This window comes from Streptomyces sp. NBC_01013, from assembly GCF_045162765.1.
Classification (GTDB): Bacteria; Actinomycetota; Actinomycetes; order Streptomycetales; family Streptomycetaceae; genus Streptomyces.
On the sequence record NZ_CP108687.1, the window covers coordinates 3840813 to 3898483 of the forward strand.

The following is a 57671-nucleotide window of genomic DNA, read 5'->3' on the forward strand; positions in this document are numbered from 1 at the left end:
AAGCTCGTACCGAACGAGCTCCGCGAGGCCTCCCTCGCCCTCGGCATCCCGAAGTGGCGCACCATCCTGAAGGTGGTCCTGCCGACCGCGATCGGCGGCATCGCCACCGGCGTCATGCTCGCCATCGCGCGCATCGCAGGTGAGACCGCACCGATCATCCTGCTGGTCTTCGGCAGTCAGCTGATCAACCCGAACCCCTTCGAAGGCGCCCAGTCGTCACTGCCGTTCTACATCTACGAGCAGTACAAGATCGGCGAGGCCGCGTCGTACGACCGCGCATGGGCCGCCGCCCTGGTCCTGATCGCCTTCGTCATGATCCTCAATCTGGTGGCCCGCGGCATCGCCCGCTGGAAGGCCCCGAAGACCGGCCGCTGAGGCCACGGAAAGCAGTGATTCAGATGGCCAAGCGCATCGACATCAGCGGCCTGTCGGCCTTCTACGGCAGCCACAAGGCGATCGACGACATCTCCATGACCGTGGAGCCCCGCTCCGTGACCGCCTTCATCGGCCCGTCCGGCTGCGGCAAGTCCACCTTCCTGCGCACCCTGAACCGGATGCACGAGGTCACCCCCGGTGGCCGCGTCGAGGGCAAGGTGCTGCTGGACGACGAGAACCTGTACGGATCGAACGTGGACCCGGTCACCGTGCGCCGCACGGTGGGCATGGTCTTCCAGCGTCCGAACCCGTTCCCGACCATGTCGATCTTCGACAACGTCGCGGCGGGCCTGCGGCTCAACGGCTCGTACCGCAAGAACGCCCTGGGCGACATCGTGGAGAAGTCGCTGCGCGGCGCGAACCTCTGGAACGAGGTCAAGGACCGGCTGAACAAGCCCGGCTCCGGCCTCTCCGGCGGTCAGCAGCAGCGTCTGTGCATCGCCCGCGCCATCGCGGTCGAGCCCGACGTCCTGCTGATGGACGAGCCGTGCTCCGCACTGGACCCGATCTCCACCCTCGCGATCGAGGACCTGATCGGCGAGCTGAAGGAGCGCTTCACGATCGTCATCGTGACGCACAACATGCAGCAGGCGGCCCGGGTCTCGGACCGCACGGCGTTCTTCAACCTCGCGGCGGTCGGCATGCCCGGCAAGCTCGTCGAGATCGACGAGACGGCCCGCATCTTCTCCAACCCCTCGGTCCAGGCCACGGAGGACTACATCTCCGGCCGCTTCGGCTGAGGGTTTCCCCAGACGGCCTTGGGGTGCTGCATGGCGGTGCCACCACAAGGCGAAGGGTCCGCCCCGCCCTCCGTGAGGAGGGCGGGGCGGACCCATGCGTACGGTCCGGGGAACGGTTACCCGAAGACCAGCGCGACGACCCCGTAGCTCGCGGCAGCGACCAGGGCCGCCGCCGGCATCGTGATGAACCACCCCAGGATGATGTTCTTCGCGACGCCCCAGCGCACCGCGTTCACGCGCTTCGTGGCGCCGACACCCATGATCGCCGAGGTGATGACGTGCGTCGTCGAGATCGGCGCGTGGAACAGGAAGGCCGAACCGAACATGATCGAGGCCCCCGTCGTCTCGGCGGCGAAGCCCTGCGGCGGGTCCAGCTCGATGATCTTCCGGCCGAGCGTACGCATGATGCGCCAGCCACCGGCGTACGTACCCAGCGACAGCATCAGCGCGCAGACGAGCTTCACCCAGACCGGGATCGGGTCGCTGTACGTCTCGTGGCCGGAGATGACCAGGGCCATCACCACGATGCCCATCGTCTTCTGCGCGTCCTGCAGGCCGTGACCGAGCGCCATGCCCGCGGCCGAGACGGTCTGCGCGATGCGGAAACCGCGCTTGGCCTTGTGCGGGTTGGACTTCCGGAACATCCACATGATGGCGACCATCACCAGATAGCCGACCACCAGGCCGATCACCGGCGAGATGAACATCGGGATGACGACCTTGTCGAGCACCCCGCTCCAGTGCACCAGCGTCCCGCCCGCGAGCGCGGCGCCGACCATGCCGCCGAACAGGGCGTGGGAGGACGACGACGGCAGGCCGAAGTACCAGGTGATCAGGTTCCAGATGATCGCGCCGACGAGTGCGGCGAAGAGGATTCCCATCCCCTTGTCGCCCGTGGGCGTCGCGATCAGGCCCTCGCTGACGGTCTTGGCGACCCCGCTGCCGAGGAACGCGCCTGCGAGGTTCATCACCGCCGCCATGGCCAGGGCCGCACGGGGGGTGAGCGCCCGGGTGGAGACCGACGTGGCGATGGCGTTCGCCGAGTCGTGGAAGCCGTTCGTGTACGTGAAGCCGAGCGCGACGCCGATGGTCACGATCAGTACAAAGGTGTCCACGTGGTTCAGGACTCCTTGACCGCGATGGTCTCCACCGTGTTCGCGACGTGCTCGAACGCGTCGGCAGCCTCTTCCAGCACGTCCACGATCTGCTTCAGCTTCAGCACCTCTATGGCGTCGTACTTGCCGTTGAAGAGCTGGGCGAGCAGCTTGCGGTGGATCTGGTCGGCCTGGTTCTCCAGACGGTTGACCTCGATCCAGTACTCGGTGAGGTTGTCCATGGTCCGCAGGTTCGGCATGGCCGCGGCAGTCAGTTCCGCCGCCCGTGCCAGTACCTCGACCTGCTGCTCGACACCCTTGGGGAGCTCCTCGACCTGGTACAGCACGACCAGGTCGACGGCCTCCTCCATGAAGTCCATGATGTCGTCGAGCGACGAGGCGAGGTTGTAGATGTCCTCGCGGTCGAACGGCGTGATGAACGAGGAGTTCAGCTGGTGGAAGATCGCGTGGGTGGCATCGTCCCCCGCGTGCTCCGCTGCCCGCATGCGCTCCGCGATCTCGACTCGGGAGGCAGAATCCGCCCCGAGCAGTTCCATCAGGAGCTTCGAGCCGGTGACGATGTTGTCCGCGGACGCGGAGAACATGTCATAGAAGCTCGTCTCCCTGGGGGTCAGACGAAAGCGCACGTGGGGTCCTCGGGGTGCTTTGGATTCGGTCAGGCTGATGCTAGGCGCATCATCCGGCCACGGCTAACCGGCATTCTTCAGTGTCGCGCATCAGGCACAGTGATCAGCACGGGGCCCCGGTCACGTTTCAGCTGAATTCGTTAGGATATACCCACCAGGGGTATATAAACGGCAGGGTAAAGGGAAAACGGGAGGCAGCAATGACCACCACCGAGGCCACCGAGGCGGATCGGTCGCCGGACACGGCGGGCGGCGCGGGCACGGCCGGCGCCACGGCTGCCGCCGAATCGATCGTGACCGACCACGACCGCGGGATACACGGCTACCACCACCAGAAGGCCGAGCACCTCAAGCGCCTGCGCCGCATCGAGGGCCAGATCCGCGGCCTTCAGCGCATGGTCGACGAGGACGTCTACTGCATCGACATACTCACCCAGGTATCGGCGTCCACCAAGGCACTCCAGTCCTTCGCGCTCCAACTCCTGGAGGAGCACCTGCGCCACTGCGTCGCCGACGCCGCGGTCAAGGGCGGCGAAGAGGTCGACGCGAAGGTCGAAGAGGCCACCAAGGCCATCGCCCGCCTGCTGCGCACCTGATCAGGGCCTCGGCCCCGCTCCTGCCGCCCGCCCCGTCACCCCCGGTGGTCCGCCTGCCGGGGGACGGTGGTGCGCTCGGCGATCACCTTGACGTCGAGCACCTCGTCGATACGGTCCGCGCTCAGCCGCTCCCCGATCGCCGCCGACGCCGCGATCATCAGCTCCCCGCACAGCTCGATCTCGGCGAGAGCCACATGGTCCGATACGGTCCGCGGGCTGAGCGTCACCACGTCACTCACCTCTCACTGCCGTCGCCGACTTCCCAGGGTAGGGATTGCGACACACACCGCGCATGGCACGGACGGACCATTTCGCCACCGTCAGATGCCTAGTGCGGCGCCCGGCACGGTCCGCCCCGGACGACGGGTCGGTCACTCCCGCCGCCCCTGCTCGATCGCACCGGTGTAGATGTCGCCCGCGGCAGGCAGCGGTACGGAGACCGCCACCCCGAACCCGTACAACAGCGTCGTCGACACCACTTCCCGCACCGCCCCTTCGTTGGCGAAGCTGAACCGGTGCCGCACCTTGCGCAGCCGCCCCTGCTCGTCCAGATACGCGTCGAACGGCACCGTGTCCGTACGGAACCCCTTCGCCGCGGCCGTCAGCGCACCGCGCGAAGGGGGCGAGGCGTGGCGGGCGGCGCGCGCGATGTCGGTGGTCCCCCGGTAGTGCCGCACGGTCACCCCGGCCAGGTCGGTCTCGCCCACGTATGTCACCGCGCGCACCCCGCCCAGCAGTTCGGCCGCGGCCATCGGGTCGGTGACCCCGCCGGTCACCAGGTTGCCGTCCGCCAGGGCCGTCGTGTCGATCCTGACCCACTTGTCCGCGGGCACCCCCGCCCCGCGGTTCATCATGTAGAGCGCGCCCGGAGCCAGCAGTTCCGTGATGGGCCGGTGCTCGTCCTCGCCGGCCGCGTCCTGCGGCAGCACCACCTTGAGCCGGCCGGACTGGGTACGGAAGTCGTACGTCCCACGGCCCCTGATCGTCACCCTGGTGCCGCCGGCCGCCGTCTCCATGGACGTGGCAACCCGAGCGCTCCCCGCCGCCGGCCCGCTCCCGGCACCCGGCGCGGGCCCCACGAGCACCGCCGCGGCCCGCCGCACGGCTTCGACTGCGGCGGGGCCGGACCGGTCGTCCGCCGAGGCACCGGCCCCGCCGTCCACCGCGCACCCGGCGGCCGCCACCATCACGCCCACCACGGCGAGGGCGCACACAGCGCGCGTGCCGCCACCGGACCTGTGCTGCTGCACCACCATCGCCTGCCAACCCCCAACGCCGACCGCCTGCCCGAGCCCCCCACCCGTCCCGCATAACGACCGCCCCTGTCCCCCGTAACGCCGCTCGCACACCCCTCACCGCCGGACGGCCCCGACCAGTACCGTGGACGCGTGTACGACCAACACACCGCCGAGGTCCCGCCGGCCGTTCCACCGGCCCGGCCCACCCACGAAGCCACCACTGTCGAACGCGGCTCGTTCTGCATCGCCCGCTGCCGCTGCGGCTGGTCGGGACCCGCCCGCCGGTCCCGCGACCTGGCCCGCACGGACGCCGCGGACCACCGCACGTCGGCGTCCTGACCACCGGCCCTCCCCCTCTCTCCCCTCCCCCATTCCCCGGAGGTCCGATGCCCCTGCCGAACCGGCGCACCGTCCTGAGCGCCGGCGCCGCAGCCGTGCTCAGCGCCGCCACCACCGCGTGCGACGACACGAGCCCGGGCGCTCCGGCCGCCGGTCCCGCACCGGCCACGTCGGCGACCACCCCCGCACCATCCGCCACGCCGTCGACGACCTCGTCCACACGTCCGGCGGACTGGCCGGCCCTCGGCAGAAGCCTCGCCGGTTCCCTCGTACGACCGGACGACGCGGCCTATCCGACCGCCCGTCAGCTCTACAACACCCGCTACGACAACCAGAGACCGGCCGCTGTCGCCTATGTCCGGAACGAGGCGGATGTACGCGAGTGCCTGGCGTTCGCCCACCGCAGCTCCGTGCCCGTCGCCATCCGCAGCGGCGGGCACTCCTACGGCGGCTGGTCGAGCGGCAACGGCAGGCTGGTCGTTGACGTCTCGTCACTGAAGGACGTCAACCGGGACGGCACGATCGGCGCGGGGGCCCGGCTCCTCGACGTCTACCAGGGCCTCGCCGCACACGGCCTGACGATCCCCGGCGGTTCCTGCCCCACGGTCGGCATCTCCGGCCTGACCCTGGGTGGCGGACACGGCGTCGCCTCGCGCGCGTACGGCCTGACCTGCGACAGCCTCACGGGCGCGACGCTCGTCACCGCCGACGGCAAGACCCTCACCGTGGACGCCACACACCACCCCGACCTCTTCTGGGCGCTGCGCGGCGCGGGCAACGGCAACTTCGGCGTCGTCACCGAACTCCGCTTCCGCACCCGACCCGCCCCGCAGACCGTCTCCGCGTACATGTCATGGCCGTGGTCACGCGCTCGGGCCGTGGTGACGGCCTGGCAGGAGTGGGGCCCGGAGCAGCCGGACGAGATCTGGTCCGCCGCCCACCTCGCGGCGGGGCCGGGCGGTGGCAACCCGACGGTGTCCGTCTCGGCCTTCAGCCTCGGCACCTACGGCGACCTCCAGAACGCCGTGGACCGCCTCGCCGACCGGATCGGCGCCTCCGCGTCCTCCGTCTCGCTGCGCCGCCGCAGCTACCAGGAGGCGATGCTGGTGTACGCGGGCTGCTCGGGCATCACCGACGCCCAGTGCCACCTGCCCGGCACCACACCGGGCCGCGATCCGCAGGGTTCGCTCCAGCGCGAGACGTACGCGGCCGCATCCGACTTCTACAACCGCTCCCTGCCCCCGGCGGGCGTCCAGGCCCTGCTGGACCGGACCGAGGCCTTCACCCGGATCGGCACGGACCAGGGCGGCGGCGGATCGGTCGCGCTCACCGCCCTCGGCGGCGCAGTCAACCGGGTCGACCCACAGGCCACCGCGTTCGTCCACCGCGGTTCGCGGATGCTCGCTCAGTACATCGGCGCCTGGCGGCCGGGCACGGCGGGCACGGATCAGCAGAAGTGGCTGAAAGACACCCACTCCGCGCTGCGCCGATACGCCTCGGGTGCGGCGTACCAGAACTACACGGACCCGTCCCTGACGGACTGGCGCCAGGCCTACTACGGCCCTGCCGCGACCCGCCTCGGCGAGGTGAAGAAGCAGTACGACCCGGAGGGGTTCTTCACGTACCCGCAGTCACTGTGACCGTGCCCACCGGCCTCGCCTGACGCCACGTGGGGCCGTGGGGGCCCGGCCGTGATGCGCAGGCCCTACGCGGCCAGCCCCTTCTCGCCCTCCGAGCCGCCGCCCGAACCGGGCCGCGGCTCGGGGATGCCGAGCGCCTCGCCACCGCTCCCGGCCGAGGCCGCGAGCGGACTGCGCGACCGGACGAGCCCGCCCAGCCGGTCCGAGCGGGAGACGGCGCCCACCAGCGGTGTCAGCAGCATCATCGCGAGCGGCGCGAGCAGCAGCGCGGCAGCCGTGCCGAGCGCGAAGCCGCCGATGACGTCGGTCGGGTAGTGCACACCCATGTAGATCCGGCAGAAACCCTCCAGCAGCGCGAGCGCGATGGCCGCGATGCCGAACTTCCGGTTCGCCACGAAGAGCCCGACGCCGAGGGCCATCGCCATGGTGGCGTGGTCACTGACGAAGGAGAAGTCGTTCTTCCCGTCCACCAGGACGTCCAGCCCCTGGTGGTCCTTGAACGGCCGCGGCCGCTCCACGAACCCACGGATCGGGATGTTGATCAGCAGGGCGATCCCGGCCGCGAGCGGCGCCCAGACGAGCCCGGCGACAGCGGTCACCGAGTCCTCGGCCGTGCCGCGCCGGCGGACACTCCACCAGCACCACAGGACCACCAGGACCATGCCCAGCATGATCCCGTACTCACCGACGAACTCCATGACCCGGTCGAACCAGGTGGGAGCGGACTTCGCGAGCCCGTTGATGTCGTAGAGCAGGCTGACATCGGGGTTCGACCCATCCAGTGCGAGTCCAGCCATCTGCCGCGGCCCCTTGCCTTGTCTGCTGCTGCGGCACACACCCATGTGCGCCGCTATGACGAACCCCCGTATTCGGTTCGATCACTTACGTGCGTCGGGGCGACGCTAGGTCAATGGCCGCGGCCCCGGTCCAACCAGAGAACGACGCGTCCCGTGCGTACGTTCCACTCTCCACCGAATGATCACCATGACGTTATCGAAGAGTGACTCATCGTCGCAGCTCAGGGCCCAGGCTTCACAGAGAGTTCCAGCCACCGACGCCCGGGGGTCAGGCCGCCGGCTGCGTGGTCGGAAGGGCCGCCGCACCGTCCTTGGTGACGCGTGTCGCACCGAAGTAGTCGGGCGTGTCGATCTTGTCGAAGCGGATGACGGCGCCGGTGTACGGCGCGTTGATCATGTACCCACCCCCGACGTACAGACCGACGTGGTGAATGGCCCGCGAGTTGGCCAGATCATCGGAGAAGAACACCAGGTCCCCCGGGAGCAGCTCGTCCCGCGAGGGGTGCGGACCGGCGTTGTACTGGTCGTTCGCCACACGCGGCAGCTCGATGTCGACGGTGCGGTACGCGGCCTGCGTCAGCCCCGAACAGTCGAACCGCCCGCCCTGCTCCGGCGTACCGTTGCCGCCCCACAGATACTTCGTACCGAGCTTCTTCTGAGCGAAGTAGATCGCACCCGCGGCCTGCTGGGAGGGCTGCACCCGTCCGACGGGCCGGGCGAAGCTCTTCTCCAGGGAGCGGATGATTCTGACGTAGTTCTGCGTCTCCGAGATGGCCGGAACCCCGCCGGACTTGATGACCCGGTACGCACCCGCGTTGTAGGCCGCCAGCATGTTGTCCGTCGGATCGCCGGGCACCTGCTTCACATACCCGGCAAGCTCGCAGTCGTACGAGGCGGCGGACGGAATCGCGTCGGCGGGATCCCAGACGTCCCGGTCGCCGTCCTTGTCCCCGTCCACGCCGTGCGACGCCCAGGTCCCCGGGATGAACTGCGCGATCCCCTGAGCGGCCGCCGGACTCTGCGCACGCGGGTTCCAGCCGCTCTCCTGGTAGAGCTGGGCGGCGAGGAGAGCGGGGTTGATGGCCGAGCAGAGGTTGCCCCACTTCTGGACGAGCGGCTGGTACTTGGCGGGCACGGCCCCCTTCGCCAACGCCACGGCACCACCCCCGCCGCCCACGAGGCCGGAGGCGGCGGAGTACGTACCGACGACGAGCAGCGCCACGAAGCACATGGCCACGCCGACGCCGATCCCACCAGCCATCCAGAATTTCCGCACGCGTCAACCATCCCCCATCGGACCGGGGTTCATGGGCCGTTTCGAGGGTGTGTACGAGTAATCCGGGTCATCCGGGTCACCGACCGGCCTTCCCGGCGCACCGGACACCCGGCCCGGCGCGCCCGGTGCGCCGGGGTGCGCCGGGGTGGCCGGGTGGCCGGGTGTCGCGGATGGGCGGAGGGGTGGATGGGCGGGTGACCGGGCGTCCCGGATGTGCGGGATGCGCCGGCCCGGCCCGTCACGCTGCGGTGAGCACCCTTCAGGAGGCCCCGCGCGACCAGTAGTCGGACCGCACATGGGGGCTGGGGAGCGGGTAGACGCCTCGGTACGCCGGCCCGTTCGGCTTGGACGTGGAGTCGGCGACCTTCGACTCCTTCACACACGGACTGTCCGCCTCGAAGAAGACCTGCCCCTTGGCCCGGACGCTCACACTGATGCCGAATCCGTCCTTCGTCACCGCGTAGACCGCCGGGAACACCGCGTCGTCGTTCTTCGCCTTGATGCGGTAGTCGCTCGTGCGCCAGAACTTCTCGACCTGGTCCAGGAACGTCTGCCGGCGTTCGGCGGACACGATGGTCATGACGGTGCGTCTGCGGGTCACATCGCAACTGCCCTTGGTCGTGGGTCCGTGGGCCCACTGCACCTCGGGGGCGATCTCCTTCAGCACGGCGTCGAGCATGCCGTCGGCCCGGTCGGCGGCCCCCTGCATGTCCATGCTGTTCCCCTTGGTGCCCGTGGAGCTCTCGGTGACGGCGGTACCCGCGTTCGCACCCGACGGGTCCTTCTCGCTTCCGCAGGCGGACAGCGCGAAGCCGACAGCCAGAGCCACCGCGATGATCTGGAACCTTCGGCTCATCGCTGTTCCTCCATCTTGAGCCGGTCGGCGTGTCCCGACACGATAAGAGCAATGCTGTCGGCGGACATGGCGTCCCGTACCGGGTTGAAGTAGTTCGAGTGTGCATCGAAACTCACACCGTCTCCGCTGACGAGCGGCTTGCCGGGGTCCACGGGGAACCGAACCGCCCCGAAGGCCTTGCTCGCCGGGTCCTTGCCGAACCAGAGGTCGTCGTCGCCCGGGTCGGCCAGGTCCCCCGCCAGGTAGGCCCCGCCCGGACCGCCCAGGATCATCCCGATGCCGCCCACGATCACCTGCGTCTTGGACGGGAGTTGGGTCACCGGGTCGTTGGCCGCCGCACCGACGTAGACGTGCGCCGCCCCGACCCCGAGATCCACGGCGTGGTCCACGCCCACTCCAGGGCTGCCGACCAGAATGATGTCGTCCACACCCGGTATCCCGCCGGGGCGCTGGGTCGCGGCACCGACGGTGCGCGAGCCGTAGGAGTGCCCGATGGCAGTGAGGTGGGGATCCTTGTTCTGATTCGTGGCCGCGATGCCGCCCATGAAGTCGTAGTAGGCCGCCCCGCCCTTCTCCGCCCGGCCGGTACCCGCCACCGCAAGGCTCTGCATCCCGTCCGGCGTCTGCGGTGTGTCGTACCCGAGCCAGACGATCGCCGCGCTGGACGGGTCGTAGCCCTGGGCGCCGATCGCCGTGTCCCGGGCGCGCTTGAGGTCGTTCTTCGCGAACTCCTCGTCGAGGGAGGTGTTCAGCCCCGGCACGTACGCCGACACGTTCTGCGAGGTGTCGGGGTTCCCGTAGGAGACGATCGCCCGCCCGTTGCCCTCGGCACTGACCCCGATGAGGTACATCGGAGGCTGGCTGCCCTCCTTCAGCTGCCGGTCGATCTCCCGGAGCCCGGCCAGCTGCTCCTTCGACTTCTTGTCGTTCCGGCCCTCCAGGTCCGAGATCAGGTCCGGAAGGTGGCGGCGGTTGGCCGTGTCCCGGTCCGCTACCGGAATCCCGTCCAGAGCGCCGATGCGGTCCGGGGACAGCTCGAGATACCGGTCACGCTCCTGCTGCGTCAGCCCGTTCCACCAGGCCTTGCGCCCGGCCGCACTGCTACCGGTCGGGATGCGTTCGTTGAGGTAGTCCCGCTCCGCACCGCGTACCGACGACTCGACGCGCGTACCCGACCCGGGCAGCCCGGTGAGCGCGCCCCCGACCCCGCCGGGCCCCGTGGCCGCGTCCCACGCGGCTTCCACGTACTGCCCCTTGCCCCATTTGCCGCCCGCCTTGTCCGCGGCCTGGGCGTACTGGTGGACGACGCCCCTGGCGGTGCCCACGGGGTGCGCGATCGTGTCGACGGCACCGGTGACATCGCCCAGCAGACCGTCGCCGCCGACCAGGCCGGTGAAGAAGTTGCCGCCCGAACCGCCGGCGGAGGGCGTGGAAGACCGCGTGGTCGGGGATTGTCTACCCGCGTCGACTGCTGAAGAAGAAGAGCCGGACGCGCCCGAAGCACCCTCCGTTGCGGCAGCAGTACCGGCCGAACCCGAGCCACTGCCGGTGTCGGATCCACCGGAACCGGTGTCGGATCCACCCGAGCCGGTAGAGCTGTCGCCGGTGGAGCCGGTGGAGCCGTTGCCACTGGTTCCGGTGCCGTTGCCACTGGTTCCGGTGCCGTTGCTGCCGGAGCCACCGGGCTCACCGCGCCCGGAGCTGGCTCCACCGGACCCAGCGCCCCCGGCCACCGTCGCACCTTCAAACCCGTCACCGGAGCCGGCGCCGCTTCCGCCGTCCTTGCTGTTCCCGCCGCTGCGACCGTCGGCAACGACCCCGGTCGACTGGCAGGAATTTCCGGTCACCTGGCAGATGGCACCGCGGAATCTCCCGGACACCTGCCCGGCCATCCCCGTGGCCACGAGCCCGCCCACCAAGGCCGCGACCACGAGGATCAGGCCGACGTACTCCAGTGCGGACTGCCCGGTGTCCAGACGCCACTTGATCATCCGGGGGACGCTGAACGAACGAGGCTCAGCGCGCTGCTCGGGCGCGAGCCTGAACCACGCGCGGGACTGCGGCCGGCACAGCAGGATCAATACGACGACGGGCAGCGCCAGTTGCGTCACGCTCCTGCTGTTGTCCGCGTCGTTCAGCGTGGCCAGCGCGCCTACCGCGAGCCAGGCATGCACGGCAAGCAACCCGCGCCAAACCCGGGGGCCGCCTGCCCGCACGTACAGCGACAGACCGAACCCGGTGATGCCGGGCAGCGCGGCGTACAGCACCATGCCGAGCAGTCGACCGTCCACCGCGTCGACCGATGAGGCCACGAGCAGCGCGTTGAACGCGCCCACGAGGGTGACGACGAAGAGTAATCGGACGAGAATCAGCACTGCCTGCAAGGGGCGCGACAGTGGCTGTCTGCCCGGACGGACCTCGGGGGTGTGTTGGTCAGCACCACCCGGTAAAGCGACTTCTCCTATGCCAGACACGGCGAGTCTCCCCAGCTTTGTGAGCGGGCGCAGCGACGGTTCCCCCGGTATCCGTATGCGACCACAACACTGCGGGGCCCTGCATGGGCCCCAGGGCCCAATGCAGGACTCAACCTCCGCTCATCAAGCCCTACTTAACGCCATCGATCATGCCGATACGGGCACTGGCTGCGTGGACGGGGCGTCAGGGAGCCTCAGCGGACCAGAAGTCGGAGTGGACGTTGGGGCGAGGCACCGGCTCGCCAACATGCTCTGAACCACCGGGGGGCAGTGCAGGCGTCGAGACTGCGGACCAATCCACGCAAGGCGTAGCCGCCTCGAAAAAGGCTTGCCCGCCTCCACCGATGAGAAGCCTCACCCGAAACCCATCCTGCGTCTCGAAGTAGGTTGCCGGACTCACCGAGTTCGCATTAATTCCGATCTGATGATATCCAGCTTCCTTCCATTCGCGTTCTACCACGCCCAAGAAACTTCCCCTACGCCGCTCGGAAATCACAGTAATAACTGCTCTCCTGCGAGAGACATCACAGCTTCCTTCTGTCGATTCTCCGTGCACCCATTGAACCGAAGGCTTAATTCCGGAAAACGTGCGATCGAGGATATGGTCCGCTCGATCCGCAGCTTCCTGCATGTTCATGCTGCGGTGACTCCCTACATTGCGCGACACTTGTGAATCACTTGTTGAAGCGCAGCCCGAAAGCAGAAGCACAGTAGTTGACACTGCGATCATCTTGAACTTCACCTGGGACGCTCCCTTTGGATCTCTCCCGACTTCCCTGCCACGATTCTCGCAATGTTGTCTGCAGACACCTGATCCTTAGCGGGGTCGAAATAGTTCGAGTGCGCCTCAGTGGGACTATGGCCTCGCTCCAGCAGTCGGGGCCCATCGCTGACAGCGAAGCGATTGGCGCCGAAATCTCGATGCGCGGGATCGGTACCAAACCAGACGTCACTTTCCCGGCTCTGAGCGCCCTGGGAGGCATACCCAGCCACCCCACCGGCAACGCCTCCCGCCGCGCCACCAACAACCGCTCCCAGCGGCCCTGCACCCAACCCCAACACAAAACCCGTTGATGCCCCGCCTGCGACCCCAGTCCCGAGACCACTCGCCTCACGGCTATTAGGCAACTTGGTCACTGGGTCATTCTCGGCCGCCCCGACGAACACATGTTCCTTACCGACGCCGAGCTCCTTCGCGGAGCTCGCACCGGTTCCCGGGCTTCCGACCAACACGACATCATCCGCTCCGGGAATTCCACCTCTCTGCTGAGCAGCGAGACCAACTGTCAACGAACCGTAGGAGTGCCCAATCGCCGTTACGTGAGGGTCTCCATGTTCGTTCGTCGCGGCAACCCCGGCCATGAAACGGTTATAGGAGAAGGCGCCAGCCTTGGCGTTTGCCTCGCCCATCACATCCAGATTCCCCAAGAGATCATCTTCTGATGTTTGCGGCGCGTCGTAGCCAAGCCAGACAATCGAGGCAGTCGAGGAGTTGGGATCCATCTCTTTCGCGCCGATTGCAGTATCCCGAGCCCTCTTGAGATCGTTCCGCGCAAAATCCGCATCCAGCGAAGTATTCAACCCCGGCACATAAGCCGAAACATTTCGCGCCGTGTCCGGATTCCCGTAAGAAACGATCGCGCGCCCGTTCCCCTCGTCCCCGATGCCGAGCAGAAACATCGGCGGCTGCCGCCCCGCCTGCAACTGCCGGTCGATCTCCCGCAGCCCCGCCAGCTGCGTCTCCGCACGCTCACCGCCCTGCCCCTCCAGCTTGCCGATCAGCAGCTGCAGGTTGTCCCGGTTCGCCGTGTCGCGGACCAGGGCCGGGATGCCGTCCAGGTTGCCGATCTGGTCCGGGTACACCGCGAGGTACTCCTCGCGCTGTTCGTCCGTCAGGCCCGCCCACCACTCGCGCCGGGCCATCGCACTCGCCTCGTGCGGGATGCCCGACTTCAGGTACCCCCGTGCCGCGTCCCGGACCGCCGCCGCATCGCCGGCCGCGTCCGTCCACGTTCGGTCCGGGACCTTCAGGCCCTCCTCGGCCTTCAGCTTTCGCAGGATCCGGGCGAACCGCCAGTCGATCTCGGCCGCCGTCCGCACTGCCTTCGCCACCCGGTCCGCAATGTCCTGCGCCTTCGCCGTGTTGGGGTTCGGGGCCACCAGGCCCGACGGCGCCACGAGCCCCGGCGCAGCCCCCACCGACGCCGTGCCGCCCGCCAACGGCTTCCCCTCGACCAGGCCCTCCCCGGCCTCCGGATACGTCACCGACCCGTCCGCGTGCACGGTGAACCTCAGCGCCTGCGCATCCTCCAACGCCTCCCGCAGCGCCCCTTGCTGGGCCTTCATCTCGTGCGCGAGGCTGTTCAGCGTCGTACGGACGAGGCCGCACTCCGTGTACACGTACTGAAGGTTCAAGCTCAGCTGCCGCAGCCGCCCCACCGCCGCGTCCGCCGCCGCGCCCTGCTGGGTCTCCCGCAAACCGTTCAGCAGCTGCTTCTCGATCCGGTCCCGCCCCGCGTCGGCCCGGTTGCTCGCCTTGCCCCAGCCGTCGGCCGCACCCTCCAGCTCGGCACACTTCAGGTCCCGTAACTGGGCCCAGGTCAGTCCGGAAGTCCCCGCCGTCATCGCTCGACCCCCCGCGTCCGCCTCGCGACGGGAGCGAACGACGACTGCACGGTCTCGTTCGTCTCGCCCTGCGCCCGGGCGACCGCCCGAAGGTTGCCGGCCAGGGAGCCGCACTCATGGCGCGCCGTCTCGAAACGCCGCTCCCACGACTCACGCACAGAGCCCAGCTCCGCCAGCGCGCTCAGGCCGACGGTCCCGGCGAGCAGTCCCTCGTGTGCGGTTGCCAGCTCCGTCCTGACGGGGCCGAGGTGCACCCCCATCCCCTCCGCGCCCCCGGCAGCCCGCAGCCACACTCCGTCGCTGTGTCTCAACTGGTCGCCGCCGACGGGACCGCTCCCGCTACCCGCAAGATCACTCAGCCTCTGCCGCACACCGCTCACCGCTCGCCCCGTTCCTTGATCGTGGAGCGGCACTGTGCCAAACCCGGCAGCCACGACACGCCGCGCAGCCGGACGCCGGCAACGGCCCGGTCCCCGCTCCCCCGGGCCTGCCAACGCATCGCCGCCGGATGGAGATCACCCGAACGGTGGACGGGGCGGGGGACCCACGGCGGACCGGCGCTACGCCTCGTACGTCCTCGGGTCCACCGTCGCGAGTCGGCTCAACGCGTCGGCCGCCCGGCCCTCGGGCGGGGTGCCGTCCTCCGGGACGCACCACTTGTAGTAGTTCGGTGAGCCCTCGCCCCCCGCGTCCCGCAGGTACACCACCGTCTGGTCCGGGTCCCTGAAGTCCGTACTGGCCCAGTACAGTTCGACGCCCCAGCGGGTGAGCAGCTCCGGCCGTTCACGCAGCCCGGCGGCAATCAGCCGGGCGGCCCTGCGGGCCGGCCACGTCCACGTGTGGTCGTTCTCGGCACGGCTGATCTCGGCGTCGTACGCGGCCGCGTCGAAACGGAGCTCCGGGATCTTCCGCACGTGGAGTGGGGAGGGCGGCGGGGCCGGGCACCGCCAGTCGGACCAGACCACTGCCCCGCCGTCCCGCCGGACCGTGACGTACAGCGCCCCGCAGCAGCCCTCGGTGCAGTGCGCCTCCGCGAGCTGCACCTCCCGTGGCTCCTCCGCCGCCCGCAGTCGGCCGCTGTCCAGCAGCCACTCCGGGCTGTGCGCGGGCCCCCGCCCGAACACCTCCGGCACCAGGGGACGGCCGTCGACCAGGATGCGGGTCTCGACCGTGGCCGGGTCGGCGGGATCGCGGTCGGTGATCTCGATCCGCAGCCCCTCCACCGGTCCGTCCTGGCCGTGCGACAACTGCCGCCGGACACGTCGCGCCCACTCGGTACGCCGACGCCCGCCGGCGTCCTCTCCGTCACGGTCCACGACCGCCCGCCATTCGGCCCGGTCCAGGACGGTGACCAGCTCGGAGAGCAGCGCCTCACGCTGCCCCGGACCCCAGTCGTGCAACACGACGGGCCCACTCCGGAGTTCCTGAACGGCTGAGAGCAGGAGCGCGTAGTGGTCGAGCGTCGGTGCCAGGTGACGGGCGCCCCGCGCGAACGACTCGTGCGCTGGAACGGCTTCCCGGTAGAGAAGGATTTCGGGACTGTAGTCCCGCGCGCGTGCCATCAGGAACAACATCCAGCCCGCCTGGGCCAGCAGTGCGGCGTTCCCCGGACGGGGCGTGATCAGCGGCCCCGAGTCCTCCGCCGCCGGCACGTCGGACCGCAGCAACTGCTGCATCCATGAGGCCTCCGCTGCCCTCCGGACGATCTCCGGCCCCATCGTCCTCGGCAGCGCGGCGAGCCGCTCCCGCACAGCCCTGTCGTCCCCGGCGCCGAGCGCGGCGAGCAGTCCACGCAGTTCGGGTGCCTCTTCCTGATTCCTCAGGAAGAGCAGGGCCGCGGCGCGCTTGTCCATGGTGTCGAGCGCGTGGACGACAGGGCCCACGAGGTCCCGCAGCAGGCCCAGGGTCTCCAGGTCCGGCACGTCCTCCGGCTCACCGATCCTGGCCAGCAGCGCGAGGCCGATGCAAACGGCCTGGCGGCTGTGTCCCGTACGCACCAGGCACCGCGCGAACGCACGCGCTCGCGCCTCGTGCTCCAGCGGAAGCCCGCGTACGAGCAGGTGGACGTTTCTGTGGCGGACGGGCGGGTCCATCGCGGCCAGCCGCAGTTGCAACGTATCCGCAGCCGAGACGGTGTCCGGGTCCGTCAGCAGCGTGGTGAGCAGTTCGGTCAGCTCGGCCCGGGCCCATTGCCGGCCGGCGGCCCGGGCCTTCCTTCGCGGCCCGGGGCGGACGGGCGGTGTCGCGTGCTCCCGGCACCACCGTCCCTCGGGCTCGGCGTGCTGGACGGACACTGCGCACGTGTACAGCGAGGGCCGGCAAGTGAGCGCTCCGCGCTCTTCCGGGGCGCTCAACGGGCGGGGTGGTTCTCGATTCCGTAAGTCATGGGGCGGAGTCTGGCAGGACCGCCGCCACGGCACCAGCGGATTAGCGCGTGGCCGTCCCCGCCACCCGGCGAGCAGCCGCGGCGAGCGGCAGACCTCACGGATCGGAGCGCGGCCGGCACCGCTCGCCCGGAACAGCGGGAAGAATGGGCCCCCATGAGCCAATCGCAATCCTCCCCCACCACCTGGCACCGGCCCATGGTCGCCCGCCTGTCCCACGAGCAACACCGCACCGCGACCATGCTGGAGCTGTTCTTCGACCTCTGCTTCGTCACGGCAGTGGCCCAGGCGGCGACGGCGTTCGAGCACGAACTCGCGGAGGGCCGCATCGGCCACGGCGTCCTCGGTTACGCGATGGTGTTCTTCGCGATCTGGTGGGCCTGGATGAACTTCACCTGGTTCGCCTCCGCATACGACACCGACGACGTGCCCTACCGGCTGCTCACCCTCGTCCAGATCACCGGCGCCCTCGTCCTCGCCGCCGGGGCGTCCGAGGCCCTGCAGCACGAGGACTTCACGGTGATCACCTGGGGCTACGTGATCATGCGGCTCGCCATGGTCACCCAGTGGCTGCGTGCCGCCCGGTCCGATCCCGAGCGGCGCTCCACCTGCCTGCGCTACGCGGTGGGCATCTTCGTCGTGCAGATCGGCTGGGTCGTACGCCTGGCGCTGCCCGAGGACACCGGGCCGGCCACGTTCGCCGTCCTCGTCCTGGCGGAGATCGCCGTCCCCGCCTGGGCGGAGCGCTCAGCGACCACCACCTGGCACCCGCACCACATCGCGGAGCGGTACGGCCTGTTCACCCTGATCGTGCTGGGCGAGTCCATCACCGCCGCCACCGGAGCCGTGCACGCCGCACTGGATTCCCACGCGGCACTCGGCGACCTCGCCGCCCTCGTCGTCGGAGGCATCCTGACCGTCTTCGCGCTGTGGTGGCTCTATTTCGCGCGCAGTGCGCGGGTGCACGACCGGCTCACCACCCTGCGCATGGCGCTGCTGTGGGGGTACGGCCACTACCTGGTCTTCGCGTCCGCGGCAGCCGTCGGTGCCGGTCTCGCCGTCAACGTGGCCCACACGACCGGCCACGGGCACCTCTCCGACCGGGCCGCCGCGGCGGCCTACACCATTCCGGTCGCGGTGTTCGTGGCCCTCGTCTGGGTGCTGCACCATCGCACCGGCGGGCTGCGCCGCGCCGCCGACGCACTGCACCCTCTCGCGGTCCTCGCCGTCCTTGCCGCCACGTTCGCACCCTCCCCGGTACTCGTCACAGGGATCATCACGGCACTCCTCATCGCCGCGACGCTGGTCCTGTCCGCGCGGAGCGACACCTCCGCAGCCGCCGCCACCCCGGACTTCTGAACCCTCCGGCACCCAGAGCCGCCCCGCCCCGCTCAGCGTGTGCTGCGGGCCGCCGCCCGGCCCGGCAGTGCGATCCCCAGTGCCTGGGCCGCCTTCCCCGGGCGCAGGGTCCACGGCACGGGCGAGGTCTCGGTCAGCCATCCGTCGGCGAGGATCCCGCTCACGACGAGACCTCGCACCGAGCGCGTGAGCTTCTTCCAGCCCAGCCCCTTGCACAACTGCCCGTACGAGGGCCCGTGGCCGTGCTCCGCGCGGAACGCCACGGTGAACTCGGCCGCCTCGCGGCCGTGATCCGGGTGGGCCTCCCGCCATCTGTCGTAGTCACCGCCCGCCGGCCGGGGCGCGGGCACGGGTGACGGCGAGGACATGAACGCCTTGGCGACCCGCCCGAAGGAGCACCGGCACAGCGCGCACTGTTCCACTGCCTCCACGTGCCGCAGCAGGGCCGGACTGATGCCGGACTTCCATTCCGCCCACTGGGCCGGGGTGATGTCCACGAGTTCGGTGACCGCGGCCGCCTCACGCGCCGCCCTGCGCGCGGCCTCCTCGGCCGCGAGTTCCGCGACCTCCTCAGGCGTACGGAACATGCCGGCGAGGTGCCCGACCGTCGGGCCGAGCCGGTACGTCCGGCCTTTCACCTCGGCGAGGAACCCCTTGTCGAGAAGGACGGGCACGGCCCCGTAACAGGCGGCTGGCAGCTCGGCCGGTGCCTCCCCGACGAGTTCGTCGGTGCAGTGCGCCGCGAGGAAGAGGGCGGCGAGCCGGGCGGCCGGCGAGGCCTTCCTCACGGGCTTGGCGACCCGCGTCCGCATGGCCCATCCCGAGACCTTCGACCGCGTGCCCTTGCCCAGGGGCAACGCATGGTCCGGCCCCGGCGTCATCTCCGGCACGATGATCCCGGACGGCCTGTCCGGATCGCCGTCGAGGAGCGAACCGGGCACCTGCCATCCGGCGGCGACCAGTTCACCCACAGCGTGCTCCGGATCATCCAGCCGCAGCGACCGCAGGTCCGTACCCGTGAGGTTCCCGACCCCCGCCCGCGCGGCCCTGATCGCCACGACGACGGCGAGGAGTTGAGCATCGACGGAGGTCAGCGGCAGGCCGACCACGTACGAGAGGAGTTCCCTCGCCGCCTCCCCCTGCCGTGGCGTCAACAGAAAGGGCGGGGTCGCGGGAGGCGGAGGCGGCGCGGCTGCGGTCTCGGCCGACATGGCAGGCTTGGGCACATCACATCCAACGGCGGTCGGGCCACGAAAGTTACGCGTGACGTGGCGCACCATTACACCAGCGCGGCCGGGGCCCGGACGCCGAACCACTGCTCGGCGCCGTACTCCTCGAATCGCTCCACCTCGGTGAACCCGAGCTTCGCCGCGAGGCGCATGGCGCGGTCGTTGGCGGTCCGGGTGCAGAGCACCACCGGCTCGCCGGGACAGGCGCCGGCGACCCAGTCGAGCGCCGCCGCGCACGCCTCGGCGGCGTATCCCCGCCCCCACGCGCCCTTCAGGAACATGTAGCCGAGCTCGGTCTCACCGCCCTGCGGGCGGACGTGCCCCGGTCGTTCCGCAGCGCGGTGGTCCAACGTGATCATGCCGATCATCGCTCCGTCGAGCTCGATCACGAAGAGACCAGGACGCCTCCCGGGTATCTCGGGGACCACGCGTTCGAGCTCGTCAAGCGGCCGGGAGCCGCCCACGTGGGCGCCCACCTCCGGCGATGCGAACAGCTCGATGAACGCCGCGCGGTCCCCGGCCCCGGACTCGCGCAGCACGAGCCGTTCGGTCCGTATCGGGGCAGGCGGCCAGGTGACGAGTCCACGTTCAGCCATGCCGGGCAACCTAGTCCATCGCCCCGCCGGTACATCCGGGCGCGTCAGCGGGACGACAGGCGGGCGTTAGCGGAACATGAGCGGCGGGCGAGAAGCTTCAAAGGTCAGCAGGTCAGGAGGGGGAGCGGTTCGCCGCAAGTTCCGGACCTCGGCTGCACCGCCTCACTCGACCGCCACACACTCGGGGAATTCACATGCGTACGATCCGCACCCGCAAGCGCACCGCCACCATCGGCGCCGCAGTCACCGCCGTACTCGCCCTGGCCCTCACGGCCTGCGGCGGGGACGACGGCGGCACGAAGTCGGCCGGACCGGCGGACGGCGCCGCGAAGACCGTCGCCTCGGCAGGCGCCTCGCAGCCCGCCGCCTCCGACAAGACCACGGACACCGCGACGACCGGCGGCTCCGCGAAGACCGAAGGCTCCGCGAAGACGGTCGCCTCCAGCACGGGCACGTCCAAGGGGGGCGCCGCCAAGACCGGCACCACCGCCGGCGGCAACACCAGTGACAGTTACGCCTACAAGCACCCGTGCAGGAGCGAGGACCTCTCGGTCCGCGTGTACGCACGCGAGGGCTCGGCCACCCAGCAGGTGATCGAGGTCAACAACACCGGCGCGAACTCCTGTGGCCTGAGCTACTTCCCGCGGGTCAGCCTGGGCGCCTCGAACGCCGCGGACCACAGCGGCGACATCCACCCGCTGGTCCCCGGCGGCCTCGGCGGCGCCCCCGCCTACCCGGTCAAGCCGAAGACCGCCGCCATCGCGGTGATCGACCTCAACCCCGGCAACGGCCCCGGTGTCACCTGGGTCAACGAACTGAACGTGCTGGCCGACGGCGACCACATGCCCAACGCGGAGCAGCTCAACTTCCCGCTCGGCCCCGACGTGAAGGTGGGCGACGCGAAGCTGGGTCTGTACCGCGGCACGATCGCCGACGCGGTGAGCTCCATGAAGCAGGCGGACACGAAGTCCTGACCCCGCCCGGCGGAAGCGGGACAGCCTCCTGATGGGCCGCGTGGCCCTCAGGAGGCTTTGCCGTTCCGTTCCGTCAGCCTTCCTTCAGCTGCGTGAAACGGAGGCGGTTGCCGAACGGGTCGCGGAGGCCGCAGTCCGTACCGTAGGGACGCTCGGTGGGCTCCTCGGTGAACTCGACGCCCTGGGCCAGCAGCGTCTCGTAGGTCTTCCGGCAGTCGTCCGTGGTGAGGATGAGCCAGCCACCCATCGCCCCCTTCGTCACCAGGTCGCGGACCTGCGCCGCCGTCTCCTCGGACATCGCCGGCGCGCCCGGCTTCTCCAGCAGGACCTGGCGTTCCGGATGGCCGGGGACGCTGACGGCCAGCCACCGCATGAACCCCATGTCGACGTCGGCGGCCACCTCCAGCCCCAGCTTGCCGACGTAGAAGTCGAGGGCCTCGTCCTGGTCGAGGACGTACATCTGTGAGTGCGTGATTGCGTTGAACATGACGTCCACGCTACGGAAGAGGCCGCGCGAAAACTTATCCAGAACTGCTCAATGGGCCCGGTCCGCCGACCCCTCTCAGCCGCTCGGCCGGGTCCACGCCATCGTGAAGCACGTCGGAACGCCCGTGGGCTCCGCTTCTCTGCGGTACGTCCTCGGCGACCGGCCGACGATGTCGCGGAACGTCCGGCTGAACGTCCCCGTGCTACCGAAGCCGACCTCGAAGCAGATGTCCGTCACGCTGCGCTCGGTCTCCCGGAGCAGGAACATCGCCCGCTCGACCCGGCGTCGCTGCAGGTACCGGTGCGGCGTCTCGCCGAAGGTGGCCCGGAAGGTCCGCGAGAAGTGCGCCTCGGACACATGGGCGAGCCGGGCAAGGGCCGGTACGTCGAGCGGCTGGGCGTACGCGCGGTCCATCGCGTCCCTGGCCCGCAGGAGCCGGCGGTTGGACTCCTCCGATGCCCGGCTCACCCCGCCGCCCCCGGACCGAGGCGCTGCGGGAGCGGAACGGACATGCGGATCTGCCTCCGTACGGGCGAAGCGGGTGCGGCGCCTGCGCATCGCGCGAGCGAAGAGCGCACCGACCCACGCTCGGCGGCGGTCTCACCGCAGGGCAGGTGGAACTCGCTCGCTTCGGACATCACGCCCCCTGTCGCCAGGCATCTCACGCCTTCACTCCACACAGTCACGTTAGATCGCCCCACTGACAATCGGGCTTCGCGACGTACCTGCGCGAGACCGGGGACCCCGGATACGGCTGCCTGATGGTGAGGGTGCTCCACCAACCGTTCCTCCTCCGGGCACCGTTGCCGGGAGCGGTCGCCGCGTCCCATTGCCTCCGTCGCCGGACGTGAGGGACGGCGGAACCTGAAGGGAACGTTCCGGCACAGCCGTCTCGTTACGCTCTGCGGCCGTCCGCATCATCAGCAGACCGAGGAGCACCGTGCCGGAACTCACGCCCGTCCCTTCCACCGCCCTCCCCGCACTCCCGCCCCTCACCGCGCAGGCCGAAACGCTGATCGGGCTCGGAGTGCACGAGATCGCCGGCCTGTCGGCTGCCGAGTTCCGCGACGCAGCCGAGGCAGCCGGCGGTGAGGCCGGCGGACTGCTCGCGGTCCACCCGGACCGGGCCCCCGCGTCCGCCCTCGCCCCGCTCCTCCGACGCGACGGCAAACCGGGCTTCGTCGTCGTCGACATGCCCGACGTCGACCTCTTCGCCCCACTGGACTCGGTCGTGGTCCCGACCGCACCGCTCTACGCCCTTACCGGCATCGACCGCGGCGACCATATGGCCAACTGGAGCCCGGACGAGGCACTGCCCGCCCTCACCGCGCAGGACCGCACCCCGCTGCTGCTCACCGAGGGCATCCACTGGGTGCTGCAACAGCCGGACGCCCTGGAGCGAAACCGCTGCTTCATGACCATCGGCTCCCGGCTGCGCAAGCCCAACGGCACCCTGGACGCCCGCACTCCGGCGCTCTGGATCAGCAACGGCACCGGTCGCGACGGCCGAGAGCGGCGCAATGCCCCGAAGGCCGGCTGGTGCTGGGCGGGCAACCGGCACACCTGGCTCGGCTTCGCCTCCACGACGGGCCGCCACGCCGCCCCGGACGCGTAGGGCGCGATCACGCAGACGCTTCCCCGCCAGGACCCGGGCACCCGGATCCCGGCCGGCCGGCCGCCGCTACCATCCGCGCATGGCTGCCTTCCGCGACTTCAATTTCAAGCTGCTCGTCATCGAGAAGCTCATGTACGAAGACGAGACCCTCACCCCGGCGTTCCGCATCGCGGACTGCCTCAAGGCGAAGGGCATCAACGACCCGCAGGACTACGCGTACGAGAACGACCTCGCGCACACTGTTCTCCCCGAGGCCCGCGCCCACTTCGAGGCACTGGAGATCAGCCCGGAGCTGCTCGCGACGGTCGAGACGCTCGACCTGGACGGCGGCCTGGAGGTGTACCAGGAGTGCTCCCCGGTCTGGGACGGGGAGGACGACCTCTACGACGTGGGCACGCTCGACGACCTCGGTCTGCTGCCGAATCTGCGGCTGATCACGGGTGTCGACGACTGCGGAATGGGCGCCGCCTTCGACCCCGAGGTGCTCGCGGCCCGGGGCATCGCCGTCGACTGACCGGCCGCGGGCCACCGCGAGCAGGCCACGGCCCGCATAGGCGTACCCCTACTCATGCCGTGCGGGGCCCAGGACGGGAGACTCATGTCATGTCCCTCACCACACACCTCAGACGATCAGCCGCAACCGCCGCCCTCCTCGCGCTCCCCCTGACCGCGTGCGGAACCGAACATGCCGGGCAGCAGCAGGCCCAGTCGGCCTTCCCACGGCCGTCGTTCACCCCTCGGCCGAAGTGCGCCCAGCCCGCCGAGGCCCCGCCGAGCCCGGCTTCCTCCGCCCCCACGACCGCAGCACCGCGCGAGGGAAACAACGGGGACGGGCCGCCGAACTACGCCGGCAATCACGCCTACCGCATGTCGGTCGAGCTCAGCCCGGCCAAACGCGCCATGGGCGAGGCCTCGGCCGGGCTCATCCAGTACGAGCTGGACAAGGCGCGCAAGGAGGGCGACGTCAGCGAGAAGCGGATCACTGCGGCGCTGAAGCATCTCGGCTGCGGGAAGGAGCACGGCGTCTACATCTCCAACGACTTCTACAGCGTTCACACGGGCGACGTGTGCGTGTCCGGGCACGTGACGGAGAAGGAGCTGACCATGAAGGTGCACGGCGCCTACGCCGAACCACAGCCGGGGACGGGGCCGTGCGTGGAGAACCGGGGAGGCCACTGAACCGTCATCCGGTGTTCTGCCCCGCCCTCCAGGATCTCGGCCCCCCTGCGGCGCAGGGGGGCCGGACACGTGTCCGGACACCTCTCCGCGGGCATGATCAATTGCATGAATGCGGGCAAGAGGGACGTCGTCGGCAACCGCACACGAACCGAGCCGAGAATCGACGCGAGAATCGACGCGAGCGATCGCGACAGCGATGAGCCAGGGCAGATCCTGCACTGGAACTTCTTCATAGGCGGCCACTTGAGCGCCTCCGTACCCGTGCGCCTGGTCGAACGCACGCCCGAGGGTCAGCTCGTCTGGATGGAGACCGGCACCCCGATGTGGCGTACGGCTCTGCCACGCGGCGCCACCCACCTGCGCGACATCGCCCCGCACGAGCGCCCGGCCGAGGGCTACCCCGTGATCGCCGGCCGGTGGCCGATGGGCAACGCCCTCTTCTACCAGCCGACCGATGTCGCGCACTCCGTCCTGTGGCTCTTCGACCGCAGACAGAAGTTCCGCGGCTGGTACGTCAACCTGGAGCGCCGCGTCCACCGGGGCGACGACATCGACATCGCCGACCACGAACTCGACATCAACGTGGCCCCGGACCGGACCTGGCAGTGGAAGGACGAGGAGTCCTTCGCCGAGAAGACCGGCCACCCCGCCTACTGGACCACCGAGGAGGCGGCGGCCATCAGGACCGAGGGAGACAGGGTGGTCCGCCTCGCCGAGGCCGGAATCTTCCCCTTCGACGGCACCTGGTGTGATTACCGGCCACCACCGGCCTGGCGAACCCCTCCCCGGCCGCCGGTTCCCCGCCACCCGCTCCTGTGACCGCGGCGGCCCCGACCACCCCACATCACCCCTGATGGGTGCGGTTCCGGCCCCGTCGCAGGTCTCGGCCAGGGTGGCGCGATGGCGATCATTGCCCGGCGTCACCCTCCGTGATACACAGAGTAACCAGACACAAATCGCTCACACACCGATTCGATCCGCAGGTCAGGGCGGTCAGACCGGTCATATGTACGAGATCCGGGTAAAGAGAGCCGCCAAGTCGTCGTACGAGAGCAGTTTCATCAGCGAAGATAGAGGGTGACCCGTGCCATGCGGCACGGGTGCCGAACTACCCAACAGGGGCGGTGACTTACATGATCCTGGCAGCTGAGAAGGGCGACATCACCACCATCATCGGCGGAATCGCCCCGAACTGGGGCCCGTTCGGGACCTTGGGCAACGAGGCCCGCGTAATGATCGAGGTCGTGATGGCGATCGCCATCCTGCTCTGCCTCGGCATCGCGGTCTGGGGCGCCGCCAAACAGCGCATCGGCGCGACCGCCCTCCGTGACACGTTCAGCGCGGAACAGGGCAAGGGACTGATCGTCGCAGGCCTGACCGGTGTGTTCATCATCGGATCGCTGGGCACCGTGTTCACCATCGTCTACGGGATGGCCGTCTAACCAACCGCCGCCCACGCCCAGGAGCTGTCCCGGCCACCCCTCACCATCCGTCCGTCGTGCCCACCGGCAGAGGTTGCGTCTTCCTGATGTCGAGTCACCACACCGCGTCCACGCGGAGAGCAGCACGGCTACCGTCGTACAAAGACACGGTTCAGGCAACGGTTGAGGGGGCGTACGCAGCATGAGTCACGACGACGGCTACGGCAACGACTCGGGGCGTACGGGCGACGGCTACAGCACCATCGGCGGTACGCGTCAGACCCGCACCCGCCTCCCCGACGGCGAGGGCGGCGACGGCTACGGCCCCCGCCGCCCGCGCAGCTCGCGCTCACTGGTCACGGTCGTGGGCGTGATCGTCCTGCTGCTCGGCGCGATCGCGTTCGCCAACATGGGCGGCGGTGACGGCGACAAGGACGGCACGTCGGGCGGCAGCGGCGGAAGCCAGGCGGGGGCGGCGCCTACCGCGGCTACGGGGACCAAGCCGGTGACGGGGAAGAACGGCCAGATTCCGTCGGGGTTCGCGCACGACGAGCAGGGGGCGCAGAGCGCGGCGTCCAACTTCGCTGTGGCACTCGGCTCGGCTGACATGTTCAGCCCTGCCTCCCGTCAGGCAATCGTGCAGACCACGCACGACCCGTCAGTCGTCGACAAGCTGGTCACCGACCTCAACACGGCCTACTCCCCGGGATTCCTCAAGAACGTCGGCCTGAATCAGGACGGCAGCGCACCCGACGGTCTGACATTTGTCTCCAGAACGATTCCGGTGGGCACCAAGGTGGTCGACCACAGCGGAGACGCAGCAACCGTCGAGGTCTGGTGCACCGGCCTCGTAGGCATGGCCGGACAGGGATCCACAAAGCCTGTCACCGAGACCTGGTTCACCATCTCGGAAAAGCTCAAGTGGACCGGCAACGACTGGAAGATCGAGTCGTCCAGCCAGGCAGAGGGGCCTACTCCTGTCAGCGGTGACAATCGGGCTTCGTCTGCAGACGAAATTGCCGGCGCGGTCGAGGGATATGGAGGCTTCGTCTATGCACGCTAACCGCCGCCCCGGCGCACGCGTCCTGACCACCCTGGGCAGCCTGCCCGCCATGGTGGTCCTTCTGGCCTCGCAAGCCACTGCTGATCCGTCCCCGTCCCCGTCACCCAGCAAGGGAAACGAGGCATGCGATCTCATCGTGGGCCTCGCCAAGGACTACTGCGAAGGCGACCCCGCCCCCAAGTCCAACCTCCCCGACAGCGTCGACCCCGCCCTCGACCCCCTCACCTCCCTCGGCCGCGGCTGCGCCGACGCCGCAGCGTGGATCGTGGGCAAGCTCAGCGAGGCCGTCAAGAGCACCGCCAACGTCGACTTCACGAACACCCGCTTCCTCCAGCAGTACGCGATCGTCTTCGCCGCCTCCACCGTGCTGACGCTCGTCCTGTGGCTCCTCGCCGTCGCCAAGCGCGCGATCCGCGGTGTGCCGCTCACCACCGCGATCTCCGAGGCCATCGGGTTCCTGTGGCTCACCGTGCTCGCGTCCGCGTTCACGCCGCTGATCCTGTACACGATCGTCTCCGCCACCGACGGCGTCACCGAGGTCATCTCCTCGTCCTCCGGCGGGCAGACCGACGTCTTCTTCGGGTCGTTCGCCGAAGCGCTCAAGAAGGACGCCGACATCGGCGGCGGCCCGATCATGCTGATCGTCGTCTCGCTGGTGTCGATCCTCGCGGCGGGCATCCTCTGGCTGGAGCTCGTGATCCGCGCCGCCCTGCTCTACGTCGGCGCCCTGCTCGGAACCGCCGTGTACGCGGGGCTCGTCGACAAGAACATGTGGGGCCACGTACGCCGCTGGGCAGGCATCATGATCGCCGTGATCATGGTGAAGCCCGTCATCGTCATTGTGCTCGGGCTGGCCGGCGCACTGTCGTCGGACGACGGACCCGACGCGTTCTCGGCCGTCGTCTCCGGGCTGGCCATCATCCTGCTGGCCATCTTCGCCTCCGGCATGATCTACCGCTTCGTCCCCGGCTTCGGAGACGAGATCCAGGGCGCCCGCACCAACCGCAAGCAGGCCACCGACGGCTCCCAGGCAGCCGCGATGATCAGCTCCCCCGCCGCTCTCGTCTCACAGGGCATCAAGACCCACAGCAGCCGCGGCGGTGGCGGTCAGGAAAGCGGCGGCAACAGCGGCGGCGGGCGGCCCGCCAACCCGGTCAGCGGCGGAGTCGCCGCGCACAGCTCCCGCAACTCCGGGAGCGGGGTCGGCGGCGGATCTGTCCCCTCCGCCGCACCTCCGCCCCGCAGCGGTTCGGGCCCCACGTCCGGTACCCCGCACGGCAGCCGCAGCTCACGCGGCGGATCCGGCGGGTCAGGCAGTTCAGGTAACAAGAGCACAGGAGGTGGCGGGCGTTGAGCACTCAGTCCCATCCGATCACGCCCCGCCGTACGTATCTCATCGGCCGGGCCCGGCCGAACGCGATCGTCGGCAAGAACCGCGAGACGGGCGAGATCGCCCTGATCATCGGCGGCGCGTTCCTCGGCATGATGAGCGGGCTGCTCGTCCCGGTCCTGTCCCTGCGCATCGTGCTGCTCACCGGATTCCCGCTGCTCGCCCTCGCGATCGTCTACGTCCCGTACAAGCACCGGACCTTCTACAAGTGGTTCGAGATCAACCGCAGCTTCAAGCGCTCCCTGCGCCGCGGCACCTCCTACCGCTCCTCCGCCATGGAGGCGGGTGTCAGCGCCGACGGGCGTGAGGTCGAGATCGGACCGCCCCCCGGCATCGGCCGGATCAACTGGCTGGCCGCGCCCTTCGGGCCGGACGAGATCGCCGTCTTGCTGCACGCCGACCGCCGCACCGTCACCGCGGCCATCGAGATCGAGGGACCCGGCGTCGGGCTGCGCGACAGCGAGGACCAGGAAGCGCTGGTCGACCGGTTCGGCACCCTGCTCAAGCACGTCGCGAACGGCGACGGCTTCGTGACCCGCATCCAGATGCTGGCCCGCACCCTGCCCGCCGACCCCGACGCCCACGCCAAGGACGTCGCCCAGCGCGGCGACAAGGCGTCCCCGGGCTGGCTGCAGGAGTCGTACGAGCAGCTCCAGTCCATGGTCTCCACCTCCAGCGAGCAGCACCGCGCCTACCTCGTCGCCTGCATGCACTTCACCCGCGAGCTCGCCGCCGAGGCCCACGCCATGGCCCGCGCCGCCCGCCCGCACGCCGGACGCAAGATCGACCGGGACGCAGGCCTCGCCGTCGTCATGGCGCGTGAGCTCACCGACATCTGCGCCCGGCTCGCCGAGGCCGACATCCGGGTCCGCCAGCCGCTCGGCCAGAGCCGCCTGGCCTCCCTCGTACATTCCATGTACGACCCCGACCACCCCATCGACCACATCCAGGCGATGACGAAGCGCAACGCCTGGCCGGCCGAACTGGACGCGGTCGAACCGACGTTCCTCCAGGCCAAGACCCGTGAGTCGTCCACCCGCGCGCCCTGGTGCCACTCCACGGCCTGGGTGAAGGAGTGGCCGATGACGCCCGTCGGCGTCAACTTCCTCGCCCCGCTCCTCGTCCACACCCCTGACGTGATCCGTACGGTCGCGGTCACCATGGACCTCGAACCCACCGAGATCGCCATCGAGCGGATGCTCACCGAGAAGACCAACGACGAGGCCGAGGCCAGCCGCCAGGCCAAGATGAACCGGACCGTCGACCCCCGTGACATCGCCGCCCACGGCCGACTCGACCAGCGGGGTGAAGATCTCGCGAGCGGCGCGGCCGGAGTGAACCTCGTGGGGTACATCACCGTGTCGTCGCGCTCGCCCGAGTCCCTCGCCCGCGACAAGCGGACGATCCGGGCCTCGGCAGGAAAGTCGTATCTCAAGCTGGAGTGGTGCGACCGCGAGCACCACCGCGCGTTCGTGAACACCCTGCCGTTCGCCACCGGCATCCGCCGCTAGCCGCACACGACCGAGAGAGACGAAAGGGAGGTCGGTCACGCCATGCGAGATCCGCTGTCCGCATTGTCGGACGCCTTTACCGCCTTCCTCTTCGGGAAGGTGGAGACGACCCGGCTGCCCGTCCGCACCTCGACCGGACAGGCCCAGGCGGTCTACCTGCCCACCGCCGCCCCCGGCCTCGGCGACTCCGGCGTGATCATCGGCCGTGAGGTGTACTCCGGCAAGGGCTACATCTACGACCCCTTCCAGCTGTACGGGCAACAGCTCCCCGCCCCGCACTGGCTGGTGCTCGGCGAGTCGGGCAACGGCAAGTCCGCGCTGGAGAAGACGTACGTGCTGCGCCAGCTCCGCTTCCGCGACCGCCAGGTCGTCGTCCTGGACGCCCAGGGCGAGGACGGCGTCGGCGAATGGAACCTCATCGCCCAGGAGCTCGGCCTCACCCCCATCCGCCTCGACCCCACCTCCGCGCTCAACGGCGGCATCCGCCTCAACCCGCTCGACCCGGCGATCACCACCACCGGGCAGCTCGCCCTGCTGCGCACCATCATCGAAGTGGCCATGGGACACGGCCTCGACGAGCGCTCCGGTTTCGCGCTCAAGGTCGCGCACGCCTACGTGAACGAGACGACGACCGACCGCCAGCCCGTACTGATGGACATCGTCGACCAGCTGCGCCACCCGGAACCGGAATCCGCCGAAGCGATGAACGTCGACATAGACGACGTACGCGCCTGGGGCCTGGACGTCGCCCTCGTCCTGGACCGGCTCGTCGACGGCGACCTGCGCGGCATGTTCGACGGGCCGACGTCCGCCGGCATCGACCTCGACGCCCCGCTGATCGTCTTCGACCTCTCGCACATCGACCGCAACTCCATCGCCATGCCGATCCTGATGGCGATCGTCGGCGTCTGGCTGGAACACACCTGGATCAGGCCCGACCGGAAGAAGCGCATCTTCCTGGTCGAGGAGGCCTGGCACATCATCAACTCCCCCTTCGTCGCCCAGCTCTTCCAGCGGCTGCTGAAATTCGGCCGACGGCTCGGACTCTCGTTCGTCGCCGTCGTCCACCACCTCAGCGACGTGGTCGACGGAGCCGCGGCGCGGGAAGCAGCGGCCATCCTGAAGATGGCCTCGACACGCACGATCTACGCCCAGAAGGCCGACGAGGCCAGAGCGACCGGGCGGGTGCTCGGGCTGCCCCGATGGGCGGTCGAGATCATCCCCACGCTCACCCCGGGCATCGCGGTCTGGGATGTCAACGGCAACGTACAGGTCGTCAAACACCTGATCACCGAAGCCGAACGCCCCCTCGTCTTCACCGACCGCGCCATGACCGAGTCCTCCGCCGTCGACCTCCTCCCGGAGGACGTGCGCGCCGCCGAACTGGAGGCGGAGCAACGCGCGGCACGGATCGAGAACCAGCAACGGCTGAACGAGTCGTCCGAGTCAACGGTGGCATGACATGGCGGGTGCGGGGCGCGGAGACGTACGCGGCGTCGGAAACGGGAACGGCGGCGGGAACGGGAGCGGCGGGGGCATCCCCGACGGATTGCTGATCGGACTGCTGCTCTTCCTGCTCGGGCTGACGCTGCTGGCCTGGACGGCCACCGGTCTGGCCGGCCTCCTCGCCCACGGCGGCTGGCCGGACGGCGTCACCCTCGCGGAGACCCCGTTGGCCATGCGCCGGCTGGTGGAGGCCCCGCACGACCTGCCCGCCGCCTGGCCGACCACACCGGCCGGGGAGCTCTCCGGATACGGCCTGTTCTGGGGCCTGTTCATCGGCGAACTGATGGTCCTGGTGGTCCTGACGGTGTTCGTCATGGGCGTGGTCGCCCGCTGGCGAGGCGTACGCGCGCGCCGGCGCGCCGACCTCCTGGACCGGCGGAGCGAGCCCCCGCAGGAGTACGTGTACGCGGGACGGACAGCGGAACCCCACCCGGCGCCCGCACCCACGCCCGCCCCCGGGCCCGCGTCCCTCACCGAAAAGCCGACCCCTGCCGACGCTCCCCGGCCCCCGGCCCCTCTCCCGGCCGACGCCCCCCATCCCCAGACCTCTCTCCCTGCCGTCGTCCCCTCCCCGCGCACGCCCCTCGTCGTCTACGGACCCGCCTCCACTCGCCGGCCCACCGCCGTCCAGGCCATCCGGGAGGCGGACGGGCCCGTGCTCGTCGTCACCTCCGACCCGAGCGTCTGGGCCGAGACCAAGGACGCCCGGGCCAAGCTCGGCCCGGTCCTCGTGTACGACCCCGGCCACCTCTGCGACACCCCGGCCCGGCTCCACTGGGCCCCCACCACCGGTTGCGAGCAGCCCGACCGCGCGGCCGCCCGCTCCGCGGCGCTCCTCGCCCCCGTACGACCGCAGTCCCGCATCGACGCTGCGACGGCCGACACCGCGGAGACCCTCCTCCAGTGCTGGCTGCACGCCGCCGCCATCGACGGCCGGCCCTTCCGCCAGGTCCACCGCTGGGCCCTCGGCGGCAGCGCCCACGAACCCGTGCGCCTCCTGCGTACCCACCCCAAGGCGGCCTCCGGCCTTGCCGGACTGCTGGAGTCCGCGCTCACCGCCCACCCCGAACGCCGCGAGATGGCGCAGGAACTGACGGTGCGGGCCTTCGGGGCCCTGTCGTCGGTCCACATCCGGGAGGCCTGCACACCGAACCGTGCCGATGCGCTCGCACTGGATTCCTTCGCGGACGAAGGGGGCAGCCTTTATGTGGTCGGTGAACCCATCGAGAACCCGCGCTCGGGACCCGGGGCGATGCCCCTGCTCACCGCGCTCGCCTCAGACGTGGTCGACCACGGCCGCCGCATGGCCGCACGGTCATCCGACGGTCGGCTCGACCCACCAATGACGCTCGTCCTTGACGACATCGCCGCCGTGGCGCCACTGCCCCGGCTGCCGGAACTCCTCGCCGGCGGCGAGGAGCAGGGCCTGCCGACCATCGCCCTGCTCCGCTCCCGCGAACAGGCCCGCGCTCGCTGGACCCAGCAGCTCCAGACCCCGACCACCCTCTGAACCACCAGCGCTGCCCGGCGCACGACAAGCGGTCAGGGACCCGTTGTCGCGAGGTGCGAACCGCTGGTGCCGCAGCATCAGTTGAGACAGCATGTGGCGCATGGAATGGATGTCTCTGCTTTCCACGCTGACGGGCGCCGCTATCGGCATCGCCGCCACCCTTATCGCCGATCGCAGCAGGTGGCGGCGCGAGGAAGCACGACACACCCGGGAAGTGCGACGCGCCGTCTACACCGAATACGCGTCCACCCTCAAGGACGCCGGGGAAGAGATACGGGCTGTCGCCCTGGGCGATCACATGTCCGAGTCGGCACGTGACGCGGCGGTGCGCGAAGCCTTCCGCGGAACCGGGTTGCACACGGCCGGCGAGCAACTCTGGCTCGTGGGACCGCCCCTCGTTGTCACGGCCGGAAACGAGGCGTTCCACAGCCTGCGCCGGATGCGCGACGCCTATGCCCGCGGGGTCGTCGTCGGCTCCGCCGAGGACAGGGCCTTCATCCAACAGCGCCGCACGGCCATGGCGGAGATGCGCCGCCGCATGCGTGAGGATCTGGGTATCGAACCGCTCGGAATCGAGTGACCACCGGCCGGAAACGACGAGAGGGATCGCGCCGCCCGCACGCAGTGACCAGTGCAGACTGACGGCCTGGCTCTCGCCAAAGGCCCGTAGCCGTCGGCGTGCGCCCACCAGGAACTGCGGGACAGCCCTTAGGCGGGCGGCCGTTGTACCGCGGCGGCGACGGCCGCGGCGACGAACCTTGCCGCCCGCCCGGACCGGGGCCAACGGCCACCGCTACTACGAGGAGCACCAGCTGCGGCTGCAGCAGATTCTCGTACTGCGGGCGCTGGGGGTGGGGCTTCCCGAGGTCGGCCGGATCCTGGGCGAGCAGGTCGACGAGGTGGACGCCCTGCGCGGCCACCACCGGCGGCTGCTCGCCGAGCGGGACCGGCTCGACGCCCTGGCCGGCACCGTCTCCCGCACGATCGCCGAACTGGAACAGTCCAGGAAGGACGGCAATCCCAGGCCCATCAACCGACCGGAGAACCTGTTCGAGGGCATCCAGCCCTCCCAGTACCAGGAGAACCTGCGCGACTTCCCCGAGCACGCCGAGGAGGTCGCCCGCACGGTCGCCGCGATGGCCCCGCAGGACATCGAGGCCGGACAGCGCGAGCGCACGACACAGATGATCCTGCTGGCCGACCTGATGGCCGCCGGCCACCCGGCCGACACCGCACCCGTGCAGGCCCAGATCGACACCCGGTACCAGGCCATGACCCAACTGCGGCCCGTCTCCGCCGAGGAGTACCGCGCCGTCGGGCGTTCCTGCGTGGACAACAGCGCCTGGCGCTCGGCGTACGAGGCCATCGCACCGGGCCTGGCCGCGTACCAGCGCGACGCCATCGAGGCGTACGCCACCACCCGGCTCAGCTGACCGGGCGCCGGGCTGTCCCAGGGGCCCAGCCCGAAGCAAGTCGGTCCGTCGCACCAACGGGCACACCTCGCCCGGCCTACCAGTTGCCGAGCGAGGTGCAGCCCGTCATCGACCGGCTCGGACGGTCGGACAGCCCCGGACCTCCCTCGGACCGCCATCGCCGGACCCACTAGTGGGCGGTGGCCCGCGAGATCCCTATCTCTCCTGCCACGTGCGCGACCGGACGGCCCGCGAGGACACGCTGGATCAGCAGCCGCCTGCCATGAACAGTCAGCCGGGCATTACGGTGGGACACGAAGACCTCCAGTGCGGTGCAGTCCTAGACAGCTCCACCACACCGGAGGTCTTCGCCTTTGATCAAGACCCCCGTGTCAACAACGTCCGTGATCAATACGCCCAAGGGCTGTCCCGCAATTCCTGGTGGATCAGCGCGCGGCGTCGGATGCGGCGCATCGCAAGGCGGAGAGGCGCCCGCGTACTGGATGTATTCGGGCGTTTCGACAACGCGGCGAGGTGCCGTAGCTGTCGTCGTGCGCCCGCCAGGAATTGCGGGACAGCCCTTAGCCCCGAATCCGCCGAGCGACTGACCCCCCGAGCTCCTGAGGGCGGGCCACCGCGTACTCCAACTCCCGGGCCGTCGGGTCACCCGGCATCGGCACGGTCTCCCCCGTCGGCACGAACCCGATCCGGCGGTACAGAGCCGCCGCCCGCGGATTGCCCTCGTGCACATACAGCCGTACGCGCTCGATCAACGGCTCACCCAACGACCACGCCCAGTCCATCCCGGCCCGGAACAACTCCTCGGCCAGCCCCCCACCCCGCGCCTCGGGGCGCACGAACACCCCGACCACATGAGCCTGGTGGACCGCGGCAGGCCCACCGAACCGCACCGCGTCGTCCGGCCGCTCGATCAGCACGGTCACCGTGCCCGCCCAGCTGCCGTCGGGCGCCTCGGCGACGAACTGCCGCACTCCGCCACCGCCCGCCTCGGACGCACCGGCCGCCCGCTCCCGCCAGAAGTCGTCGGACCGCTCCGATGCCTGCTCGTACGTCTCAAGAAAGGCCACCGGTGCCGCCGGGTCCCGCAGGGCAGCCAGCCGAAGTTCCTTGACCAGCTGCCATTCCTCGGCACGCACCGGGCGTATCACGTAGTCCATGCGCTGATCCTGACCCGCCGCAGGCCCCCGTGCAAACAGATTCGGCCGCGACCGAAACGTCGTACCCCGGTACTACGGCCGCCACCACGTCCCGCCCCTGGTCCGACGCCCCGCGCCCGCCCGCTCCGTAGCGTCGACCGCATGATCAGGGCATACGAACTCACCAAGCGGTACGGCGGCACCACCGTCGTCCAGGACCTCGACTTCACGGTCCGGCCCGGCACCGTCACCGGCTTCCTCGGCCCGAACGGCGCCGGAAAGTCCACGACCATGCGCATGCTCCTCGGCCTGGACGCCCCCACCCGCGGCCACTCCACGATCGGCGGACGCGCGTACGCCACCCACAGCGCGCCCCTCACCGAAGTCGGCGCCCTCCTGGAGGCCCGCTCCGTCCACCCCGGCCGGACCGCCTTCCACCACCTGATGGCACTCGCCCACACCCACGGCATCCCGCGCAGCCGCGTCGAACACGTCCTCGACCTGGCCGGGCTGACCGCGGTGGCCGGGAAACGCGTCAAAGGCTTCTCGCTCGGCATGGGCCAGCGGCTCGGCATCGCCGCGGCCCTGCTCGGCGACCCGGCCACCCTGATTCTGGACGAGCCGGTCAACGGCCTCGACCCGGAGGGGGTCCTCTGGATCCGTAACCTGCTCAAATCCCTCGCGACCCAGGGCCGCACGGTCCTCGTCTCCTCGCACCTCATGAGCGAGATGGCTCTCACCGCCGACCACCTCGTCATCATCGGACGCGGCCGCCTCCTCGCCGACACCACGGTCGCCGACTTCGTCGCCACGGCGGGCGGCAACACGGTCAAGGTCGCCACCCAGCAGGCCGCCGCCCTGCGCGACCTCCTACGCGGCCCCGGCATCGACATCACCGGCACGGACGACCCGAACGAGCTGGTGATCCACGGGACGGACTCCGCCCACATCGGACGCGTCGCCGCCGACCACGCCATCCCGCTGCACGAACTCACCCCCCTCGCCGCCTCCCTGGAGCAGGCCTTCATGGACCTCACCCAGGAATCGGTCGAGTACCGGATCACCGCCCCCGAACCCACCGGAGCCCTCGCATGACCACCGCGACGCCCACCCAGCACCCCTACCTCGTCACCCCGGCCCGGGTGCTGCGCTCCGAATGGCACAAACTCCACACCCTGCGCTCCAGCTGGATCACCCTCAGCGCCGCCGCCGCCCTGATCCTCGCCGTGGGCGTCGTCATGGGCACCACCTACACGTCCGACGGCGGCGACTCGGACGTCGACACCGTGATCCTCGTCCTCTACGGCACCACCCTCGGCACGCTCTGCACGGTGGTACTGGGCATCCTCGTCACCGCCGGCGAGTACTTCTCGGGCCTGATCCGCGCCTCGCTCACCGCCGTCCCACGCCGCCTCCCGGTCCTGTGGGCCAAGGCCGCCGTCTTCACCACCACCGTCCTCGGCGTCATGCTGGCGACCTCACTGCTCACGTTCGTCGTCGCACAACTCTTCCTCCACGACACGGACCAAGCCGCCTCCCTCACCGACCCCGGCGTTCTCCGGGCCGTGGCGGGCAACGCCGTCGGCGCCACCCTCCTCAGCCTCATCGCCCTCGGGCTCGGCGCCCTGCTCCGCTCGGTCCCGGGTGCGATCGGCGCCTTCATCGGCGGCGTCATGGTCCTGCCGGAGGTGCTCACCATGCTTCCGTACGACGCGGTGGAAACGGCCGTCCGGTACTTCCCCACCCAGGCGGCCGGCGTCCTGGGCTCCGCGACACCGCTCCCCGACGCCGCCTCCACCGGCGGCGCCCTCCTCGCCCTCGTCCTGTGGGCAGCCGCCACACTGATCGCGGCGGCTGCACTCCTGGGACGCCGCGACGCATGACGCGGACGGGGCCGGACGGTGAGGATGGACGGGTGACGGACGACGACACGAACCGGTCGACGGGCACCTTCCCGCTCACCGGGCACATCCAGCGCCTGCTTCAACGCATCCGCGCCCACGACCGCCGCCGGCCCCTCGTCTGGGACGGACTGCTCACCACGTCCTGGGTGCTGTTCGCCGCCCTCGACGTCTCGTCCGGTGGCTGGCGCACGGTCGCCGTCGACCCGGACGTGCCGGCGCCGTGGGTCCTGACGATGAGCGTGGCGTTCTCCGCCCCACTGCTGTGGCGCCGCAGCCACCCGCTGGCCGTGCTGCTGTTCATGGCGCCGTTCTCCCTGGTCAACGTATGGACGGGGGCGGTCATCCAGGCCGCCTTCCTCCAGGAGATCGTCGTCTTCAACATCGCGCTCAGACAGCCCATGCGCACGCTGGCCCGGTCGGGCGCAATCGTGCTCGCACCGCTCGTGATCGGCGCGGGCCACTTCCCGGACGACTGGGACCGGCTCTTCGTCCCGCACCTGTACGCGTTCGCGTTCGCCGCACTGGTCGGCATCGTGGTGCGTACGCGCAAGGAGTACACCGAGGCCCTCGTCGACCGCGCCAACCGCCTCGAACGCGAACGTGACCAGCAGGCCCAGCTGGCGGCGGCCGCCGAACGGACGCGGATAGCACGGGAGATGCACGACATCATCGGCCACAACCTGTCCGTGATCACCGGCCTCGCGGACGGCGGCGCGTACGCCGCGCCCAAAAGCCCGGAACGGGCGGCCCAGGCTCTGGACGCCATCGGCACCACCAGCCGCCAGGCACTCGCCGAACTCCGCCGTCTGCTCGGCGTCCTGCGCGACCAACCGGACCGGGCCGAACGCACCCCTCAGCCCACTCTCGACGACATCGACGCCCTGCTCGATGGCGTACGCAGCGCAGGTCTCCCCGTCCGCCTGCACCGCCGCGGCACGCCCCCACCCGTACCGCCCACCGCCGGGCGTCAACTGACGGTGTACCGGGTGGTGCAGGAGGGACTGACGAACACCTTGAAGCACGCCGGCCCGGACCAGTCCCTGGCAGCGGAAGTCACGTTGACGTACCGTCCGACGGAGCTGGACGTCCTGATCACGGACAACGGCAACCCCCGCCCCATCGCCGGTCCCGGCGGCACCGGCATCGCGGGCATGCGCGAACGCGCCTCCCTGTACGACGGCACTCTCGAAGCGGGCCGGCCGGCCACCACGGGCTGGCAGGTACGGCTCCGACTCCCCCTGGAGGACTCCCCCTCGTGACGACCGTGCTCATCGCGGACGACCAGCCGATGCAACGCTTCGGGTTCCGCATGCTGTTGGAGAGCCAGGACGACATGACGGTCGTCGGCGAGGCGGCCAACGGCCACGAAGCGCTCCAACTCGTTGCCCAACACCAGCCGGACGTCGCCCTGATGGACATCCGCATGCCCCTGCTCGACGGCATCGAGGCGACCCGCCGCATCATCAGGACCGGCTCCCGCACCCGCGTCCTCATCGTCACCACGTTCGATCTGGACCGCTATGCGTACGACGGTCTGCGCGCCGGCGCCAGCGGATTCCTGATCAAGGACGCGCTCCCCGAGGAGCTCCTCTCCGGCATCCGGGCCGTGGCCAGCGGCGACGCGGTGGTCGCCCCGAGCCTGACCCGCCGTCTCCTGGACGCGTACGTACAGCACTTGCCGCCCACCCCGGGCGGCCCCGCGACCCCGGACGTCCGGATCGCGAAACTCACCGACCGGGAACGGGAGATCCTCACCGTCATCGGCCGGGGCTGGACCAACTCGGAGATCGCCGAGCGCTTCCACCTGGCCGAATCGACCGTAAAGACTCATGTCTCGCGCGTCCTCGCGAAAACGGGAGCACGGGACCGAGTGCAGGCGGTCATTCTGGCGTACGACACCCACCTGGTCACAGCGAGCTGAGACCACTCTGCTCTGCGGGCTTCCGGCCGGGCTCATTCTGGTCCGGAACGCAGAAAAGCCCCGTGCCACAAGGGCACGGGGCTTTCTACAATAATTGTTCGGCGGCGTCCTACTCTCCCACAGGGTCCCCCCTGCAGTACCATCGGCGCTGAAAGGCTTAGCTTCCGGGTTCGGAATGTAACCGGGCGTTTCCCTAACGCAATGACCACCGAAACACTATGAAATTAACCAACACCGGAACAAAACACGGCCGTTCGTTATTTCAGAACTAACACAGTGGACGCGAGCAACTGAGGACAAGCCCTCGGCCTATTAGTACCAGTCAGCTCCACCCGTTACCGGGCTTCCACATCTGGCCTATCAACCCAGTCGTCTACTGGGAGCCTTAACCCTTCAAGAGGGTGGGAATACTCATCTCGAAGCAGGCTTCCCGCTTAGATGCTTTCAGCGGTTATCCTTTCCGAACGTAGCCAACCAGCCATGCCCTTGGCAGGACAACTGGCACACCAGAGGTTCGTCCGTCCCGGTCCTCTCGTACTAGGGACAGCCCTTCTCAATATTCCTACGCGCACAGCGGATAGGGACCGAACTGTCTCACGACGTTCTAAACCCAGCTCGCGTACCGCTTTAATGGGCGAACAGCCCAACCCTTGGGACCGACTCCAGCCCCAGGATGCGACGAGCCGACATCGAGGTGCCAAACCATCCCGTCGATATGGACTCTTGGGGAAGATCAGCCTGTTATCCCCGGGGTACCTTTTATCCGTTGAGCGACAGCGCTTCCACAAGCCACTGCCGGATCACTAGTCCCGACTTTCGTCCCTGCTCGACCCGTCGGTCTCACAGTCAAGCTCCCTTGTGCACTTACACTCAACACCTGATTGCCAACCAGGCTGAGGGAACCTTTGGGCGCCTCCGTTACTCTTTAGGAGGCAACCGCCCCAGTTAAACTACCCATCAGACACTGTCCCTGATCCGGATCACGGACCCAGGTTAGACATCCAGCACGACCAGAGTGGTATTTCAACGACGACTCCACAACCACTGGCGTGGCCGCTTCAAAGTCTCCCACCTATCCTACACAAGCCGAACCGAACACCAATATCAAACTATAGTAAAGGTCCCGGGGTCTTTCCGTCCTGCTGCGCGAAACGAGCATCTTTACTCGTAGTGCAATTTCACCGGGCCTATGGTTGAGACAGTCGAGAAGTCGTTACGCCATTCGTGCAGGTCGGAACTTACCCGACAAGGAATTTCGCTACCTTAGGATGGTTATAGTTACCACCGCCGTTTACTGGCGCTTAAGTTCTCAGCTTCGCCGACCCGAAAGTCAGCTAACCGGTCCCCTTAACGTTCCAGCACCGGGCAGGCGTCAGTCCGTATACATCGCCTTACGGCTTCGCACGGACCTGTGTTTTTAGTAAACAGTCGCTTCTCGCTGGTCTCTGCGGCCACCCCCAGCTCAGGAAGCAAGTTCCCTCACCAGTGATGGCCCCCCTTCTCCCGAAGTTACGGGGGCATTTTGCCGAGTTCCTTAACCATAGTTCACCCGAACGCCTCGGTATTCTCTACCTGACCACCTGAGTCGGTTTAGGGTACGGGCCGCCATGAAACTCGCTAGAGGCTTTTCTCGACAGCATAGGATCATCCACTTCACCACAATCGGCTCGGCATCAGGTCTCAGCCTTAATGTGTGACGGATTTACCTACCACACGGCCTACACCCTTACCCCGGGACTACCACCGCCCGGGCTGGACTACCTTCCTGCGTCACCCCATCGCTTACCTAGTACAAGTCTGGTTCGTCGGCTCCACCACTACCCTCAACTCCGAAGAGATCGGGCCGGCTTCACGGACTTAGCATCGCCTGATTCAGTATTGGGCGTTTCAAAGCGGGTACCGGAATATCAACCGGTTGTCCATCGACTACGCCTGTCGGCCTCGCCTTAGGTCCCGACTTACCCTGGGCAGATCAGCTTGACCCAGGAACCCTTAGTCAATCGGCGCACACGTTTCTCACGTGTGTATCGCTACTCATGCCTGCATTCTCACTCGTGAACCGTCCACAACTCGCTTCCGCGGCTGCTTCACCCGGCACACGACGCTCCCCTACCCATCCACACAGGCGTTGGCCCTATATGTGTGAATGACACGACTTCGGCGGTACGCTTGAGCCCCGCTACATTGTCGGCGCGGAATCACTTGACCAGTGAGCTATTACGCACTCTTTCAAGGGTGGCTGCTTCTAAGCCAACCTCCTGGTTGTCTCTGCGACTCCACATCCTTTCCCACTTAGCGTACGCTTAGGGGCCTTAGTCGATGCTCTGGGCTGTTTCCCTCTCGACCATGGAGCTTATCCCCCACAGTCTCACTGCCGTGCTCTCACTTACCGGCATTCGGAGTTTGGCTAAGGTCAGTAACCCGGTAGGGCCCATCGCCTATCCAGTGCTCTACCTCCGGCAAGAAACACACGACGCTGCACCTAAATGCATTTCGGGGAGAACCAGCTATCACGGAGTTTGATTGGCCTTTCACCCCTAACCACAGGTCATCCCCCAGGTTTTCAACCCTGGTGGGTTCGGTCCTCCACGAAGTCTTACCTCCGCTTCAACCTGCCCATGGCTAGATCACTCCGCTTCGGGTCTTGAGCGCGCTACTAAATCGCCCTATTCGGACTCGCTTTCGCTACGGCTTCCCCACACGGGTTAACCTCGCAACACACCGCAAACTCGCAGGCTCATTCTTCAAAAGGCACGCAGTCACGACTGCATGTGCAAGCACACACAGCGACGCTCCCACGGCTTGTAGGCACACGGTTTCAGGTACTATTTCACTCCGCTCCCGCGGTACTTTTCACCATTCCCTCACGGTACTATCCGCTATCGGTCACCAGGGAATATTTAGGCTTAACGGGTGGTCCCGCCAGATTCACACGGGATTTCTCGGGCCCCGTGCTACTTGGGTGTCTCTTAAACGAGCCGTTAATGTTTCAGCTACGGGGGTCTTACCCTCTACGCCGGACCTTTCGCATGTCCTTCGCCTACATCAACGGTTTCTGACTCGTCTCACGGCCGGCAGACCGTGAAAAAGAGATCCCACAACCCCGCATGCGCAACCCCTGCCGGGTATCACACGCATACGGTTTGGCCTGATCCAGTTTCGCTCGCCACTACTCCCGGAATCACGGTTGTTTTCTCTTCCTGAGGGTACTGAGATGTTTCACTTCCCCTCGTTCCCTCCACACTGCCTATGTGTTCAGCAGCGGGTGACAGCCCATGACGACTGCCGGGTTTCCCCATTCGGACACCCCCGGATCAAAGCTTGGTTGACAGCTCCCCGGGGCCTATCGTGGCCTCCCACGTCCTTCATCGGTTCCTGGTGCCAAGGCATCCACCGTGCGCCCTTAAAAACTTGGCCACAGATGCTCGCGTCCACTGTGCAGTTCTCAAACAACGACCAGCCACCCATCACCCCACCCTTACAGGCGAGTTCACTGGGGCCGGCAACCGAAGGACGACCATGACGGCCGTACCTTCAGATACCCAACAGCGTGCCCGACACAGTCAACTCGTTTACGCGTTCCACGCCGAAGCAGTACTTACGAAAACCAGCCAACCGTGCCGAATAGTCAACGTTCCACCCATGAGCAACCAGCACCGAACATTCGCCGGTGTACTGGCCTCTGACCGAGCGGACTCGGTAAGAAGTGCTCCTTAGAAAGGAGGTGATCCAGCCGCACCTTCCGGTACGGCTACCTTGTTACGACTTCGTCCCAATCGCCAGTCCCACCTTCGACAGCTCCCTCCCACAAGGGGTTGGGCCACCGGCTTCGGGTGTTACCGACTTTCGTGACGTGACGGGCGGTGTGTACAAGGCCCGGGAACGTATTCACCGCAGCAATGCTGATCTGCGATTACTAGCAACTCCGACTTCATGGGGTCGAGTTGCAGACCCCAATCCGAACTGAGACCGGCTTTTTGAGATTCGCTCCGCCTCGCGGCATCGCAGCTCATTGTACCGGCCATTGTAGCACGTGTGCAGCCCAAGACATAAGGGGCATGATGACTTGACGTCGTCCCCACCTTCCTCCGAGTTGACCCCGGCAGTCTCCTGTGAGTCCCCATCACCCCGAAGGGCATGCTGGCAACACAGAACAAGGGTTGCGCTCGTTGCGGGACTTAACCCAACATCTCACGACACGAGCTGACGACAGCCATGCACCACCTGTATACCGACCACAAGGGGGGCACCATCTCTGATGCTTTCCGGTATATGTCAAGCCTTGGTAAGGTTCTTCGCGTTGCGTCGAATTAAGCCACATGCTCCGCTGCTTGTGCGGGCCCCCGTCAATTCCTTTGAGTTTTAGCCTTGCGGCCGTACTCCCCAGGCGGGGAACTTAATGCGTTAGCTGCGGCACCGACGACGTGGAATGTCGCCAACACCTAGTTCCCAACGTTTACGGCGTGGACTACCAGGGTATCTAATCCTGTTCGCTCCCCACGCTTTCGCTCCTCAGCGTCAGTAATGGCCCAGAGATCCGCCTTCGCCACCGGTGTTCCTCCTGATATCTGCGCATTTCACCGCTACACCAGGAATTCCGATCTCCCCTACCACACTCTAGCCTGCCCGTATCGACTGCAGACCCGGGGTTAAGCCCCGGGCTTTCACAACCGACGCAACAAGCCGCCTACGAGCTCTTTACGCCCAATAATTCCGGACAACGCTTGCGCCCTACGTATTACCGCGGCTGCTGGCACGTAGTTAGCCGGCGCTTCTTCTGCAGGTACCGTCACTTTCGCTTCTTCCCTGCTGAAAGAGGTTTACAACCCGAAGGCCGTCATCCCTCACGCGGCGTCGCTGCATCAGGCTTTCGCCCATTGTGCAATATTCCCCACTGCTGCCTCCCGTAGGAGTCTGGGCCGTGTCTCAGTCCCAGTGTGGCCGGTCGCCCTCTCAGGCCGGCTACCCGTCGTCGCCTTGGTAGGCCATTACCCCACCAACTAGCTGATAGGCCGCGGGCTCATCCTTCACCGCCGGAGCTTTTAACCTTCCCCCATGAGAGGGAAAGTGTTATCCGGTATTAGACCCCGTTTCCAGGGCTTGTCCCAGAGTGAAGGGCAGATTGCCCACGTGTTACTCACCCGTTCGCCACTAATCCACCCCGAAAGGCTTCATCGTTCGACTTGCATGTGTTAAGCACGCCGCCAGCGTTCGTCCTGAGCCAGGATCAAACTCTCCGTGAATGTTTTCCCGTAATCGGGTGGACACCACGAGAGCGGGACAACCAGGTCGGAATATGACCGGTCATCCACTATGTCCTCGCTGTGTGCATTGCCTACCAGGCCAGAGACCTGTTAGGACTTTTCAAAGGAACCTCGAACCTGCCGAAGCAGGTCGGGGTATCAACATATCTGGCGTTGACTTTTGGCACGCTGTTGAGTTCTCAAGGAACGGACGCTTCCTTTGTACTCACCCTCAGAACACTTTCTGGGGCTTTCCTCCGGGCGCTTCCCTTCGGTCTTGCGTTTCCGACTCTATCAGACTCTTTCGTGTCTGATTCCCGGTCGAAGCGGGTTTCGCATTTTTGCTTTCCAGTTCTTCGCTTTCGCGCTTTCCCTTTCCAGCGAGCTCAACTCTACCAGAGTCTTTCGGGCCCGAATCCCACCCCTGCGTCAGACCTGACGGCTCATCATTCGGCCCTCCGCACCCAGCGACCGGGTCAGCGGGCGGAACCCTGCGCGGGAGCGGTCCAGTCGTCGTGTGCGTCAGCGCCCAGGCCCCCGAACGAGCCGGCGCACGTGGCCGCCCAAGCCATCGCCACCGAGCGCTACGAGAGGAGCTGCACCAGCCTGAGCTCGAACAAGAACGTGCGAACAGCGCCAAGGCTCCGGCGACCCCATGCCTGAACCCCGCCGGTCGTGTGGGGGCGGAACGCGAAGACGGCAGTCGGCTACGTGCCGGGAGTGCGGCTCGGTGGGCACTGCGTTGTTCTGCTCGTACGGCTGAACTTCCCAGAAGACCGTGGCGCCGTGCTGGACCTCGGTGGCACGCAGCTCCTCCTGGACCTCGCCGGCCCCTTGCCCAGAGGCCTGCCGGCACGTGGGTCGAGCTTTTCCTCAAGCGCGACGAGATCGGTTTCTACCCGTACGCACACTGACCGGCGGTCGGCCCTTGAGTCCATCCAGCCAGAGGCTGAAGTTGCCCGATCAGGGAGCTTCTTCGCTCGGGGGACCTCGTTGGTCATCCACCCTGCCGCACTTGACCTGCCGCATGCGCTCGTCGAGTGGGTCGCCATGCTGGTTGTCACGCGTGAGGGCGACCGGCGCTGCAAGCTCCGTCCGTCTCAGCGGGCGATGGTGGCACTGGTGTACCTGCGAGGGCCAACCACTCTGGCGAGGATCGCCGCCGGGTTCGGGATCAGCGAGTCCACCGCCCACGCCTACACCCGCGCGGTCGTCGACCTGCTCGCCGACCGAGCACCGGGTCTGCTCAAGACGCTGCGCGAGCACGATCCCGACTTCCACCTGCGCGACGGCACCCTCGCCGGGTGCGACCGGGTCGGCGACGGCCGGGCCGGCTACTCCCACAAACACCTGCGCCACGGAGTGGACGTGCAGGTCGTCACCGACCCGCACGGCCGGCTGCTCTGGCTCTCGCCCGCCCTGCCGGCCCGCACACACGACCTGACCGCCGCCCGCACCCACCGGATCATCCGGATCTGCGCGCGTCAGGGCGTTCCCGTCCTGGCAGATCTCGCCTACCAACGCGCAGGACCGTGTCTGACTACCGGCATCAGATGCAAGCCACTCCAGGAACGGAACTCACTCCCACCGAGAAGACCCTCAACCGGGCGCTGGCCGCAGCCCGAGCGCCCGTTGAACGCGGTGACGCGAGCCTAGAGAGATCACCATCCGCAACACATCAGCCGCACCGTCCTGGCGGATCTTCCGCAGGTCCTGGTGCAGTCCCAACCGCATGACGTCAATCGTCAAGGCCATCCTCAGGCTGGAGCGGCAGCGCTGAAAATCCATAGTGAGCGCTTCGTCCGGCGATAGCCGCCACACGAAGCGCTCACCCGGAACCGAAACCCCTGGGGTCAGTCCTGATCTTGGCTGTACTGGGACGCGTACCAACTGGAGTCGACGGCGGGGTTGCGCAACGCCCCCCAGAATCGGTCGTCAGGTATCGGTGGCAGAGGCTGATTGCCCAGGTCCGCATGCAGGTCCGCACGCCAGTCGAGAGCAAAGCGACTCCGGGTCTCCGCGCTCTCGCACACGGACCTGTACGGGGACCCCCAGATCCCAAGGGCTATTTTCTCCGCGGCCCACCTGCGTGTGTGGTCTCGGCCGGTGTCGGCCCGTGCGAGCACCGCGCGGAGGCGCAAGGCGAGCGGGCTGGTCTGGTCCGGCTGCGGCGGGGCCGCACCGCGCTCCCACGCATCCAGGGCTGTCTTGACCTCCGGGTAGTTGTTCAGGCCCGTTTCGACCGCCAGTCTGCGCAGCTGCTTCCGCGCGGCGTCGACCACCTGCTCATACGGCAGGACTGCGATCAGCGCACCGAGTTCCTCATGCCCGTCCAGGTGGCTCACGTGGAGGAGGTCGGTGGGACTGTAGGACAGGTCCAGCTCTGGCAGCTGCTCATCCGGTGCGGGAAGAGGCTCGTCGGCACTGTACTGCGGCCGGGCAGGCAGAGGCCCCTCCCAGAACAGCCGGCCGTTGAAGGTGACGACACCGGCGTCCTGGCCGCGCTCAAGCGTTCCCGCCAGTTCGGCCAGATACTCACCCAGCGAGTCGGCCTGCCCGAAACTGGTGCCGGTTTCGTCGAAGAACCGTCCGATCGCACCGAAGGAGTCCCGCCCGGTACGGCAATCCAGCAGAAGACCGTCCGACGTCACGTCGTAAGAACCGAACTTCACGTAATCGTGAAGCCAGTAGTCCTCGGTCTCACCGTCGAGGCCCTGGTCGATGCCGCGCATGAACCCGGTGTCCCCGAGGATTCCGCTCACTCCGAGCAGCCGGTCGCCCGTGCTGAAGCGGAAAGCCTCAGGTCCCTCCAGCCCCCCGTTGTGCCGGAGGAGTGAAGCGACCAGGTCCGGAGGAAAGGTGACCCCCAGTTCCTGTTGCGCTGCTGCGATCTCCTCGTCTCCTGCAGGCGGCCGAAGCGTGGCAAACGTGCGGGGCGCATGCTCGCGCAGCCACGCGTCGATGCGAGTCCATGAGTCCTGGACCAGGTCTGATGTCATAGCGCCGACCTTAGAACCAGCGGCTGACAACAGCTCAGAAGCTTCCGCTTCTCGCAGACGGCGGTCAGGGCGCCCACCCAGGCTCTGAATGATCAGCGCGGCCGCTTCGGCGCTGGCACCACGGCGTCTGTTCGCCTGGGACTACCGGCCCAAGCTTCCACGCACGCCGGCCGGCACGTCCTCAGCCAACTCCGCTGTGGTCAGTCCACCGTCCAGGAAAACGGAGTCGTCGGGGGCGTGTTCAGCGCGGCCGCCCACGGCTCGATCCTGGCCTAAGGTCTGTGCCACCACTGCCGCACCCGTTCATCCTGCTCGGGGTTGTCCTGCGTAAAGAGCTTCGTGCGTGGATCCGCTTCACCAGGACCTCCTCAGAGACCTCAAGGAAGAAGTGGTGGATTGCGGCCCCCGCGCTTCTACGGCGTGGGTCGGGTCCTGCGGCCGGTTGCCGCGGGGACGACGGTTCACGCAGACGCCAAGGATTCCCAGGTCATGGGACATTTTCGTCAAGCGGATCCTCCTGCACCGACTGCACCGACTGCACCGACGCCATGGAGGCGGAAGTCGTGGAGTTTCCTCCAGGTCTTCATGTACGCGAGGACCTCCTCGCCCCGGGCGCGGACCTGCTTCTGCAACGTGTCGCCAGCCTGATTGCGGTCGAGGCCTCTCTTGCGCCTCTGCGCCGCCGGCGCCGACGTCATGGGGCGTGGATGACGACCTGGTGGTTCTCGGACCGTCCGCAGTTCCATGGCGGTGCTGCCATGCCGTGCTCGTGGATGGTAGGAGGGGCGCCATCCACGATGAGCCCGGCGCACCACGAGCAAGCGTTTGCATGGTTGGGGCCCGAGCGGCGGCCAGGGCTGGGCTCTGATCCGGCAAGTTGCAGGTTGTGGGGACGCCCAGCAACGGCCCGGCCAGCCGCATCGTCACCCGTTGGTATGGCACTACGCCGTCATCGCACCAGCCGTACCAACACCCCATCTGCTGAGCAGGGGGCGGAAGCGGTCGCTCGACGGCGAGCCCCATCCCTGGTCTCGCCGCGATCTTCCCGACAGACCTTCTTCCCAACTGGCGATGCACTGGGCGTACTTGCGGCCTGGATGGGTCAAGCGGTACTCGCTGCCGTAGTCGCCGACCGGGTTGCGGTAGATCATCACAGCGGCAGGACCGTCCGCAGCGGGCACGTGCAGCGCCGGCCAACGTTCGGGATCGAAGGGGGCCTCGGCCAAGGCATGGGTATCGGGATCCCTCGTCGCCGAACCACGCCGGACCAAGCCGCGCGGCGCCCGCCCCTCCGCCGCACATAACCGGGAACTAGGGGTGTCTCTCTGGTCAGCATCGGGCCCAGACGAGGATGCTCGCGACGTGCAGTGCTGCCTGGTAGGCGATCGCGAGTTTCTCGGTTTGCGTGGCCAGGCCGCGCCACTGCTTGAGATGGTTGATGCACCGCTCGACAGTGTTCCGCTGCTTGTATGCCTCGCTGTCGAAGCCTGGCGGGCGGCCTCCGAGTCGTCCTCGCCTCAGACGATGGCCAACCTGGTCGGACGGCTGTGGAATGGCAGCACGGATGCCCCAACGCCGCAGGTGGGTGTGGATAGCGCGTGAGGAATACGCACGGTCGGCTAGGACGGCGAGGGGCACGGGTTCGTGGCCTACCCGGGCCGCTGCGGGGCACGCGGATGCCGGACATCACCGGCTCGAAGGCGGGTGTGTCACCGGCCTGGCCTGCGGTGAGGGTGAAGGCCAAAGGTCGTGCCCGGCCGTCGGCGGCCAAATGAACCTTCGTGCTCAACCCACCGCGGGAACGCCAGAGGGCGTGATCAGCGGGTTCGGCTCGGCCGGCTGCCCCTTCTTGAGTGCGCCGGGGGCGTGCTGGTGGGCTCGGACGATGGTCGAGTCGACCGACACGGTCCAGTCGGTGTCGCCCTCGGCATCGGCTGCGGCCAGGAGAGCGGCGAGGATGCGTTCCCATGCGGCGTCGACGGCCCATCTGATCAGGCACTTGTGAGAAGTCCGGAACGGGCCGAGCTCGTCCGGCAGGTCTCGCCACGACGAGCTGGTGCGGTACTTCCACGCAATGGCCTCAAGTGTGCGGCGGTGGTCGGCCCACCGCAGCCCGCGAACCGGATCGACCGGCATCAACGGCGCGATCCTGTCCCACGTTGCGTCAGTGATCACCAATCAGCCAGACATATCCCGTCAACCGAGTAACCAGCCAGGCGGACACGTGTCAGGACTGCCCATCCCAAGCCGGAAGTTCGGCTGCAGTGACAATGCTGCGGACGCCCAGGTCCGCCCGCCGGGCCGGGGCTGTCTGGTCAACAATGACGGAGCAACCGACCCACTGCCCGCCGCATTCCTCGACCATCGACCGCACAGCCGACGCCTGGCTACCCGTTTCGATCCAGTCGTCGACCAGCAGCACCCGGTCCTCAGGGCCTACCGCCATCCGCTGCAGACGCAACTCCTGGCGAGTACCCCGGTAGTCGGGGTCACTGCGCCTGGTGACCTTCTTCCCGGGGAAGATCCCCTCACCCTTGCGTACCGCGACGAAGCCGACGCCGAGCTCGACGGCAGATGCCGCGCCCAGCAGGAACCCCCGCGACTCAATGCCGCAGACGGCCGTGACGCCATCTTCCCGGAACGGCCCAGCCAGTCCACGGACCACCGCAGCAAGAGCCTCTGGGTCACGAAAGACCTGCCAGACATCAGCGTGGCCACCGATCCAGCGGAAGCGTTCAAGGACCAGGCCACGTGCGTGAGACATCATGATTGCGAGTCTGTGGACAAACTGGCAGCCCAGGCAACCGGATTCTCTGCTCGGCGAATGCAGACAGGCAGGCGCCACTCCACGTTCGTCGTGTCCACATCTGGGCTCGACGCGGCCAAAGAGACAGAACCTAAGGGCTTGCCGGGAAACAAGTCGTGGCTTCCAGCTGTGGGGCTCGTTGGTCTGGTATGGGGAGACCGGAGGGGATCGAGGCCGTTCTGGCGGCGAAGTTCCAGGTGTTGTTGCCGCATCTGGACGAGCGTCAGCGTCGGCTGGCCATAGGGGCGGAAGCACTGTCGCTGGGGCATGGCGGCATCAGGATCGTCGCCGCTGCAGCCGGGGTCCGGGAGGCCACGGTCTCGCGTGGGGCGGCTGAACTGGACTCCGGTCAGGCCCCGTTGGGGCGGGTGCGCCATCCCGGCGGAGGGCGGAAGAAGGCGGCCGAGCTGGACTCTGGGCTGCGGCCGGCACTGCTGGCGCTGGTCGAGCCCGACGAGCGGGGCGACCCGATGTCGCCGCTGCGTTGGACGACGAAGTCGACCCGGAAACTGGCGGCAGAGCTCACCCGCCAGGGGCACCGGGTCTCCGCCGACACCGTCGCCGGCCTGCTGCGGGAGGAAGGCTTCAGCCTGCAGGCCAACGCCAAGACCATTGAAGGTGCCCAGCACCCCGACAGAGATGCCCAGTTCCGCTACCTCAACGAGCAGGCACGAGATCACAGGGACGCCGGTGACCCGGTGATCAGCGTGGACAGCAAGAAGAAGGAGCTGATCGGCGACTACAAGAACGCCGGGCACGAATGGCAGCCCGCAGGACAGCCCGTGAGGGTCAAGACGCACGACTTCCCCGGCCAGGCCGAGAAGGCAATTCCATACGGAATCTACGACATGACGGCGAACACCGGCTGGGTCAGCATCGGCACCGATCACGACACTGCGGCATTCGCCGTCGCCTCGATCCGCCGCTGGTGGCAGGCGGTCGGCCGGCACGACTACCCCGGCGCCCGCCGACTGCTGATCACCGCAGACGGTGGCGGCTCCAACGGCTACCGCACCCGGGGCTGGAAGACCCAGCTCGCCGATCTCGCCGCCGAGACCGGCCTTGAGATCACGGTGTGCCACCTGCCGCCCGGCACCTCGAAGTGGAACAAGATCGAGCACCGGCTGTTCTCCCACATCACCATGAACTGGCGAGGCAGGCCCCTGACCAGCCACGAAGTCATGCTCCAGACCATCGCCGCGACCACCAGCCGCACCGGCCTCACCGTCCAGGCCGAACTCGACAGCGGTGAGTACCCCACCGGCATCCGCGTCAGCGACGACGAGATCGCCGCCCTGCCCATCACCCGCCACCGCTTCCACGGCGACTGGAACTACACCCTCCACCCCCAGCGCCCGACGGACACGGCGACCACCACCAGCACACAGGACGAGGCCCTGGCGGACGGACCGGCCCGCCTCACGCAGCGTTCGCTACAGGACCCGGAACTGACCGGGATGACCCGCCGGCAGCTCAACGAACTCATCGACGTGCTGACTCCAGCGATGGAGATTCAACGCGAGCAAGTGCTCCGCACCCGCAGAGGCCACCAACGCCTGGTGGCCCCTGGCACAGGAGCCAAACCCAAGCTCACCCCAGCCGACCGAGTCCTGGCCACCGTGCTCCACCTGCGAAAACTCGCGACCATGGACCTCCTGGGCCAGCTCTTCAACACCACCGCCATGACCATCAGCCGCGCGGCGAAAGAAGTCCGCCCGCTCCTGGAAGCCCACGGAGTTCACATCCCTGCCTCGACCGCCCGCTTCCGCACGCCGACTGACATCGCGAGATTCCTCGACCTCGACAAAAACAAGATCAAACCGACGTGTTGATTCCCGGCAAGCCCTAGAGCTCGTAACACGAGCTCTTAAGGTCGGTGCGCCGTCCAACCGGGCAAGGCGTATCGACTTCAGCGCGGGCAGCGTATGGGCGGGGCTCTTTCTGCCACGGTTGACGCCCTTCCCAGGGTGTCGTCGCCGATCGAATGGCAGCCGTGGAAATCGCACCCGCCGTGAATGCGGTGATGGATGGCGGGCATCCGGTCAGGTCTTGGTGCACTGAAAGGTCGCGCCGAGGCGGGCGGCAGGCAGCGTCACGTCTGGCTGCCGATCCGGATCACACGGCCGTGCATTGTGCGGAGGTAGGCGACGAGCTCGCGCAGGGACCAGCGGGTGAAGGTTGACCAGGCTTGGTGGGGCGGGTGATGGCCTTTCGGATGACGAACTCCGCGTCGTGAGGCCTGAACTGACGGAGGTCGCCTCCCACTCACCTCCGGTCCAGGCAGGGTGGCCGATCACCTTGACCCGTGGACAACGTCTCAGGCAGTGTCCTCGTCTGCCTGCACCAGCTGGGCGATCACGGGCACCCGGTTCCCGCCGGCCGAGGCCAACAACAGTCGTGCGCCCGGCCCCGGTAGCGCGTCGCGGTGGTGCTACCCGGCGCCCGATCCCCTGCACCCTCTGCCCTTCCTGGTCGGTCGGTCTGCGCATAGAGGCTGAGGCCGGCTGCTGCATGAACGGGTCCGGAACGCAGAAAAGCCCCGTGCCACAAGGGCACGGGGCTTTCTACAATGATTGTTCGGCGGCGTCCTACTCTCCCACAGGGTCCCCCCTGCAGTACCATCGGCGCTGAAAGGCTTAGCTTCCGGGTTCGGAATGTAACCGGGCGTTTCCCTAACGCAATGACCACCGAAACACTATGAAATTAACCAACACCGGAACAAAACACGGCCGTTCGTTATTTCAGAACTAACACAGTGGACGCGAGCAACTGAGGACAAGCCCTCGGCCTATTAGTACCAGTCAGCTCCACCCGTTACCGGGCTTCCACATCTGGCCTATCAACCCAGTCGTCTACTGGGAGCCTTAACCCTTCAAGAGGGTGGGAATACTCATCTCGAAGCAGGCTTCCCGCTTAGATGCTTTCAGCGGTTATCCTTTCCGAACGTAGCCAACCAGCCATGCCCTTGGCAGGACAACTGGCACACCAGAGGTTCGTCCGTCCCGGTCCTCTCGTACTAGGGACAGCCCTTCTCAATATTCCTACGCGCACAGCGGATAGGGACCGAACTGTCTCACGACGTTCTAAACCCAGCTCGCGTACCGCTTTAATGGGCGAACAGCCCAACCCTTGGGACCGACTCCAGCCCCAGGATGCGACGAGCCGACATCGAGGTGCCAAACCATCCCGTCGATATGGACTCTTGGGGAAGATCAGCCTGTTATCCCCGGGGTACCTTTTATCCGTTGAGCGACAGCGCTTCCACAAGCCACTGCCGGATCACTAGTCCCGACTTTCGTCCCTGCTCGACCCGTCGGTCTCACAGTCAAGCTCCCTTGTGCACTTACACTCAACACCTGATTGCCAACCAGGCTGAGGGAACCTTTGGGCGCCTCCGTTACTCTTTAGGAGGCAACCGCCCCAGTTAAACTACCCATCAGACACTGTCCCTGATCCGGATCACGGACCCAGGTTAGACATCCAGCACGACCAGAGTGGTATTTCAACGACGACTCCACAACCACTGGCGTGGCCGCTTCAAAGTCTCCCACCTATCCTACACAAGCCGAACCGAACACCAATATCAAACTATAGTAAAGGTCCCGGGGTCTTTCCGTCCTGCTGCGCGAAACGAGCATCTTTACTCGTAGTGCAATTTCACCGGGCCTATGGTTGAGACAGTCGAGAAGTCGTTACGCCATTCGTGCAGGTCGGAACTTACCCGACAAGGAATTTCGCTACCTTAGGATGGTTATAGTTACCACCGCCGTTTACTGGCGCTTAAGTTCTCAGCTTCGCCGACCCGAAAGTCAGCTAACCGGTCCCCTTAACGTTCCAGCACCGGGCAGGCGTCAGTCCGTATACATCGCCTTACGGCTTCGCACGGACCTGTGTTTTTAGTAAACAGTCGCTTCTCGCTGGTCTCTGCGGCCACCCCCAGCTCAGGAAGCAAGTTCCCTCACCAGTGATGGCCCCCCTTCTCCCGAAGTTACGGGGGCATTTTGCCGAGTTCCTTAACCATAGTTCACCCGAACGCCTCGGTATTCTCTACCTGACCACCTGAGTCGGTTTAGGGTACGGGCCGCCATGAAACTCGCTAGAGGCTTTTCTCGACAGCATAGGATCATCCACTTCACCACAATCGGCTCGGCATCAGGTCTCAGCCTTAATGTGTGACGGATTTACCTACCACACGGCCTACACCCTTACCCCGGGACTACCACCGCCCGGGCTGGACTACCTTCCTGCGTCACCCCATCGCTTACCTAGTACAAGTCTGGTTCGTCGGCTCCACCACTACCCTCAACTCCGAAGAGATCGGGCCGGCTTCACGGACTTAGCATCGCCTGATTCAGTATTGGGCGTTTCAAAGCGGGTACCGGAATATCAACCGGTTGTCCATCGACTACGCCTGTCGGCCTCGCCTTAGGTCCCGACTTACCCTGGGCAGATCAGCTTGACCCAGGAACCCTTAGTCAATCGGCGCACACGTTTCTCACGTGTGTATCGCTACTCATGCCTGCATTCTCACTCGTGAACCGTCCACAACTCGCTTCCGCGGCTGCTTCACCCGGCACACGACGCTCCCCTACCCATCCACACAGGCGTTGGCCCTATATGTGTGAATGACACGACTTCGGCGGTACGCTTGAGCCCCGCTACATTGTCGGCGCGGAATCACTTGACCAGTGAGCTATTACGCACTCTTTCAAGGGTGGCTGCTTCTAAGCCAACCTCCTGGTTGTCTCTGCGACTCCACATCCTTTCCCACTTAGCGTACGCTTAGGGGCCTTAGTCGATGCTCTGGGCTGTTTCCCTCTCGACCATGGAGCTTATCCCCCACAGTCTCACTGCCGTGCTCTCACTTACCGGCATTCGGAGTTTGGCTAAGGTCAGTAACCCGGTAGGGCCCATCGCCTATCCAGTGCTCTACCTCCGGCAAGAAACACACGACGCTGCACCTAAATGCATTTCGGGGAGAACCAGCTATCACGGAGTTTGATTGGCCTTTCACCCCTAACCACAGGTCATCCCCCAGGTTTTCAACCCTGGTGGGTTCGGTCCTCCACGAAGTCTTACCTCCGCTTCAACCTGCCCATGGCTAGATCACTCCGCTTCGGGTCTTGAGCGCGCTACTAAATCGCCCTATTCGGACTCGCTTTCGCTACGGCTTCCCCACACGGGTTAACCTCGCAACACACCGCAAACTCGCAGGCTCATTCTTCAAAAGGCACGCAGTCACGACTGCATGTGCAAGCACACACAGCGACGCTCCCACGGCTTGTAGGCACACGGTTTCAGGTACTATTTCACTCCGCTCCCGCGGTACTTTTCACCATTCCCTCACGGTACTATCCGCTATCGGTCACCAGGGAATATTTAGGCTTAACGGGTGGTCCCGCCAGATTCACACGGGATTTCTCGGGCCCCGTGCTACTTGGGTGTCTCTTAAACGAGCCGTTAATGTTTCAGCTACGGGGGTCTTACCCTCTACGCCGGACCTTTCGCATGTCCTTCGCCTACATCAACGGTTTCTGACTCGTCTCACGGCCGGCAGACCGTGAAAAAGAGATCCCACAACCCCGCATGCGCAACCCCTGCCGGGTATCACACGCATACGGTTTGGCCTGATCCAGTTTCGCTCGCCACTACTCCCGGAATCACGGTTGTTTTCTCTTCCTGAGGGTACTGAGATGTTTCACTTCCCCTCGTTCCCTCCACACTGCCTATGTGTTCAGCAGCGGGTGACAGCCCATGACGACTGCCGGGTTTCCCCATTCGGACACCCCCGGATCAAAGCTTGGTTGACAGCTCCCCGGGGCCTATCGTGGCCTCCCACGTCCTTCATCGGTTCCTGGTGCCAAGGCATCCACCGTGCGCCCTTAAAAACTTGGCCACAGATGCTCGCGTCCACTGTGCAGTTCTCAAACAACGACCAGCCACCCATCACCCCACCCTTACAGGCGAGTTCACTGGGGCCGGCAACCGAAGGACGACCATGACGGCCGCACCTTCAGATACCCAACAGCGTGCCCGACACAGTCAACTCGTTTACGCGTTCCACGCCGAAGCAGTACTTACGAAAACCAGCCAACCGTGCCGAATAGTCAACGTTCCACCCATGAGCAACCAGCACCGAACATTCGCCGGTGTACTGGCCTCTGACCGAGCGGACTCGGTAAGAAGTGCTCCTTAGAAAGGAGGTGATCCAGCCGCACCTTCCGGTACGGCTACCTTGTTACGACTTCGTCCCAATCGCCAGTCCCACCTTCGACAGCTCCCTCCCACAAGGGGTTGGGCCACCGGCTTCGGGTGTTACCGACTTTCGTGACGTGACGGGCGGTGTGTACAAGGCCCGGGAACGTATTCACCGCAGCAATGCTGATCTGCGATTACTAGCAACTCCGACTTCATGGGGTCGAGTTGCAGACCCCAATCCGAACTGAGACCGGCTTTTTGAGATTCGCTCCGCCTCGCGGCATCGCAGCTCATTGTACCGGCCATTGTAGCACGTGTGCAGCCCAAGACATAAGGGGCATGATGACTTGACGTCGTCCCCACCTTCCTCCGAGTTGACCCCGGCAGTCTCCTGTGAGTCCCCATCACCCCGAAGGGCATGCTGGCAACACAGAACAAGGGTTGCGCTCGTTGCGGGACTTAACCCAACATCTCACGACACGAGCTGACGACAGCCATGCACCACCTGTATACCGACCACAAGGGGGGCACCATCTCTGATGCTTTCCGGTATATGTCAAGCCTTGGTAAGGTTCTTCGCGTTGCGTCGAATTAAGCCACATGCTCCGCTGCTTGTGCGGGCCCCCGTCAATTCCTTTGAGTTTTAGCCTTGCGGCCGTACTCCCCAGGCGGGGAACTTAATGCGTTAGCTGCGGCACCGACGACGTGGAATGTCGCCAACACCTAGTTCCCAACGTTTACGGCGTGGACTACCAGGGTATCTAATCCTGTTCGCTCCCCACGCTTTCGCTCCTCAGCGTCAGTAATGGCCCAGAGATCCGCCTTCGCCACCGGTGTTCCTCCTGATATCTGCGCATTTCACCGCTACACCAGGAATTCCGATCTCCCCTACCACACTCTAGCCTGCCCGTATCGACTGCAGACCCGGGGTTAAGCCCCGGGCTTTCACAACCGACGCAACAAGCCGCCTACGAGCTCTTTACGCCCAATAATTCCGGACAACGCTTGCGCCCTACGTATTACCGCGGCTGCTGGCACGTAGTTAGCCGG

The 57671-nt window shown here is 67.3% G+C and carries 43 protein-coding genes, 6 rRNA genes and 3 pseudogenes (2 of these 52 cut by a window edge); 25 read left to right on the top strand and 27 right to left on the bottom strand.

Going from position 1 to position 57671, the window contains the following annotated elements; genetic code table 11:
- Positions 1–375 carry the final stretch of a phosphate ABC transporter permease PstA gene (pstA, locus tag OG538_RS16565; protein WP_406094358.1) on the top strand. The gene continues 708 nt to the left of window position 1, outside the view, so only the last 375 of its 1083 coding nucleotides appear in the window; its start codon lies off the left edge, out of view; its stop codon occupies positions 373–375.
- Positions 376–398: 23 nt separating this feature from the next.
- Positions 399–1175, top strand: coding sequence for a phosphate ABC transporter ATP-binding protein PstB (gene pstB, locus OG538_RS16570; protein ID WP_406094360.1), 777 nt, complete (start codon positions 399–401; stop codon positions 1173–1175).
- 116 nt (positions 1176–1291) lie between these two features.
- Here the strand turns inward: pstB and OG538_RS16575 are convergent, their stop codons facing one another.
- Together OG538_RS16575 and OG538_RS16580 are read right to left on the bottom strand one after the other, a co-directional pair.
- Positions 1292–2290 carry an anion permease gene (locus OG538_RS16575; RefSeq protein ID WP_406094362.1) on the bottom strand — a complete coding sequence of 333 codons (999 nt, stop codon included), beginning with the start codon at positions 2288–2290 and terminating at the stop codon, positions 1292–1294.
- Positions 2291–2295: 5 nt separating this feature from the next.
- A complete protein-coding gene (locus tag OG538_RS16580; RefSeq protein ID WP_359144544.1) occupies positions 2296–2916 on the bottom strand; it encodes a DUF47 family protein in 621 nt (206 codons plus the stop codon).
- Between the two features lie 200 nt (positions 2917–3116).
- On the opposite strand from OG538_RS16580, the gene OG538_RS16585 reads away from it, so the two are divergent.
- Entirely contained in the window at positions 3117–3512 is a 396-nt protein-coding gene (locus OG538_RS16585; RefSeq protein WP_406094364.1) for a metal-sensitive transcriptional regulator, read from the top strand.
- 35 nt (positions 3513–3547) lie between these two features.
- Here OG538_RS16585 and OG538_RS16590 read toward each other — a convergent pair whose 3' ends face one another.
- The gene (locus tag OG538_RS16590; RefSeq protein WP_406094366.1) at positions 3548–3742 is read right to left on the bottom strand and encodes a hypothetical protein; all 195 of its coding nucleotides are present in this window, start codon (positions 3740–3742) and stop codon (positions 3548–3550) included.
- Between the two features lie 141 nt (positions 3743–3883).
- The gene (locus OG538_RS16595; RefSeq protein WP_406094367.1) at positions 3884–4768 is read right to left on the bottom strand and encodes a hypothetical protein; all 885 of its coding nucleotides are present in this window, start codon (positions 4766–4768) and stop codon (positions 3884–3886) included.
- Positions 4769–4900: 132 nt separating this feature from the next.
- Between OG538_RS16595 and OG538_RS16600 the strand changes: the two genes are divergently transcribed.
- Together OG538_RS16600 and OG538_RS16605 are read left to right on the top strand one after the other, a co-directional pair.
- Positions 4901–5089 carry a hypothetical protein gene (locus tag OG538_RS16600; RefSeq protein WP_406094369.1) on the top strand — a complete coding sequence of 63 codons (189 nt, stop codon included), beginning with the start codon at positions 4901–4903 and terminating at the stop codon, positions 5087–5089.
- A 47-nt stretch (positions 5090–5136) separates the two neighbouring features.
- Positions 5137–6729: an FAD-binding oxidoreductase gene (locus OG538_RS16605; protein ID WP_406094371.1), complete on the top strand. Its 1593-nt coding sequence runs from the start codon at positions 5137–5139 to the stop codon at positions 6727–6729.
- Positions 6730–6794: 65 nt separating this feature from the next.
- Here the strand turns inward: OG538_RS16605 and OG538_RS16610 are convergent, their stop codons facing one another.
- From OG538_RS16610 to OG538_RS16645, 8 genes are all read right to left on the bottom strand, one after another.
- Positions 6795–7526 carry a phosphatase PAP2 family protein gene (locus tag OG538_RS16610; RefSeq protein WP_406094373.1) on the bottom strand — a complete coding sequence of 244 codons (732 nt, stop codon included), beginning with the start codon at positions 7524–7526 and terminating at the stop codon, positions 6795–6797.
- A 268-nt stretch (positions 7527–7794) separates the two neighbouring features.
- Positions 7795–8787, bottom strand: coding sequence for an NlpC/P60 family protein (locus tag OG538_RS16615; RefSeq protein WP_406094375.1), 993 nt, complete (start codon positions 8785–8787; stop codon positions 7795–7797).
- 274 nt (positions 8788–9061) lie between these two features.
- Complete coding sequence (locus tag OG538_RS16620) at positions 9062–9658, bottom strand: hypothetical protein (RefSeq protein WP_406094376.1); 597 nt, start codon at positions 9656–9658, stop codon at positions 9062–9064.
- On the bottom strand, positions 9655–12033 hold the full coding sequence (locus tag OG538_RS16625) for an alpha/beta hydrolase (RefSeq protein ID WP_406100177.1): 2379 nt from the start codon (positions 12031–12033) through the stop codon (positions 9655–9657). The genes OG538_RS16620 and OG538_RS16625 overlap by 4 nt, the downstream gene beginning before the upstream one ends.
- A gap of 283 nt (positions 12034–12316) precedes the next feature.
- On the bottom strand, positions 12317–12769 hold the full coding sequence (locus OG538_RS16630; protein ID WP_406094378.1) for a hypothetical protein: 453 nt from the start codon (positions 12767–12769) through the stop codon (positions 12317–12319).
- A gap of 101 nt (positions 12770–12870) precedes the next feature.
- A complete protein-coding gene (locus OG538_RS16635; protein ID WP_406094380.1) occupies positions 12871–14757 on the bottom strand; it encodes an alpha/beta hydrolase in 1887 nt (628 codons plus the stop codon).
- A complete protein-coding gene (locus tag OG538_RS16640) occupies positions 14754–15137 on the bottom strand; it encodes a hypothetical protein (protein WP_406094382.1) in 384 nt (127 codons plus the stop codon). Before OG538_RS16640 ends, OG538_RS16635 begins: the two co-directional genes overlap by 4 nt.
- Positions 15138–15317: 180 nt before the next feature.
- Positions 15318–17051 carry a hypothetical protein gene (locus OG538_RS16645; protein ID WP_406094384.1) on the bottom strand — a complete coding sequence of 578 codons (1734 nt, stop codon included), beginning with the start codon at positions 17049–17051 and terminating at the stop codon, positions 15318–15320.
- Positions 17052–17297: 246 nt separating this feature from the next.
- Here OG538_RS16645 and OG538_RS16650 point away from each other — a divergent pair, with 246 nt between their 5' ends.
- Entirely contained in the window at positions 17298–18500 is a 1203-nt protein-coding gene (locus OG538_RS16650) for a low temperature requirement protein A (protein ID WP_406094386.1), read from the top strand.
- 32 nt (positions 18501–18532) lie between these two features.
- On the opposite strand, the gene OG538_RS16655 is transcribed toward OG538_RS16650, so the two are convergent.
- Entirely contained in the window at positions 18533–19711 is a 1179-nt protein-coding gene (locus OG538_RS16655; protein WP_406100178.1) for a hypothetical protein, read from the bottom strand.
- A gap of 68 nt (positions 19712–19779) precedes the next feature.
- Positions 19780–20325 carry a GNAT family N-acetyltransferase gene (locus OG538_RS16660; RefSeq protein ID WP_406094388.1) on the bottom strand — a complete coding sequence of 182 codons (546 nt, stop codon included), beginning with the start codon at positions 20323–20325 and terminating at the stop codon, positions 19780–19782.
- A 194-nt stretch (positions 20326–20519) separates the two neighbouring features.
- Between OG538_RS16660 and OG538_RS16665 the strand changes: the two genes are divergently transcribed.
- Positions 20520–21299, top strand: a complete 780-nt coding sequence (locus OG538_RS16665; RefSeq protein WP_406094389.1) for a DUF4232 domain-containing protein — start codon at positions 20520–20522, stop codon at positions 21297–21299.
- 73 nt (positions 21300–21372) lie between these two features.
- Here the strand turns inward: OG538_RS16665 and OG538_RS16670 are convergent, their stop codons facing one another.
- Complete coding sequence (locus OG538_RS16670; RefSeq protein WP_406094391.1) at positions 21373–21786, bottom strand: VOC family protein; 414 nt, start codon at positions 21784–21786, stop codon at positions 21373–21375.
- 75 nt (positions 21787–21861) lie between these two features.
- Complete coding sequence (locus OG538_RS16675; RefSeq protein ID WP_406094393.1) at positions 21862–22254, bottom strand: helix-turn-helix domain-containing protein; 393 nt, start codon at positions 22252–22254, stop codon at positions 21862–21864.
- Positions 22255–22726: 472 nt separating this feature from the next.
- Here OG538_RS16675 and OG538_RS16680 point away from each other — a divergent pair, with 472 nt between their 5' ends.
- From OG538_RS16680 to OG538_RS16735, 12 genes are all read left to right on the top strand, one after another.
- A complete protein-coding gene (locus OG538_RS16680; protein ID WP_406094395.1) occupies positions 22727–23401 on the top strand; it encodes a DUF5701 family protein in 675 nt (224 codons plus the stop codon).
- A gap of 79 nt (positions 23402–23480) precedes the next feature.
- Complete coding sequence (locus tag OG538_RS16685; RefSeq protein ID WP_406094397.1) at positions 23481–23915, top strand: DUF6892 domain-containing protein; 435 nt, start codon at positions 23481–23483, stop codon at positions 23913–23915.
- An 89-nt stretch (positions 23916–24004) separates the two neighbouring features.
- Positions 24005–24580, top strand: coding sequence for a hypothetical protein (locus OG538_RS16690; protein WP_406094399.1), 576 nt, complete (start codon positions 24005–24007; stop codon positions 24578–24580).
- Between the two features lie 105 nt (positions 24581–24685).
- Positions 24686–25399, top strand: coding sequence for a DUF402 domain-containing protein (locus OG538_RS16695; RefSeq protein WP_406094401.1), 714 nt, complete (start codon positions 24686–24688; stop codon positions 25397–25399).
- A gap of 314 nt (positions 25400–25713) precedes the next feature.
- Positions 25714–26022, top strand: coding sequence for a hypothetical protein (locus tag OG538_RS16700; RefSeq protein ID WP_072489575.1), 309 nt, complete (start codon positions 25714–25716; stop codon positions 26020–26022).
- Between the two features lie 181 nt (positions 26023–26203).
- Entirely contained in the window at positions 26204–27064 is an 861-nt protein-coding gene (locus OG538_RS16705) for a hypothetical protein (RefSeq protein WP_406094403.1), read from the top strand.
- A 49-nt stretch (positions 27065–27113) separates the two neighbouring features.
- Positions 27114–28418: a hypothetical protein gene (locus tag OG538_RS16710; protein ID WP_406100179.1), complete on the top strand. Its 1305-nt coding sequence runs from the start codon at positions 27114–27116 to the stop codon at positions 28416–28418.
- On the top strand, positions 28415–29965 hold the full coding sequence (locus tag OG538_RS16715; protein ID WP_406094405.1) for an SCO6880 family protein: 1551 nt from the start codon (positions 28415–28417) through the stop codon (positions 29963–29965). The genes OG538_RS16710 and OG538_RS16715 overlap by 4 nt, the downstream gene beginning before the upstream one ends.
- A 42-nt stretch (positions 29966–30007) precedes the next feature.
- Positions 30008–31426, top strand: a complete 1419-nt coding sequence (locus OG538_RS16720; protein WP_385286120.1) for an ATP-binding protein — start codon at positions 30008–30010, stop codon at positions 31424–31426.
- A gap of 1 nt (position 31427) precedes the next feature.
- Positions 31428–32981 carry a type VI secretion protein gene (locus OG538_RS16725; protein WP_406094407.1) on the top strand — a complete coding sequence of 518 codons (1554 nt, stop codon included), beginning with the start codon at positions 31428–31430 and terminating at the stop codon, positions 32979–32981.
- 100 nt (positions 32982–33081) lie between these two features.
- Complete coding sequence (locus OG538_RS16730; protein WP_406094409.1) at positions 33082–33561, top strand: hypothetical protein; 480 nt, start codon at positions 33082–33084, stop codon at positions 33559–33561.
- Between the two features lie 178 nt (positions 33562–33739).
- Positions 33740–34414, top strand: a complete 675-nt coding sequence (locus OG538_RS16735; RefSeq protein ID WP_406094410.1) for a TipAS antibiotic-recognition domain-containing protein — start codon at positions 33740–33742, stop codon at positions 34412–34414.
- A 103-nt stretch (positions 34415–34517) separates the two neighbouring features.
- Here OG538_RS16735 and OG538_RS16740 read toward each other — a convergent pair.
- Positions 34518–34709 (bottom strand): annotated as a pseudogene (locus tag OG538_RS16740) (leucine zipper domain-containing protein); the annotation flags it as partial.
- A 265-nt stretch (positions 34710–34974) separates the two neighbouring features.
- Complete coding sequence (locus OG538_RS16745) at positions 34975–35571, bottom strand: GNAT family N-acetyltransferase (RefSeq protein WP_406094412.1); 597 nt, start codon at positions 35569–35571, stop codon at positions 34975–34977.
- Between the two features lie 141 nt (positions 35572–35712).
- Here OG538_RS16745 and OG538_RS16750 point away from each other — a divergent pair, with 141 nt between their 5' ends.
- From OG538_RS16750 to OG538_RS16765, 4 genes are read left to right on the top strand one after another with little or no spacing between them, the layout of a single operon-like run.
- Entirely contained in the window at positions 35713–36645 is a 933-nt protein-coding gene (locus OG538_RS16750; RefSeq protein WP_406094414.1) for an ATP-binding cassette domain-containing protein, read from the top strand.
- Positions 36642–37433 (top strand): ABC transporter permease, encoded by a 792-nt coding sequence (locus tag OG538_RS16755; RefSeq protein ID WP_406094416.1) that lies wholly within the window; start codon positions 36642–36644, stop codon positions 37431–37433. Before OG538_RS16750 ends, OG538_RS16755 begins: the two co-directional genes overlap by 4 nt.
- Positions 37430–38713 (top strand): sensor histidine kinase, encoded by a 1284-nt coding sequence (locus tag OG538_RS16760; protein WP_406094418.1) that lies wholly within the window; start codon positions 37430–37432, stop codon positions 38711–38713. Before OG538_RS16755 ends, OG538_RS16760 begins: the two co-directional genes overlap by 4 nt.
- Positions 38710–39375, top strand: a complete 666-nt coding sequence (locus tag OG538_RS16765; protein ID WP_406094420.1) for a response regulator — start codon at positions 38710–38712, stop codon at positions 39373–39375. The genes OG538_RS16760 and OG538_RS16765 overlap by 4 nt, the downstream gene beginning before the upstream one ends.
- 96 nt (positions 39376–39471) lie before the next feature.
- Here OG538_RS16765 and rrf (OG538_RS16770) read toward each other — a convergent pair.
- The 3 genes from rrf (OG538_RS16770) to OG538_RS16780 form a co-directional block, all read right to left on the bottom strand.
- Positions 39472–39588: ribosomal RNA gene (gene rrf, locus OG538_RS16770) — 5S ribosomal RNA — on the bottom strand.
- 79 nt (positions 39589–39667) lie between these two features.
- Positions 39668–42792: ribosomal RNA gene (locus OG538_RS16775) — 23S ribosomal RNA — on the bottom strand.
- 300 nt (positions 42793–43092) lie between these two features.
- Positions 43093–44618: ribosomal RNA gene (locus OG538_RS16780) — 16S ribosomal RNA — on the bottom strand.
- The 16S, 23S and 5S rRNA genes sit together here, the layout of an rRNA operon.
- A gap of 993 nt (positions 44619–45611) precedes the next feature.
- Here OG538_RS16780 and OG538_RS16785 point away from each other — a divergent pair.
- Positions 45612–46398: pseudogene (locus OG538_RS16785) on the top strand (transposase family protein).
- A gap of 73 nt (positions 46399–46471) precedes the next feature.
- On the opposite strand, the gene OG538_RS16790 reads toward OG538_RS16785, so the two are convergent.
- The 3 genes and pseudogenes from OG538_RS16790 to OG538_RS16800 all read right to left on the bottom strand — a co-directional run bounded on the left by OG538_RS16790 (position 46472) and on the right by OG538_RS16800 (position 50384).
- The gene (locus OG538_RS16790) at positions 46472–47617 is read right to left on the bottom strand and encodes an SMI1/KNR4 family protein (protein ID WP_406094422.1); all 1146 of its coding nucleotides are present in this window, start codon (positions 47615–47617) and stop codon (positions 46472–46474) included.
- A 1329-nt stretch (positions 47618–48946) separates the two neighbouring features.
- Positions 48947–49795 (bottom strand): annotated as a pseudogene (locus OG538_RS16795) (IS5 family transposase).
- Between the two features lie 49 nt (positions 49796–49844).
- Entirely contained in the window at positions 49845–50384 is a 540-nt protein-coding gene (locus OG538_RS16800; protein ID WP_406094423.1) for a phosphoribosyltransferase family protein, read from the bottom strand.
- A 188-nt stretch (positions 50385–50572) separates the two neighbouring features.
- Here OG538_RS16800 and OG538_RS16805 point away from each other — a divergent pair, with 188 nt between their 5' ends.
- Positions 50573–52255: an ISAzo13 family transposase gene (locus OG538_RS16805; protein WP_406091731.1), complete on the top strand. Its 1683-nt coding sequence runs from the start codon at positions 50573–50575 to the stop codon at positions 52253–52255.
- A 743-nt stretch (positions 52256–52998) separates the two neighbouring features.
- On the opposite strand, the gene rrf (OG538_RS16810) is transcribed toward OG538_RS16805, so the two are convergent.
- The 3 genes from rrf (OG538_RS16810) to OG538_RS16820 all read right to left on the bottom strand — a co-directional run.
- A 5S ribosomal RNA gene (gene rrf / locus OG538_RS16810) occupies positions 52999–53115 on the bottom strand.
- 79 nt (positions 53116–53194) lie between these two features.
- A 23S ribosomal RNA gene (locus OG538_RS16815) occupies positions 53195–56319 on the bottom strand.
- Positions 56320–56619: 300 nt separating this feature from the next.
- Positions 56620–57671: ribosomal RNA gene (locus OG538_RS16820) — 16S ribosomal RNA — on the bottom strand (it continues 474 nt past the right edge of the window).

Bases quoted from the DNA above. Each gene is read 5' to 3' on its own strand.
- OG538_RS16650 (WP_406094386.1), top strand. From the start codon at position 17,298: ATGAGCCAATCGCAATCCTCCCCCACCACCTGGCACCGGCCCATGGTC.
- OG538_RS16595 (WP_406094367.1), bottom strand. From the start codon at position 4,768: ATGGTGGTGCAGCAGCACAGGTCCGGTGGCGGCACGCGCGCTGTGTGC.
- OG538_RS16585 (WP_406094364.1), top strand. From the start codon at position 3,117: ATGACCACCACCGAGGCCACCGAGGCGGATCGGTCGCCGGACACGGCG.
- OG538_RS16760 (WP_406094418.1), top strand. From the start codon at position 37,430: ATGACGCGGACGGGGCCGGACGGTGAGGATGGACGGGTGACGGACGAC.
- OG538_RS16720 (WP_385286120.1), top strand. From the start codon at position 30,008: ATGCGAGATCCGCTGTCCGCATTGTCGGACGCCTTTACCGCCTTCCTC.
- OG538_RS16620 (WP_406094376.1), bottom strand. From the start codon at position 9,658: ATGAGCCGAAGGTTCCAGATCATCGCGGTGGCTCTGGCTGTCGGCTTC.
- OG538_RS16670 (WP_406094391.1), bottom strand. From the start codon at position 21,786: ATGTTCAACGCAATCACGCACTCACAGATGTACGTCCTCGACCAGGAC.
- OG538_RS16730 (WP_406094409.1), top strand. From the start codon at position 33,082: ATGGAATGGATGTCTCTGCTTTCCACGCTGACGGGCGCCGCTATCGGC.
- OG538_RS16615 (WP_406094375.1), bottom strand. From the start codon at position 8,787: ATGGCTGGTGGGATCGGCGTCGGCGTGGCCATGTGCTTCGTGGCGCTG.
- OG538_RS16635 (WP_406094380.1), bottom strand. From the start codon at position 14,757: ATGACGGCGGGGACTTCCGGACTGACCTGGGCCCAGTTACGGGACCTG.
- OG538_RS16745 (WP_406094412.1), bottom strand. From the start codon at position 35,571: ATGGACTACGTGATACGCCCGGTGCGTGCCGAGGAATGGCAGCTGGTC.
- OG538_RS16790 (WP_406094422.1), bottom strand. From the start codon at position 47,617: ATGACATCAGACCTGGTCCAGGACTCATGGACTCGCATCGACGCGTGG.
- OG538_RS16630 (WP_406094378.1), bottom strand. From the start codon at position 12,769: ATGAACATGCAGGAAGCTGCGGATCGAGCGGACCATATCCTCGATCGC.
- OG538_RS16685 (WP_406094397.1), top strand. From the start codon at position 23,481: ATGGCTGCCTTCCGCGACTTCAATTTCAAGCTGCTCGTCATCGAGAAG.
- OG538_RS16725 (WP_406094407.1), top strand. From the start codon at position 31,428: ATGGCGGGTGCGGGGCGCGGAGACGTACGCGGCGTCGGAAACGGGAAC.
- OG538_RS16710 (WP_406100179.1), top strand. From the start codon at position 27,114: ATGGTGGTCCTTCTGGCCTCGCAAGCCACTGCTGATCCGTCCCCGTCC.
- OG538_RS16665 (WP_406094389.1), top strand. From the start codon at position 20,520: ATGCGTACGATCCGCACCCGCAAGCGCACCGCCACCATCGGCGCCGCA.
- OG538_RS16750 (WP_406094414.1), top strand. From the start codon at position 35,713: ATGATCAGGGCATACGAACTCACCAAGCGGTACGGCGGCACCACCGTC.
- OG538_RS16690 (WP_406094399.1), top strand. From the start codon at position 24,005: ATGTCCCTCACCACACACCTCAGACGATCAGCCGCAACCGCCGCCCTC.
- OG538_RS16705 (WP_406094403.1), top strand. From the start codon at position 26,204: ATGAGTCACGACGACGGCTACGGCAACGACTCGGGGCGTACGGGCGAC.
- OG538_RS16800 (WP_406094423.1), bottom strand. From the start codon at position 50,384: ATGATGTCTCACGCACGTGGCCTGGTCCTTGAACGCTTCCGCTGGATC.
- OG538_RS16700 (WP_072489575.1), top strand. From the start codon at position 25,714: ATGATCCTGGCAGCTGAGAAGGGCGACATCACCACCATCATCGGCGGA.
- OG538_RS16695 (WP_406094401.1), top strand. From the start codon at position 24,686: ATGAATGCGGGCAAGAGGGACGTCGTCGGCAACCGCACACGAACCGAG.
- OG538_RS16610 (WP_406094373.1), bottom strand. From the start codon at position 7,526: ATGGCTGGACTCGCACTGGATGGGTCGAACCCCGATGTCAGCCTGCTC.
- pstB (WP_406094360.1), top strand. From the start codon at position 399: ATGGCCAAGCGCATCGACATCAGCGGCCTGTCGGCCTTCTACGGCAGC.
- OG538_RS16655 (WP_406100178.1), bottom strand. From the start codon at position 19,711: ATGTCGGCCGAGACCGCAGCCGCGCCGCCTCCGCCTCCCGCGACCCCG.
- OG538_RS16660 (WP_406094388.1), bottom strand. From the start codon at position 20,325: ATGGCTGAACGTGGACTCGTCACCTGGCCGCCTGCCCCGATACGGACC.
- OG538_RS16755 (WP_406094416.1), top strand. From the start codon at position 36,642: ATGACCACCGCGACGCCCACCCAGCACCCCTACCTCGTCACCCCGGCC.
- OG538_RS16805 (WP_406091731.1), top strand. From the start codon at position 50,573: ATGGGGAGACCGGAGGGGATCGAGGCCGTTCTGGCGGCGAAGTTCCAG.
- OG538_RS16605 (WP_406094371.1), top strand. From the start codon at position 5,137: ATGCCCCTGCCGAACCGGCGCACCGTCCTGAGCGCCGGCGCCGCAGCC.